Below are 55737 nucleotides of genomic sequence, written 5' to 3'. Positions count from 1 at the left end.
TTCTGGGTCGCGAAGCGCGAGTGCACCGAGGCGCAGAAGATGCAGCCGTTGACGCGCGAAGCCGTCGTCGCCGACAGCTCGCGCAGCGCACGCGGCAGCCCGCCCTTCTCGTTGTAGAAGATGTCGTTGTCGGTGCGGGTGCGGGCGCCGAGGATGTCGGGGTCGCGCACCAGCAGCCGGAAGTAGTCGCTGTTCGCGCGGCCCTTGTCGGTGAGCCCGGTCCAGTGGCGCTCGGTCAGCTCGTCGATCGGGAAGGGCTCGAGCCACGGCACCCAGCCGAGGTTCTCCTGCGTGAACTCGACCGGCTCGGTGTTCTCGGGGCGCAGCACGCTCTCGCTCATCACAGGGCTCCCTTCAGCACCGTGAGACCCGCGACGACGCGGGACTGGAAGGCCAGGAACGACACGAGCTGCGACAGCGTCACGATGCCCGTCGTCGACCAGCCGGCGTCGAGCAGCGCCTGCAGGGCATCCTGCGAGGCATCGCGCGGACGGTAGGTCAGCAGGTGGGTGTGCGCGAGCGCCGCGGCGAGACGCCCTCCGGCGACGGAGGCGAGCGCGTCGCTCGGCGTCCAGTGCAGACCGTCGACGTTCTCGACCGACAGCGGACCGGCCGGGAAGTCGCCGTAGGGGCCGACCGTGACGGCATCCTCGAGCGCGACATCGAGCGCGGTCGCGAGGGCGGCGCCGTCGACGGCGCTCGCACCGGCGGGCTCCGCCGCGAGCAGCTCGCGGTAGTAGCCGGCGGTGGGGCTCTGCGTCAGCGCGACGGCCCAGTAGGCGACGGCGCGGCGCTCGAGCTGCGACACCTGGGTGAGGTCGTCGGAGTCGAACAGCGCGTCGAAGCTGGCCTGGGCGTTGGCCTTCGCGTCGGGACGCTGTCGGCGCACGGCGTCGAGGCTGTCGCCCTCGCTCACGCCGACCAGGTGGTCGATGACATCGGCGGTCATGGGGTCCTCTCGAGGGGTTCGGTCGGATGGAAGGGGAAGCGGATGCGGCCGCGGGCGACGCCTCAGGCGCCCGGCGCCCAGCCCAGCGCCGGCGCCACGCGCTCGGCGATGAGCTCGAGCGAGCGCAGCACGACCGCGTGCGGCGGGTCGACGGGATGCGGCTGGAACACGACGTCGCTCGCGAGCGGCACGATCGGGTCGGCGCCGAGCGAGTCGATCACCTGCTCGGCCGTGCCGATGTGCAGGTCGAGGTAGGCGGCCGCCTCCTCGTCCGAGACGTCGGACGGCAGCGCGACGCCGAGCTTCTCGATCTGCGGGAGGGAGGCGGCGATGCCGGCGGAGCGCAGGCGGCGACCCTCGGCCTCGTCGTCGACCACGAGCACCGAACGCGACGCCATGACCCGCTGCGGCACCCCGGTCGGCAGCGCCGCGGCGTGCGCCTCGACGATCTCGACCTGCTCGGCGGCCGAGCCGGTGCCGGTGTACTCGCGCCGGGGCTGCGTGCGCGAGAGCAGCAGCCCGTGTCCCTCGCCGCCGATGCGCGCGGCGCCCGAGGCCGAGAAGGTCGCCTCCCACAGCGCGGAGACGAGCGAGCTCGGGGCCGGCGGATACAGCGCCCCGCCGTCGTCGGTCAGCACATCACCGCGCAGCGCGCGCAGCAGCGTCTCCTTGTGCGCGGCGTAGATCGCGGGACGGTCAGCCGGGTCGTGGCCGAAGGGCGGGAACGACGAGGAGGTTCCGCCGGAGCCGATGCCCAGCTCGAAGCGTCCGCCCGAGAGCAGCGACAGCACCGCCGCATCCTCGGCCACCCGGATCGGCGCCTCCAGGGGCAGCGTCACGATGCCCGTCGCGAGGCGGATGCGCGAGGTCTTCGCGGCGGCCTGCGCCAGCACGACGAAGGGCGAGGGGAGTCCGCCCTCGTCGCCGTGGAAGTGGTGCTGCGCCACCCAGGCGGTGTCGAAGCCGAGCTCTTCCGCGCGCACGAACTGGGCGATCGCGTTGCGGTAGCGGTCGACCGGCGCGACGTCGTCGAGCAGGCGGGTGAAGAATCCGAGTCGGAATGTCATGCGGTGGTGTCGCTTTCTGCGGCGGTGTCCGTCGCCTTGCCCAGGTACGCGACCTGGATCTCGGGATCGTCGAGCAGCTCGCGCGATCCGCCCTGCAGCACGATCTCGCCGGAGGCGAGCACGTAGCCGCGCGACGCGATCGAGAGCGCCAGCTCGGCCTGCTGCTCGACGAGCAGCACGGCGACGCCGAGCTCGCGGTTGATGCGCGCGATCTCGTCGAGCACCTGGTCGACGAGCTTGGGGGAGAGGCCCATGGTCGGCTCGTCCATGCAGATCAGGCGCGGGCGGCTCATGAGCGCGCGGCCGAAGGCGAGCATCTGCTGCTCGCCGCCGGAGAGCGTGCCGGCCTCCTGGCGTCGGCGCTCGGCGAGGCGCGGGAAGTGCTCGCGGATGCGTTCGAGGTCCTCCTGGATGCCGGCGCGGTCCTTGCGGGTGAACGCCCCGGCGAGCAGGTTCTCGTCGACCGTCATCTGCGGGAACACGCGCCGCGCCTCGGGCACGGAGGCGATGCCGGCGACGACGCGCTGGCGGGTCGAGGCGTGCGTCACATCCCGTCCGTCGAAGCGCACGGTTCCGCCCTTCGGCTTCACGAGCCCGAGGATCGTCTTCATCGTGGTCGACTTGCCGCTCGCGTTGCCGCCGAGCAGCGAGACGATCTCGCCCTCGCCGACCGTGAGGGTGTTGCCGCGCAGCGCGTGGAAGGGCCCGTAGTAGACGTGCACGTCGTCGAGCTCGAGCAGGGCGCTCATGCCTCGTCCTCTCCGGTCGCGGCGTCGCCGGTGGTCGCGGCGGGCGTCTCGTCGGCCGGCGCCGCGCTCGCCACGACGTCGTCGGTCGCGCCGCCGAGCCCGCGCCGGCGCCCGAGGTACGCCTCGATCACGGCCGGATCGTGGCGCACGGTCTGCGGCGCACCCTCGGCGATGATGCGGCCGCCATCCATCACGATCACCCGATCGCTGACCGTCATGACCAGGTCGAGCTTGTGCTCGACGAGCAGGATCGCCTGGCCGTCGGCCTTGAGCTGCAGCAGCTGCTCGAGCACCTCGGCGGTCTCCGACTGGTTCATGCCCGCGGTCGGCTCGTCGAGCAGCAGCAGCTTCGGCTGCAGGGCGAGCGCGCGGGCGATCTCGGTGCGACGGCGGTTGGCGTAGCTGAGCGAGTAGGCGGGGTCGTCGCGGCGCGGACCGAGGCGGGCCTCGAAGCGCTGCACCTCGCTCTCGACGCGGGCGTCGATCTGCTTCTGCTCGCGGCGGGATGCGGGCGTGCCGATGATCGCGATGAACAGCTCGCCGAGCAACGGGATCCACCGCAGCAGGAAGAGCCGCGACAGCCGGCGGAAGGGCCGGCTCGCGGTGAGCGTGGAGTGCAGCCCGACCTCGACGTTGTCGCGCACCGAGAGGGTCGCGAAGACGCGGCCGTTCTGGAAGGTGCGGGCGACGCCCTCCTCCGCGATACGCGCCGGATCGGCGTGGTCGATGCGGCGGCCCTCGAGCGAGATCGTGCCGGCACCCGCGCGCAGGGCGCCGCTGACCAGGTTGAGCGTCGTCGTCTTGCCCGAGCCGTTCGGCCCGATGATCGAGACCACCTCGTGCGGCGCGACCGTGAAGCTCACGCCGTCGACCGCGCGCACGCCGTCGAAGTGGCGCTCGAGGCCCTCGACGCTGAGCAGGGCATCCGACGTCGCGGCGGTCGCCGCATCCACCTCGACCGAGGTCTCGCCCGAGGCCGGAGCGCCCGCAGCAGTGTTCTCGCTCATGAGTTCCTCACCAGCAGTCCGCCCGGCCGGAACCTCACCACGAGGATCAGCACGAGGCCGTAGACGATGATGCGCAGCTCGGGCGTGAAGCGCAGCAGCTCCATCGCGCCGATCAGCACGATCGACCCGAGCACGGCGCCGTAGGGCAGGTTGACGCCGCCCATGATGACGATCGTGACGACGAGCAGCGACATGAGCGTCGTGAAGATCGTCGGGTCGATGTAGGTGTACTGGTGCGCGAGCAGCGAGCCGCCGACGCCGGCGAAGAACGCCGACACCGCGAAGGCGAGCGCCTTGTAGTCGCGGGCGCGCACGCCCGAGGCGACCGCGGCCGTCTCGTCGCTGCCGACCGAGGCGATGACCTTGCCGAGGTGCGAGCGGCGGATGCGCCACATCACCACGAGCGTGATCACGAGCACGCCGAGGTCGATCAGGTAGTAGGCGAGCGGCGAGGTCAGCGGGGTGCCGAACCAGTCGGGAAAGGGGATGCCGTAGATGCCCTGCGGGAACACGAGCTGGATGACGGCCACGATCACGGTGCCGACGCCGAGCGTCGCGATCGAGATGTAGTGCCCCTTCACGCCCCAGATCGGCGACGACAGGATCGAGGCGATGATCGCGGCGATGAGCCCCGACACCGGCAGCGCGACCCAGAACGGCAGGTGCACGACGGTCGTCAGCAGCGCCGAGCTGTAGGCGCCGATCGCGATCGGGCCGGCCTGGCCGAGCGCGAGCACGCCCGCCTGCCCCGCGGTGAGGGTGAAGCCGGCGCCGATGGTCGCGTAGATCAGCACCTGGGTTCCGGTGGTGAGCACGTAGTCGCCGCCGACGAGCGGCACCACGACGGCCGCGATCACGAGGGCGATCGGCCACACCCACTTCGGGATGCGGAACGGCCGACCGCGGCCGAGGAAGGTGCCCGTGAGCGGCTCGCTCGAGATGAGCGGCACCCGCCCGAGCAGCCCGCCGGGCCGCACGATCAGCACGATGATGAGCACCGCGAAGACGATGATCTCGCGGGCGGTGTCGCCGAAGAAGTGGATGCCGAAGGCCTCGAGCACGCCGAGCACGAAGCCGCCGATGACGGCGCCGACGAGCGAGCCGAGCCCGCCGAGCGTCGCCGCGACGAAGGCGACGAGCCCGGTCTCGAGACCGGACGAGGGATTCGCGACGCCGACGTAGAGGGCGATGAACACGCCCGCGAGGCCGCCGAGCGCCGAGGCGATCACGAAGGAGACGTGCTGCACCCCGGCGACGGGGATGCCGACCTGCAGCGCCGCCTCCTGATCCTGCGAGGTCGCGCGGATCGCCCGGCCGATCCGGCCGTACTTGAGGAACAGCGACATCGTCACCATCACGACGATCGTGATGCCGAGCATCACGAGGTCGGAGGTGCCGAAGGCGAGGTTGCCGACGCGGAAGTTCGAGGTCGGCAGCACCTTGGGGAAGGCGCGGAAGTTCGCGCCGAAGGCGACCTGCGAGGCGTTGTCGAGGATCTGCGACACCGCGAAGGTCGACAGCATCGCCGCGAGCGGCAGGTACTTCGCGAGCGGCCGCACGACGGCGACGTTGGTCAGCAGGCCGAACCCCGCGCACATGACGAGCACGAGCGGCAGCGCCAGCCAGAACGGCAGGCCGAGCTTGACGATGCCGAACCAGGCGAGCATCGCGCCGAGCCCGAAGAACGAGAACTGCGCGAAGTTGACGACGTTCATGACGCCGAAGACGAGCGAGATGCCGACCGCTCCGAGGGCGTAGATGTTCCCTCGGAGCAGGCCGGCGATCAGGGTGTCGAGCATGGAGTGCGGTGACCCTCAGATCACTTCTCGATGGCCGACCAGCTGCCGTCCTTCAGCACGACCGGGGTCAGCTTCGGGTCGGCGACGCGGCGGGTCTTCTGGTCGAAGGAGATCTCGCCGTAGACGACGCTCGGCACGTTCTTCAGCTCCTGGAAGCCCTTGAGGATGCCCTCGCGCGTCGTGCCGCCAGCCTTCGCCGCCGCGACGGCGACGTGCAGTGCGTCGTAGGCGCCGGCCTCGAACAGCGTGACGTGCTCCTCGCTCGGGTAGGCCTTCTTGAAGGCCTTCACGAACTTCTGCACGCCGGCGTCGGGGTTGGTCTCGACGAACTCGGTGCCGATGACCGATCCCTCGGCCTCGGGCGTCGCGTCGAACGACTCCTCGTCCTGGCCGCCGTAGAAGGTGCCGTCGTAGCCGGTGGAGCGCAGCTGGTTGACGATCTTCGCCGCATCCGGGCCGTAGCCGATGTGGGCGATCGCGTCGGGCTTGGTCGCGACGATCTTCGAGAGCGAGGGGCGGTAGTCGTCGGAGCTGTCGAGCACGCCCTCGGCGTCGGTGATCTTGAGGCCGATCTTCTTCGCCTCGGCCTCGAAGGCCTGGTAGGCCGGGATGCCCCAGTCGGCGGTGTTGAGGTAGGTCACGCCGACCGACTTCACGCCCTGCTTCTTGATGTAGTCGGCCGTCCAGGTGTAGCTGGCGGTCGTCGTGATCGCGGTCGACCACTGGTACTGCGAGCCCTTGGCGGTGAAGTCGGGGTTCGAGTTGTTGTAGCCGTACTGCACGAGCTTGCCGGCGGTGTAGATCGGCGAGGCCGGGATCGAGGCCGAGGAAGCGTAGTCGCCGAAGGCGAGGATGACGTCCTGGTCGGCGACGAACTTCTGCGCGACCGTGACCGACTGCTTCGGGTCGGACTGCGAGTCCTCGTACTTCAGCGCGACCTTCTTGCCGTCGATGCCGCCGTCGGCGTTGACCTCCTTCACCGCGAGGTCGAAGGCCTTCTTGAACTGGTCGCCGTACTGCGCGTACTGGCCGGTGGTCGCCGACGAGACGCCGAAGTAGACGGTGTCGCCCGCGTCACCGGAACCGCCGGAGCCGGTGGCGCATCCCGCCAGCCCGACGGCGACGAGAGCGACGAGCGAGACCGCGGAGGCGCGGGCGAGGTGCTTCTTCATGGTGTTCCGGTTTCTGTGGGGAGGTGAGTTGGTGACGACTCGTCGGCTGCGGATGCCGTGCGCTGTGGACGTGCGGCGGTGCGGGTGCAGAGGCGCCCCGTCGCGGCGGATGCGGCGCGCGAGCGAGCCGGTGTCCGTCGGGACTCTCCGGCGCTGGAGAAGGGCGTGTCGGCACGCTAGCAACGAGGGTGAGCCCGCCGTCGGCCGCCGAGTAATAATGCGTCGTTCAGCGTAATAGAACGCCGGGTGATGAAAGGCATCGGGCGGGCGAGGGCTCTGTCGCGCGACGCGGTTAAACGACGAAGCGGAGGGAATCCCTCCGCCTGTTAAAGAGTATCCGCGGGCAGGGGGCTTGCCGCAAGACCCCGGTGCGGGTGCAGGATCGTGCACCGTGCCTGCCGAACACACCCCCTCCGCCACTCCCTCCGCCGCCGGAACCGCCGCCACGTCGTCCGTCTTCGACCTGCCCGACCGCCTCGCCGCGAAGCGCGCGCCGGAGCTCATCGCCGCCGACCAGGCGCACTTCGCCCGCATCGAGACCGAGCTCGCCCGCCAGCGCGCCGACCTCGCCACGCGTCTCGCGACGACCCTGCGGATGCCGGGCGGCTCGGGCCAGGAGGCGCTCGATCGCGACCAGGAGGTGCACCGGCTCACCGCACGGCTGCGTTCCCTGAGCCGCTTCGGACTCGACCTGTGCCTCGGGCGGATCGTGCCGGCCGGCGATCCGACCGGCGACCCCGCATCCGCCATCGTCTACATCGGCCGCCTCGGCCTCACCGATCGCGAGGGGAACCGCCTGCTCGTCGACTGGCGCTCGCCCGCCGCCGAGCCGTTCTTCGGCGCGACCCACGCCGATCCCCTCGGGCTCGCCAGCAAGCGCCGCTACCGCTGGGCGCGCGGCCGCATCACCGACTACTGGGACGAGCTCTACGTCGCCGACGAGCTCACCGAGCGCACCGAGCGGGCGGCCCTCGACGACCAGTCGGCGTTCATCGCGAGCCTCGGCGGCGTGCGGTCGAGCCGGATGCGCGATGTGCTCGGCACGATCCAGGCCGACCAGGATGCGATCATCCGCGCCTCCTCCCGCGGCGCCCTCGTCGTCGACGGCGGCCCCGGAACCGGCAAGACCGTCGTCGCCCTGCATCGCACCGCGTACCTGCTCTACGCCGACCCGCGCCTCTCCCGCAGCCACGGCGGCGTGCTCTTCGTCGGCCCGAGCGCGCGCTACCTCGACTACGTCGGCGACGTGCTGCCGAGCCTCGGCGAAGACGGCGTGCACATCGCGACGCTGCGCGACCTCGTGCCGCAGGGGCGGGAGCTCGGGGGAGTGGCTCCCGCCGACGATCCTGCCGCCGGGCGCGAAGCCGACCCGGCCGTCGCGGCGCTCAAGGCATCCCTGACCCTCGTCGAGGCGATCGAGCGCGCCGTGCGCCACTACGAGCGCCCGCCCGCCGACGGCATGGTCGTGCGCACCGACTGGGTGGATGTCGAACTCGAGCCCGAGGACTGGGCGGACGCCTTCGCGGCCGCCGACCCCTCCTCCCCGCACAACGAGCAGCGCGATCAGGTCTGGGAGGAGCTGCTGACGATCCTCATCGACAAGGTCGGCGAGGAAGTGCCGCCGCACATCGCCCAGCGCGCGATCACGACGGACGAGGAGCTGCGCGGCGCCTTCGCGAAGGCCTGGCCTCTGCTCGACCCGGCCGGCGTCGTCGTCGACCTGTGGAGCGTGCCCGCGTACCTGCGGGCCTCCGCCCCGTCGCTCACGGCCGAGGAGGTCGCGCTGCTGCAGCGCCCCGATCCGCGCGCCTGGACCCTCAGCGACCTGCCGCTGCTCGACGCCGCCCGGCTGCGCATCGGCGAACCCGAGGCCGCGAAGCTGCGCCGCCAGCGCGAAACGCTGCTCGCCCGCGAGACCGAGCAGCGCGAGACCGTGCTCGACGACCTGCTCAGCTCGGGGATGCTCGACTCCGATACCGACAGCGAGGGCCTGCTGACGATGCTGACCGGCGAGTACGGCGCCGACCTGCGCGAGAAGCTGATCGACACCGGATCGCTGCCCGCGCCTGACCCGGACGCGCTCGCCGGGCCCTTCGCGCACATCCTCGTCGACGAGGCGCAGGAGCTGACCGACGCCGAATGGGCGATGCTGCTGCGGCGAGATCCGGCGCGCAGCTTCACGATCGTCGGCGACCGCGCGCAGGCCCGGCACGGCTTCACCGAGTCGTGGGAGTCGCGGCTCGCGCGGGTCGGCATCGGCGGCGGAGCTGGTTCCGGTGCGGTCTCGCTCGCCTCGCTCACGATCAACTACCGCACGCCCGAGGAGGTCATGGCGGCGGCCGAGCCGGTCATCCACGCCGTGTTCCCCGAGGCGAACGTGCCGTCGTCGGTGCGGGCGAGCGGCATCCCCGTCGAGACGCGGCCGATCGCCGAGCGAGATGCGCTGCTCGACGCCTGGCTCGCCGCGCACGCCGAGGGGGTCGCGGTCGTGATCGGGGATGCGTCGTTCGCGCCGCGTCCGCGGGTCGCGTCGCTCACGCCCGAGCTCGCGAAGGGGCTCGAGTTCGACCTGGTGGTGCTGGTGAACGCGCCGTCGGAGCCGGCGGGTGCGGATGTCGCATCCTTCGATCCCGCCGTGTCCGCGCCCGCCTCGATCGAGGCCGCCGTCGACCGCTACGTGGCGATGACCCGCGCGACGCAGCAGCTCGTCCTGCTCGAGCCCTGAAGAGCGTGGCGCTGAGGAACCGTCGTTGACAGCGCTGTCATTGCCTGGCAGGCTGGCCGGACGCTCCGCACCGCCCCCGCGTCGGATGCGCATCGGGAAGAGGACAACGTCGTCGTGAAGCTCAGCAGAACCCTGCCCGCGCGCCCCGCGCGCCCCCTCGCCTTCGTGCTGGCGTTGGCCACCGCGGCCGCCATCGGCGTCGCGGCGGCGCCCGATCAGAGCGCCGCCGCAGCCCCCGCGCCGCTCGACGACGCGGCGCTGCTCGCCCAGGTGAATCCCTTCATCGGCACCGAGAACCTCGGCAACACCTATCCCGGCGCGGCCCGTCCCTTCGGCATGGTGCAGTTCTCGCCCGATACCGGTCACAACACGGGCTACGCCTGGGATGACAGCGTCGTGCGCGGCTTCTCGCTCACCCACCTCTCGGGCGTCGGCTGCGGCATCGCCGGCTACCTGCCGGTGCTGCCCGTGCTCGGATCGCCCGTCGACACCGGCGTCACGAACTACGCCGACTACGCGATGGCGTTCTCGCACAACACGGCCGACGACACGACGCGCGAGAACGCCTCGCCCGGCTACTTCCAGGTGAAGCTCACGAGCCGCGGCGGCCCGGAGAAGGGCGCCGTCGTCAACGCCGAACTCAGTGCGACCGAGCGCACGGCCGTGCAGCGCTACACCTTCCCGTCGAGCACCCGGTCGACCGTCATGGTCAACGCCGGCCAGACGCTCACCGGCGACGTGCCGGCGTCGGTGCAGTTCGTCGACGACCACACGATCCGCGCGGCGATCCGCATCTCCGGCTTCTGCCAGGGGACGCAGCCCTTCACGGTCTTCACCGAGACGACCTTCGACCGGCCCTTCGCCTCGCACGGCACCTGGACCGGCGGCGCCGTCGCGAACGGATCGGACGCCGCCGCCGAGGCCGCGCGCACCGGCGCCTGGGCCACCTTCGACACCACCGACGACCGCACGGTCGAGGCCGTCACCTCGATGAGCTACGTGGATGCCGACGGCGCCCACGCGAACCTGCTCGCCGAGACGGCCGGATTCGATCAGACGCGCGCGGATGCCGAGGCGGCCTGGGTGCAGCGGCTGTCGCAGGTGCGCATCCCGGCCGGCGCGGCGAGCTCGCGGGAGTTCTACTCCTCGCTCTACCGCTCCTTCCTCTCGCCGAACATCGGCAACGACGTCGACGGCAGCTACCGCGGCTGGGACGGCGCGATCCACCGCGGCTCGGCCGGCGACCGCCCGTACTACCAGAACTTCTCGCTCTGGGACACGTACCGCACGCAGCAGCAGCTGCTCGCGATGCTCGCCCCGAAGGAGTCCGCCGACATGGCCGTGTCGCTCATCCGCATGGGGGAGCAGGGCGGGTGGCTTCCCCGCTGGGCCTACGGTCCCGTCGAGACGAACATCATGACCGGCGACCCGGTCACGCCGTTCCTCGTCAGCGCGTGGCACCAGGGACTGCTGACCCGCGCCGAGGCCGACCGCGCCTACGCGCTGCTGCTGAAGAACGCCGACGGCACCCCGCCCGCCGACCTGCCGCTGCAGGCCAACGGCCGCGCCGGCAACCCGATCTACGTCGCCGACGGCTTCGCGCCCTACGCCCCCGCCGAGAGCGGATTCCCCGGCGACTACGACCTGCAGCACGGCGCCTCGGCGACCCTCGAGTACGCGCTCGCCGACGCGACGCTCGCCACGATGGCCCGCGACCTCGGCCACGACGCCGACGCCGCGCGTCTGGCCGCCCGCGGCCAGAACTACCGGGCGATCTGGGATGCCGACGCCGGCACCTTCCGTCCGCGCGACCGCAGCGGCGCCTTCGTCGGTGACGCCGAGGCCTCGCAGGCGCCCGGATTCCACGAGGGCACCGCATCCCAGTACCGCTGGCTCGTGCAGCAGGATGTGCCGGGCCTGATGCGGCTGCTGAGCAAGGACGCGGCCGACCCGCGCCCCGCGGTCGAGGCGCGGCTCGACGAGTTCTTCGCCTACGACAAGCTCAAGGCCGACCCGGTCACGACGGTCAACACCGACTGGGTCACGAGCACCGCCAACGAGGGCGGCTACGGGCGCAGCACCTACAACCCGAACAACGAGCCCGACCTGCACGCGCCGTACATGTACCTCTGGACGGGCCGCCCCGACAAGACGGTGGATGTCGTGCGCGCCGCCATGGGCCTCTTCACCGATTCGCCGCGTGGCGTGACCGGCAACGACGACATGGGCACGATGTCGGCCTGGTACGTGCTGTCGGCGATGGGCGTCTACCCGATCATCCCCGGCAGCGACGTCTGGGGTCTCACGACGCCCGCCTACGACCGCATCGAGGTGCGGCGCGGCGACGAGACCGCGGCGGGCCTGACGATCACGGCCGACGGGGTCAGCGACCAGGCGCGCTACACGACCGGCGTCACCGCCGGCGGGCACGCGGTCGACAGGGGATACCTCAGCGGAGCCGATCTGAAAGACGCCGGCACGCTCGACTTCGCCGTCGCGACCACGCCGGGCACCTGGGCGACCGGCCGCGACGCGGCACCGGGGGCGATCAACCCCGAGACGCCGGTGCCGTCGCGGGTCACCGGATCGCTCGCGGATTCCGTGCTCACGGTCGCGCCCGGCGCATCCGCCCGCACTTCGCTCGAGCTGCTCGTGCAGTCGGAGGGCGACTTCTCCGGCCGCGTCGAGGTCGTGTCGGCGACGCCGGGACTCACGGTCGACGTGGGCGACGGCACGGTCCGCGCGAGCGGCGCCCGCACCCCGGTCGCCGTCTCGAAGGCGGTCGGCGTCAGCGCCTCGAACGTCGTCGACAGCGACGGCTCGATCGTGCTGCGGGTCGTCGCCGACGGCGGAGCCTCGCGGGAGTTCACGCTCACGATCGTCAGCCGTTCCCCGTGGCTGCAGGGCTCCTATTCGGCGACCGGCATCGGCACGCCCGGTCAGCCGGATGCGAGCTTCGACGAGGGCGGCGCCTACTACCTGCGCGCGGCGCTCGAGAAGGGCGGCTTCACGCCGTCGTCGACTCACGATCTTGAAGGGCGCAGTCTCGGTGACACGGGCCTCGTCTTCACGATGCCGGCCTACGGCCCGGGCGCGAAGGACAACGTGCCGATGAACGGCCAGACGATCGCCGTTCCGGCCTCGATCGGCTCCACCTCGCGCCTCGCCCTCATCGGCTCGGCGAACAACGCGAGCCCCTCGGCCACCGGCACCGTGACGCTGACCTTCGCCGACGCGAGCGGCGCGACCCGCACCACCACCGCATCCGTGCGGCTCACCGACTGGTGCAAGGGCAGCCCCGACGGCGACAACAGCAGCGTCATCCAGATGGGGCAGCGGGTGGAGTCGGACGATCGGGTCGGCAACGTCGGCTGCGGCCTGTTCGCGACGGCGCCGATCACGACCGGCGTGACCGCGGGATCGCGCCTGGTCTCGATCACGCTGCCGACGAATACGCGGATGCATCTGTTCGCGATCGCGGCCGAGCCCTCGGCGAGCGGGGTGACCCTCACGGCCGACCCGGCCGCGGCGAAGCCCGGTCAGACGGTGACCCTGACGGCGTCCGTCTCGGGCGTGCAGCGCGACGGCGTCGTGGTGCTGACGGATGCGGCGGCGGGCGCCGACGCGGGCGCGGGCGCGGATGCGGGCACCGGCGAGGTCGGACGGGCGCGCGTCGTCGACGGCGTCGCCACGTTCGCGCTCGCGCCGACCACGGGTGCGCACGCGTATCGCGCCGCCTTCGTGCCGGCCGACCCGGCGCTGCAGACCGCGGCGACGTCGGAGGCCACGGAGGTCGTCGTGACCGACCCCTCTGGCCCGCAGCCCGCGACGGTGCACCTGAGCTTCTCGGCGGCGCAGGTCGTCGAGGGCGGCAGCGTCGAGCTGTCGATCCGCGTCGACCCCGCCGCCGCCGGCACCGTGTTCGTCGACGACGGCGTCGTCGCGCCGACCGCCCGGCTGACCCGCGCCGCCGTCGCCGCGGCCGCGGGCGGCGTGCCGCTGGTGAACGGCGCCGCGACGGTCACGATCACCCCGGCCGGCGTCGGCGTGCACGTCTACTCGGTGCGCTTCGTGCCGGATGACGCCGCAGCGCCGTCATCATCCGCCTCGGCGTCGATCACGGTGCTGCCGCGCGACGCGACGGATCCCGGCGACCCGTCGGCGCCCGGCTTGGGCTCGGGCTCCGGCTCTGCCGGGGCGTCGGGCGGGGCGGGCCGCGACCTCGCTTCGACCGGCGACGACCCCGCGGGCCTGGTCACCGCCGCGACGCTGCTGCTCCTCGCCGGCCTCGCGCTGCTGGTGCTGCGCCGCCGCCGGGAGGTCTGACCCGGTCGGCTCGGGTCACCGCGTCGTCAGCGTGACCCGGGCCGGGCGCTCAGCCGAGCGCGGCGTCGATGAGCGTCGCGGCGGCACGGCGCGCCTGCCCGGCCGCCTCGCCGGTTCCGGCGATCGCCGCGGTCGTCTGCGCGCCCTCGGCGAGGATAGCGAGCTGCGCGGCGAGGTCGGCGCTGCCGCCGGCCGCATCCACCAGCGAAGCCATGTACGCCTGGAATGAGGCCTTGTGCTCGCGCGCCGCCGCGGCGACGGCGGGGGAGGCGGCGCCGAGCTCGCCGAAGGTGTTGATGAAGCCGCAGCCGCGGAAGTCGTCGTCGTCGAACCACACCGCGAGGTAGTCGTAGGTCGCGAGCAGCTGCGCGCGCGGACCCTCGGCCGCGACGGCGCTCACGGCGGCGGCGAGCGTCGAGGTCCACAGCTCGTGGCGGCGACGCAGCACTTCGAGCACGATCGACTCCTTCGACGGGAAGAGACCGTAGAGCCGGCGCAGCGAGACGCCGGAGGCGCTGCGCAGGTCGTCCATGCCGACGGCCTGCACGCCGCGGGCGTAGTAGAGCGCGTCGGCGACCTGCACGACATGCTCACGGGCCGCGTCCTCGCCGCGCGGAGCGGATGCGGCGGTCGCCTCGACGTCACCGTCGCGGGTGTCCGCACCTGCCGATCCGCTGCTCATGCGGCCAGTGTACTTGCGCGAGAACGCTCGTTCCGGCTAGCGTGGCCAGCACGTGAGAACGCTCGTTCTCAACCCCCGATCGTCAGGAGCACCACATGCCCACGCGCACCGCACGCACCGCCTGGAACGGCTCGCTCGAGGCCGGCGGCGGCCAGGTCGAGCTGACCAGCTCGAAGGTCGGCACCTACGATGTCTCGTTCCCGAAGCGCGCCGCCGACGACGCCGACGGCACCACGAGCCCCGAAGAGCTCATCGCCGCCGCCCACTCCGCCTGCTACGCCATGCAGTTCTCGGCCCTGCTCGGCGGCGCCGGCGGCACGGTCGAGCAGCTCGACGTGAAGGCCGACGTGTCGCTCGGGCCCGACTCGTCCGACGGCGGCTTCAAGCTCACCGGCATCGTGCTCACCGTCGAGGGCGAGGTCTCGGGCATCGACGAGGCCACCTTCCTCAAGGCCGCCGACGACGCCAAGGCCGGCTGCCCGGTCAGCAAGGCGCTCTCCGGCGTCGAGATCACGCTCAACGCGACCTTCGTGAGCTGACCCCGACAGCTCGCGCCCCCGCCGGCGACCCGCGCCGGCGAGACACCGAGGGGGTGGATGCGCCGCGCATCCACCCCCTCGTCGTCGTCGCGAAGCCCTGCGCCTCAGCCCTGCTTCGTCGTCTTCTCGACGCTCATCACCAGCACGACGCGATCGGCCGAATCGGCCGGCGCGGGGCTCTCCATGCCGTACCGCTTCGAGAGTTCGACGTAGAACGCGCCGGTCGGGTCGGGTTCGACCGCGACGAGGCGCCCGCGCACCTCGAGGTAGCGGATCGGGTTCTCGGGGTCGACGACCGAGATCGCCATCGACGGGTTCTGCTGCAGGTTGCGGAACTTGCCGCGCTTCGTCGTGTGCGTGAAGCGCAGGTGCTCGCCGTCGAAGAGGAACCACATCGGGTTGACCTGCACGCTGCCGTCGGGGCGCACGGTTCCGAGGTGCGCATAGAGCGGCTGCTCGAGCAGGGAGCGGAAGTCGGCCGGGATCACGCTGTTCGCATCGGTCACGCGTCCATGCTGGCACGGCCTCCGCGCGCGCCGCCGGGCTCGCCGCCGCGCGGATCGGGCACGATGGAGCTGAGGAATCTCCGACGAGAGGATGCCATGTCCACGCCCGAGCCGGCCAGCAGCCCCAGCACCCCGCCGACGTCCCCGACTCCGCGGGCGGCCCCGCCCGCTCGACCGCCGCCAACCCCTACGCCGTCGCGCCTGACTCCGCGCCCCAGTACGACGCCCCGCCGTCGGGCTGGGCCTCGGGCACCTCGACGTCGACCACGATCGGCTTCGGCGGCGGCGCCCCCGGCGTGCGTGTCACGACCCGCGCCTACGGCGCGACCGAGTCGTGGAAGATCATCGCGATCGTCGGCTTCGTCTTCGCGTTCATCTTCTCGATCGTCGGACTCATCGTCAGCATCGTCGCCCGCCGTCAGGCGAAGCAGGCGGGGGCCGTCAGCAGACTCGCGACCGCGGGCATCATCGTGTCGATCGTGCGCCTCGTGCTCGACATCGTCGCGATCGTCCTGTTCGTCACGCTCTTCGCCGGTATCTTCCAGGCCTGCGCCGACCTCGGCCCGGGCACCCACGTGCGCGACGGGGTCACCTACACCTGCAGCTGACCCGGACGCGGCGGAGGTCGCGCCGAGCCGCTCAGCCGGCCATCAGCTCGCGCAGGCTCAGCGGCGCGCGTCCGGTCACCCGCTCGACCGCATCCGTGACGCCGTCGAGCTCGCCCGCGGCGATCGCCGTGTAGGTCGACACCCAGGCCTCCACCTGCCAGTCGGGTGCGCCGTAGCTCGCACGGGAGGCGTAGGCCTCGTCGAGCGTCTCGTCGTGGAAGGCGATCGCCCGCCCGGTCGACGCCGACAGGATGCCCGCCACCTCGTCGAGCGTCAGCGCCTCAGGCCCGGTGAGGTCGTAGGTCGCCCCCGCGTGGGCCGCGGGATCGCGCAGGATCGCGGCCGCGGTGCGGGCGACGTCCGCCTGCGCGACCGCGGCGACGCGCCCCGACCCGGCCGGCCCGCGGATCACGCCGTCGTCGCCGGGCAGGTGCGCGAAGAAGTCGAGGTAGAAGTCGTCGCGCAGGAAGGTGTGCGCCATCCCGCTGGCCTGCAGGTGACGCTCGGTCGCGGCGTGGTCGCGGGCGAGCGTGAAGGTGGCGTCATCGGCCGCGCCGAAGAACGACGTGTAGACGACGTGCTCGACGCCGGCGGCCGCCGCCGCGTCGATCACGGCGAAGTGCTGCGCCAGCCGGTCGGCGCTCTCGGCGCCCGACACGAGGAAGAGCGTGCGGACCCCGGCGAGAGCCGTGCGGGCGCGGTCGTCGTCCGCGTACTCGGCCGCGACCACCGTGGCGTCGTCGAGCTGCGGCGCCGCCTCCGGTCGGCGTGCGAGCAGCCGCAGGGGGATGCCGTCGGCCGCGAGCTCGCGGGCGACCATGCCGCCGACGCGACCGGTCACGCCGGTCACGGCCAGCTCGGGGAGGGACGAGGTGGATGCGCTGCGGTCGCTCGGGCTCACCCGTCCACTCTGCCGGATGCCGACGTCGCGCAGCCGATCCGCCGCATCTTGGCGAGTCCTTTCGTGCCGCACCGGTCGATGGGGCCGTTACGAGGCGGATCGGACCTGTCCGTGCGCGGCGTGCGCCGCGATCGCTCGCGCGACCGCGGCGGGCTGGTCGACGGGCGTGATGTGTCCGCTGTCGTCGAGCTGCACCACGCTGACGGCCTCGGCCCGCCCGGCGACTCCGTACAGCTGCACCGCGGTGAGCCCGCCGACCGTGCCGCCGCCGAGCGCGAGCGCGGGCACGGCGAGGCGGTGCTCGCGCATCCACGTGGCGTTCGCCGCCGCATCTGCGGGCATCGCGCGGTAGTAGTCGAAAGCCGTCGACAGCCGGGCCGGGTCGCGATACGCGGCGACGATGCGCGTTGCGAGGTCGGGCGAGAGCCGTCGCGCGCCGATGCCGAGGAAGAACCGCACGTACTCCTCCTGCGAGCCGACCACGATCCGCTCCGCGAGCCGCCCCGGTGCCTGGTGGAAGCCGAACCACCAGGGCCCGCCGGGCCGCTCCGCCGTGCCGAGCAGCGGCTCGGCGCCCGGAACGCCGCCGATCGCTCCCTCCGTCAGCGTCACGGTGTGCACGCGACCCGGATGCCGAGCAGCGAGCGCGAAAGCCGCTGCGACGCCGAGGTCGAGCCCGACGACGTGGACTCGCTCGAGCCCGAGCCGATCGAGGAGGGCGATCAGCTCGACCGCCACCGCGTCCGCGGTCGGCGGATCCGGCAGCGGATCACTGTCGCCGAGCCCCGGCAGGTCGACCGCGATCGAGCTCTGTCCGAGCTCGGCGAGCTGGTGCGACACGTCGTGCCACACGGCGCGCGTGTGCGGGAAGCCGTGCAGCAGCAGAACCGGGCCGCCCTCCGGCTCGTCGACGTGGATGCGGTCGAACGCCAGCGTCGTCGCCCCCGCCCTCGTACGCTCGGTGACGACGGGATGACGGGTGGCGGCGGGTCGATCAGATGCGGACATCTCCAGCTCCTCGAGTACTGCGAGTATCGTTCGGTGACATGGTCACCGTAGGAGAGCGCACAGCACGCCGACAAGACGGCACCTTCCCGTCACCTGGTCACGCCGAGGTGACCGTCCGGCCGGCGCGGGGCGACCGTGGTGACCTCTTCGACGCCACCTGCCCGACCCGTCATCTGCTTGATCGCGTCGGGTCGAAATGGTCGGTCATGCTCGTGCTGACGCTGCATGCGGCCGCGCCGATCGGCGACGCCGAGCCCGGCTTCGCCGAGCTGCGCTTCGCCGAGCTGCGCCGTCGCGCCCCCGGCATCTCGCAGAAGATGCTGACCGCGTCACTCCGATCGCTCGAACGCGACGGCCTCGTCGCGCGTCGGGTCGAGCCGACCACCCCACCGCGCGTGCACTATCGGCTCACCCGGCTGGGGGCATCCCTCGTGCCGGCGCTGCTCGCGCTGCGTGACTGGGCCGAGACCAACATGCCGCGTGTCGACGACAACGGCGCGGCCTACGACGGGCGGCTCGCGAGTCGGGGCTGAGCCGAGAGGTCGCGCGATCCGGCCGGGCCGGATGTCGCGCTCAGCTCGCGGCGTCGGCGCCCTTCGCCGCGCCGCCGGCGGTCGCGTCGAAGAAGGGCATCGCCACGAGCCCCTCGAAGCGCCGGCGCAGCGGAGTCGGCAGCGCGCGCTCGACCTTCGCCGTCGCGGAGTCGAGGCCGCGATCCCGCTCGGGCAGGATGCCGGCCCGCCGGCCCAGCGCGAGCGCGAGCATGACGGCGAGCGCCTCCTCGTCGGTCAGCATGAGCGGCGGCATCGCGAAGCCCTCGCCGATGCGGTACCCGCCGTAGCGTCCGCGCACCGTCTCGACGGGAACGCCGAGCTCGCGCAGGTGCTCGGCGTAGCGGCGGACGGTGCGCTCATCCACCTCGAGCACGGCGGCGAGCTCGCCGACGGAGCGCTTCGGGGCCGACTGCAGCAGCTCGAGCATGGTCAGGACGCGGGCGGTAGGGCGGGGCATCCCCTCAAGCCTGGCACAGCTACCGGACGCGCTGTGTCCGCTTGGTCCGGCATCCACCCGAAGCGGGGCGTCAGGCGGCGTGCACCCAGCCCGTCTTGCGCACGATCATCGCCCGGCCGTACTGCGCCGCCGCGAGGTAGTGGCCCACGACGCCGCAGAGGAACAGCACGAAGCCGCTGCCGATGATCGCGGCGCCGATCGCGGCGACGCCCGAGGAGACGAGCGCGGTGCCGAGCAGGACGGCGAGCAACCCGACGAAGAGCAGGGCGGTGCGGATCTTGCCCGTCCAGGTGACCGGCAGGTTCGGGTCGCCGTCGAACACGGTGACGCTGAGGATGCCGAGGGTCAGGTCGGGCACGACGAGCAGCACGACCGCGGACCAGGGGATGAGACCGCCGGCCGCGAGCGACATCACGACGGCGAAGGTGGTGAAGCGGTCGGCGAGCGGATCGAGCCACTTGCCGAGCTCCGAGACGGTGCCGGTGCGGCGGGCGAGCCAGCCGTCGACCCAGTCGGTGCTGAAGACGATCGCGATCAGCACGATCGCCGCCCAGTACTGCTCGACGATGATCAGCACGAGGAACACGGGCAGCAGCAGCAGGCGCACGAGCGAGATCAGGTTCGGCCAGGTGCGCCACTCGTCCTGCCGGAACAGGCGCGTGAACAGCGGCACCCGTGGCACATCGGCCTCGACCGGCGCGCTCGCCCGGGCGGTCGCGCTGGCGACCGCGTCGATCACGGTCGCGGCGGTCGCGTGCGTGCGGCGCACCGCGCGCACGAGCAGTGCGATCACCGCGGCGGCCGCGATGCCGGCCAGCACCAGGTAGCCGCCGTCGCCGAGCGCGTCGCGCACCGCATCCAGCGAGGCCCGCAGCAGGAAGCCGGCGCCGACGTAGACGAGCGCCCAGGTCGCGGCGCCGAGCAGCGAGGCGACGAGGAAGGTGGAGTAGCGCACCCGCGCCACACCGGCGGCGAGCGGCGTCAGCGTGCGCACGATCGGCACGAGTCGGGTCAGGTAGATCGCGAGACCGCCGCGACGCTCGAGGGTGGCGAGCGCGCGGTCCCAGTTGCGCAGCCCGAGTCGACGCACGAGCGGGCGATCGCGCAGGCCCGCGCCGTGACGACGCCCGAGCAGGTAGCCGAGGTGGTCGCCGGCGCAGGCGCCGATCGTGACCGCGACGAACATGATGATCGCCGGCACGACGTCGGTGATCGCGGCGGAGAGCAGCAGGATGACGCCCTCGCCCGGCAGATGGAAGCCGAGGCCGACGCCGTTGTCGAGGAAGGCGAAGAGCGCGCCGAGGCCCCAGGTGAGCGGGTCGGGCAGCGCCGGCGTCGCGACGGCTGCGGGAAGGCTCACGTCTCAAGAGTAGGGCGCGCCGCCGACGGCGCCACCGCATCCGGTCCGCGCCGGCGGAGGCGCGCGTGCGCGAACCTGCGCAACCCCGGTGCACTCTGTCGTCGACGCCCGGCGGCGGGTACGCTCGCCAGCAGAGGCCGTCACCCGGCCTGCGGACGAGGGAGCAGTACCCGCACCACGACAAGACTGACTCGGAAGGTCTGTCGTGTTCTGGCTCCTCCTCATCGCCTCGGGCGTGCTCGAAACCGTCTGGGCTTCGGCGCTCGCCGCCTCGAAGGGATTCCGTCGTCCGCTGCCGACGGTCGTGTTCGCCGTCGCGCTCGTGGCGTCGATGGCCGGTCTCGCGGTCGCGATGACCGCGCTGCCGGTCGGCACCGCCTACGCCGTGTGGGTCGGCATCGGTGCGACGCTCACCGTCGTGTGGGCGCTGATCCGCCGCACCGAGCGCGCCTCGGTCGCCCGCATCCTGCTGCTCCTGCTGCTCGTGGCCTCGGTCGCGGGGCTCAAGACGGTGAGCTGAGATGGCGCGCACGGCTCCCACCCGCACCGCTTCGGCCTGGATCGCCCTGCTCGCCTCGGGCGTGCTCGAGGCCGTCTGGGCCACCGCGCTCGGCCGATCGCACGGCTTCACCGAGCCGCTGCCCTCGCTCGTCTTCCTGGTGTCTCTCGCGCTGAGCATGGCCGGGCTGGGATGGGCGGCGAAGCGCATCCCGATCGGCACCGCCTACGCGGTCTGGGTCGGCATCGGCGCGGCGCTCACGGTCGGCTTCGCGCTCGCGACCGGCGCCGAGGCGTTCTCGCCGCTGAAGGCGCTGTTCCTGGCGGGGATCGTGCTCGCGGTGGTCGGGCTCAAGCTGCTGCCGTCGCCCCCGTCGGCGCCGATCGGGCCCGCTCAGGACGCGGCGCCCGATCCGTCGGCATCAGATCAGCGGCTCAGCGACGCGGGCGCAGCACCCCGTCGACCTCGGGGCCGCGCGAGCGGGCGGGCAGGCGCACGGTGATCTCGTCGCGGAGCGACCCGTCGGCGACGCCGTAGCGCAGCACGACCCGGTCGCGGTGCTCGCGGCCGCCGTCGGGGGTGAGCACCATCGTCGTCGCGCGCAGATCCGCCAGGAACTCGTCCGCACCGCGGCCGGCCCCCTGCCGCTGCTCCCAGTCGCTCCTGAGCATGGCCGGGGCCGAGCCTTCGCGCGGCAGCAGCGCGGCGATGGCGTCGCGCGCGAGGCGGTCGGGGATCTCGGTGTCGTCGAGCACGACGTCCAGATCGTCGATCAGCTGCTGGTCGAGTCGGTCGGGATGATCGATCTCGAGACGCACGGCGATCTCGGCGCCGGCGAAGGGGATGGTCGCCTCCATCGCGCCGCCGCCGACGCCGCCGTCGAGCACGATCGGGCCGAGGATGCGGCTCTGCAGTTCGGTCATGGTCACAGCTCCACGGTGAGGGCTTCGTTGCTGATCAGACCGCGCAGGGTCTGACGGGCGTGCGCGTTGGTGTGGAAGTAGTCCGCGACGGTGGCGTCGAAGAGCCCGTGCCCGCGCTGGTACTCCGCGTGGGTCAGCTCGAGGCAGCGCCGAGTCAGCTCGTGCAGGGCGGAGGCCGCGGGATGCGTGCCCTGCGACGAGATGCCGACGCCGTACTCGCGCGGCGTCGGCGCGCTGCTCGGCCCCGTCTTGATCGCCGAGAGCGCCTGGCTGAGGCCGTCTTCGACGAGCTGCATGTTGTTCGTCACGATCGTGGAGTCGGTCTCGTCCATCTTGATCGAGCCGTCGCCGACGTGGAAGTCGCCGAGCGCGACCCGGTCGAGGTTGTAGCTGGCGAGGTCGCCGTTCATCGTGGTCACCGCCTCGGTCAGGGCCTTGTTCAGCGCGGTCTCCTGGGCGGTGATCGACTCGTTGAGCTTCTTGAGCGCGTTCTCGAACGAGGTCATGATGCTCTCGTACGAGTTGCCGCTGACGTGCACGGCGGCGTCTTCGGAGACCTTCGCGACGGCCGTGCTGATGCCGGCGCTGGTCACGGCGAGGGCGATCGCGGCGCCTCCGACTCCGCCCGCGGGAGCGGTGACGATCGCGGCGACGGCAGTGACCACGGCCCCGGCGACCGCGAGCTGGAACTTCGCGTTCTCGCTCGCGGCGAGGCCGACCTGGGTGTTCCACGCGCTGAGGGCCTGGTCGCAGATCTTGGCGACGTCCTCCTTCACCGCCGGCCACATCGCGCGCTCGGCGGCGTAGTTCGCCTGCAGGATCACGCCGGCCTGACCGAGGCCGTCCTGGACGGTGCAGAACTTCGTGTAGTACTTCCAGAGGAACGGAGCGCGGAACGCGCCCTTCATGTTCCCGAGCACCACGTCGTTCACGGTCGAGCTCGACCGGGCGATCGATCCACTGCCCTGGATGGAGGTGCCGGTGGCGCTGCTGCCGAGCACCGCCGCCGCCGTGTGGACGTCGGCCTGAGGCGTCTCGCAGAGCTCGCCGCTGGGCAGCCCGAGCCACTTCTCGATGATCCCGTCGATGCGCGCCCGGATGTTGTTGAAGCTCGCCTCGCAGTTCACCCCGTCGCCGTAGCCGACGCTCGTGCCGCCGCCTTCGCCGTTCGCATCCGGGCGGTGGTACTGATACGGCGCCCAGCCCCACTTGTTGTAGCTGCTGTCGTTGCCCCAGGTGATGTCGAAGTCCTGGTCTGACATCCAGCAGTCGATCGCGGCGCGCTTCATCTTGCCGATGGTCGTCGCGAGGCTGTCGTATTCGGCCACGTTGACACTCCCGATCCGTCGTCTTCGTAGGCTTGGTGTCGGCGCGATGCGCCAGAATCGGAATCAGGCTAGTTGAATCCTCGTCGGATCTCGATGGCCGACGAGGGCGATCCACGCCGCCGCACCCGCGGGCGGCCTGCCGCCGGATGGAGTCAGCGTGACCGTCGACCAGCCCGTCCCTGTCCCCGCAGCCGACGGCCTCCCTCCGGCGCGGCGCACCCCGGCGGCGGCGATCGTCGGACGGGTGCTCGCGATCGTCGCGCTCGTCGCGACCGCGGCGCTGGCGGTGCCGTACTACGCGACGCAGTCGCTCGCGATCGTCCCGGTCTTCCTGCTCGCGCTCGCGGGGGCGATCGTCGGCCTCGTCCTGTCGGTGCGCGCGTCCGGCGGCACCGGACGTCGCCTCGCCGCGTGGTCGCTCGTCGCGGCTCTCGTGGCGCTCGTGATCGACATCGCGCTGCTCGTGGTCTTCCTGGTCGGCATCGCGGTGCCGGATCTCGCCCGCGTCGAGATGAAGGCACAGGGCCCGCTGAACATGTCGGTCACGTACACGACGTCCGAGAGCAGCGACACCGTCACCTCGCCGGCGGACGGCGAGGCGAGCGCCCGGACCGCGGGGTCCTCGGCGGAAGTGGAGATCGCGGCGCCCGCGGGCAGCGAGACCGAGAAGGTGAGCTGTCAGATCTTCTGGAACGGCGAGAAGGTCGTCGACGAGACGGGCACCGGCTCGGTGACCTGCCGCTACGACCGGCGCTGATCAGCTCGCGGCGCCGGTCTCCTCGATCTCCGACGCGAGGCCGAGCAGATGCCCGGCGCGGGCCAGCCGCTGCAGACGGTCGGCGAGGTGGCTGATGTTCTCGGCGGTCATCGAGATGCGCGAGCCGTCGCGTGACTGCACGGTGAGCGCCTCGCCGGCGAAGCTGGCATCCACGGCGGCCTCGACGACCCGGTCGGCGTCGGCCTGACCCTGCAGGGCGCTGATGCGCCACTTCTCGGCCGCGTCGGGGGCGACGTCGTCGGCGAAGCGGCCGCGCAGCACGCGGCGCACGGCGGCGGCGGCGATCGTCAGCTCGCCGATCGAGCGCAGGATCACGACGGGCGGACCGTCGTCGTGCAGAACGGACATGCTCTCCCCGGGTGGTCGGCGGGTGGTGCAGTGGCGCCACTCTAGCGATCCTCGGATGCGCGGGGCCATGCCCTTGACGCGGCGGGTCGGCGGCGGATATCGCGGCCGACCCGCCGCCGCGGAGCAGCGCTGACCGGGTCAGCCGTCGCTGGGCGCTCCGCTCGGTGCGCGGTAGAGATCGCCGGTGCCGGCGTCCAGCTTGACCTCGTGCGTGGTCGATCCTTCGACGAGCTCGACCTGCCAGATCACCGTGCCGTCCTCGTCGTCGAGCTTCACCTCGGTGATGACGCCCTTCGACTGCACGGAGGCCGCCTTGGCGGCGTCGGAGAAGTCGATCTTCGCCCACTGCAGGTAGTGCACGTTCTCGGCCGCGTCGTCGGCGTCGGTGGTCTGCGGGCTCGGGCTGCCGATGATCGACGCGTCCTTCGCACTGACCTTCACGTCGGTCTCGCTGCCGTCGTCGGCCGCGATCACGACCTCCCAGGCGGTGCCGTCGTCATCCTTCTCGACCGAGATCACGATTCCTGATCCGACCTGCTCCAGCGCGGTCTCGGCCGCCGAGCCGAGGTCGCCGCCGGGGTCGCCGACCGCCGCCGAGGGCGCGGGGCTCGGCGTCACGGCGCCGGCCGTGCAGCCCGACAGCAGCGCGGCGGCGAACGGCAGCGCCAGAGCGGCGGGAAGGAGCCGGGCGAGGGATGCGGGGGATTCCGCGCGGGAGGCGACGGTGGTGCGGGGCATGGAACTCCTCGGGGGTTCCGCCCACTCTGCACCCTGCGCATGGGAGTCGCCCGCGCCGCATCGGATGCGCGAGCGAGAAGGAGCCCGAACACGACGAAGGGGCTGCCCGCGCGATGCGGGCAGCCCCTTCTCGATCTCTCCGTCCGGGCGGCTCAGGCCGACCGGTGCTGAGTGCTCAGTCGAGCGGGATCAGCGGCCGAGCACGCCCTCGAGCGCGGCGTCGACGGTGTCGCCGACCTCGGCGCCGATGCCCGAGGTCGCGTCGGTGACGACGTCGCCGACCGAGGTGCTCGGGTTGCCCGCGTTGGTCTCATTGCCCGAGACGTTGCCGGCGGTGTTGCCGTTCGCGGCGCTGTTGCCGTTGCCCGCGCTCACGTCGTTGCCCGACGCGATCGGGGCGGTGGTGTTCGTCTCGTTGCCCGAGGCGATCGGCGCGGTGGTGGTGTTGCCCGAGGCGATCGGGTTGCCCGAGGCGACGTCGCCGACGTTGATCGACGGCGCGAGCGTGACCGGCACCGAGGTGTCGGGCTGCACGGGGGTGCTGTTGCCGCTGATGATCTCGCGCAGGCGGGTGCCGTCGAGCAGCGACGAGGTGCTGTCGGTGTCGGTCGTGCGGGTCGAGTCGCTCGTCACCGACGAGGAGTCGTGCGAGTCGGTCGAGTGGGAGTCGGCGGCCATGGCAGGAGCCGAGAACCCGATGGCGAGGGCGCCGGCGGCGGCGGTTCCGAGGATTCCGAAAGCGGTCTTCTTGACGGTGGTGTTCACGATGAGTGGTTCCTTTTCCGTTCGGGTCGCGGTGCAACTCCCAGGGAGCACCGGCGCCGATCGAGTCGTTCCCGATCGACGTGGAGTGGTTCCCCGCCCTGCGAGATCCGGTTTGGTCGGATTCCCCTCGAACGGGGGTCAATCGACCGATCGGGTGGATGCGTGCCCCGTGATTCCGGGCCGGGGAGCGGAGTCTGGCAGTCCCCTGGCAGTGCCCGAACTCGACCGATCCGCCCGGCCGATCCGCGACGACACGCCGGGCCCGCGACCCGCTTTCGGGAGCGTTGATGTCGGTGGTCGCCCGTAATCTCGGTGTACGGCCTGCGACACGCCGAACCACAACATGTAGGGGAATGACACTCCTGTCATTAGCGCTATATAGTGGTGATCCCGCGGCGCCGACAGGTTCCGCCGGCTCAGATCTCACCAACGCGAAGGGGGTCCCGATATGGACAACGACAGCATCGACGGCTACGACATCCCGGTCGACCCGATGGACCTGCTGCAGTGCGACAGCTGCCAGTGATCTAATCCTCGGCGCGGGCTCGTGAGCCCAAACCAGTACGGAAGCCCCCGGCGATCTTCGGATCCCGGGGGCTTCTGTGTGCCAGGGCATAGGTAGTCTCGGACGGTGGCAGTGAACCCCGAGATCCAGGGTCGGCGGCTCCCGCCGGTCGGCCCCTACCTGGTGGGCCGCGAGAAGGTGCGCGAGTTCTCGCGCGCCGTGCTCGCGCAGAGTCCCCTCAACACCGACCCCGAGGCGGCCCGCGCCGCCGGCTACGCCGACGTCGTCGCCCCGCCGACCTTTCCGGTCGTGGTGCAGGAGGCGACGCTCGCGCAGCTGCTCGCCGAGCCCGACACCGGCATCGACTTCACCCGCGTCGTGCACGGCGACCAGCGCTTCACCTTCGTGCGTCCGGTCGTCGCCGGCGACGAGCTCATGGCCGAGCTGACCGTCACGAGCGTGAAGAGCCTCGGCGGCCACAGCATGGTGACGGCATCCACCGAGGTCGTCGACCTCGACGGCGAGCTCGTGCTCACCGCGATCTCGACGCTCGTGGTGCGCGGCGACGAGGAGGCCTCCGCATGACCCGCCCCCGCATCTCCGACCTGACCGTCGGCGAGGTCGTCGCCGAGCGCACCGTGACGCTGCACCGCGACGAACTGGTGCGCTACGCCGGCGCCTCGGGCGACTTCAACCCCATCCACTACCGCGACGACGTCGCCGCCGACGCCGGGCTGCCGGGCGTGCTCGCCCACGGCATGCTCACGATGGGCCTGGCCGTGCAGCCGGTGGTCGACTGGCTGGATGGCGACAGCGGTCGCGTCGTCGACTATCAGACGCGCTTCACCCGCCCGGTCGTCGTCGACCCGGTCGAGGGCGCCGAACTGACGATCGTCGCGAAGGTCGGCGTTCTCGAGGAGCGCTTCGCGCGCATCGACCTGACCGTCAGCTATGGCGGACAGACCGTGCTCGGCAAGGCGCAGGTGCGGGTCGACCTCGAGTGACCGACGCCACGACGCCCGCCGGCGGGGCCTCGGCTGACCCCGCCGTCCCCGTCTCGACAGCCTCGGCCCTCGCGCCGCCGCTGAGCGAGCTGACGACCCTGCGGGTCGGCGGCCCGGCGCGCGAGCTCGTGCAGCCCGACAGCGAGCTCGAGATCGTGCGCACGGCGCTCGACGTGTGGTCGACGGGTGACGACTGGTGGGTGCTCGGCGGCGGCTCGAACGTGGTCGCGCCCGATGACGGACTCGACGGCACGGTCATCCGCCTCGCCACCCACGGCGTGAAGCGCATCGAGGGCGACGACCCCGCGCGCGTGCACCTGCGCGTGCAGGCGGGCGACCCGTGGGATGCGCTGGTCGGCCTGACCGTCTACAACGGCTGGTCGGGCATCGAGGCGCTGAGCGGCATCCCGGGTTCGGTCGGCGCCGCGCCGATCCAGAACATCGGCGCCTACGGGCAGGACCTGTCGCAGGTTCTCGTCGCCGTCGACTTCCTCGATTGGGAGACCGGGCACCGCCTGCGCCTCACCGCCGACGAACTGGGCCTGGGATACCGCACGAGCGCGATCAAGCGCGGCCGCCTCGGCATCGTGATCGCGGTCGAGCTCGAGCTCACCGCCACGACCGACCGCGTGCCGCTGAGCCGCCCGGTCGCCTACGCGCAGCTCGCCGACGCCCTCGGAGTGCAGGTCGGCGAAGCCGCGCCGATCCGCGAGGTGCGCGAGGCCGTGCTGCGGCTGCGCGCCGGCAAGGGCATGGTGCTGGATGCCGCGGACCCCGACTCGGTCAGCGCCGGCTCTTTCTTCACCAACCCGATCGTCGAGGAGAGCGTCGCGCGCGCGCTTCCCGCCGACCTGCCGCGCTGGCCGATCGAGCCCGACGACGACACCCCGCTCGTGCTGCCGCTCGGCTACGAGCCGGCGCCGCGCCCGCGCGACACCCGACCGCGCCACGTCAAGCTCAGCGCCGCCTGGCTGATCGAGCGCGCCGGCATCCACCGCGGCTTCGCCCTTCCGGGCTCGCACGCGGCGATCTCGTCGAAGCACACGCTCGCGCTCACCAACCGCGGCGGGGCGACGGCGCTCGAGATCGAGCAGCTGGCCGAGTTCGTGCGCACCCGCGTCGCGTCGGAGTTCGGCGTGGTGCTGGCGCCCGAGCCGGTGTTCCTCGGCCCCAGCGACGACCTGTACTGATCCGGTCGACAGCGGCGAGCTGCGGATTGCGCCGGGTGACGGCGCGATTCGCCGGATGCGGACGAGCGGGAATAGCGTCGGACGGTCGATGCGTTCACATGGACGCGAGGATGCGGGAGCGTCGTCGCGCGCCCGGAACCGCATCCCGACCGACCGCCTCCCTCCGGCGGCCCGGCAACCAGAATCCTGATCGGGAAAGCGAAGTATGAGCACGACCGAGATCCACCCCTCCACTGTCCGCAACGCCGAGACCGATGCCGAGCTGCACCCGCTGCTCGACGAGCGGTGGAGCCCGCGCTCCTACGACGAGAGCGCCGAGATCGACGACGCCGAGCTGCACGCCCTGCTCGAGGCCGCCCGCTGGGCCCCCTCGGCCGCGAACTCGCAGCCGCGCCGCTTCATCGCCGGACGCCGCGGAACCCCGACCTTCGATGCGATCCACGCCGGCCTCGCCAGCGGCAACCAGCCCTGGACCTCGAAGGCCGCGCTGCTCGTCGTCGGCCTCACCGCCGTCGACCCCGAGCAGGGCCCGCACCGCTGGGCCGAGTACGACCTCGGCCAGTCGATCGCGCACCTCACCGTGCAGGCGCACGCGCTCGGCCTGCACGCGCACCAGATGGGCGGCATCCTGCCCGACGAGCTGAAGAAGTCGTTCGACCTGCCCGAGAACGTCGTGCCGGTCACGGTCACCGCGATCGGCCGCGTGGATGTCGCCGAGGAGCTCGACGAGCGCTTCCGCGAGCGCGAGACCGCGCCCCGCAGCCGCAAGCCGCTCGATGAGCTGGTGATCGTCGCGGAGTAGGCCCCGCATCCCCTTCCGCCGCCGCGTCGGGCCCCGCGCCCGCGCTGGTCATCGCGGGCTGCACGACGCCCGGTGCGACCTCGGTCGCCCGGGCGTCGTCGTGTCTGCGGCGCGCTGACGACGAGAGGGCCGGCCGCGGCGTCTCCCTGCACGGGACGCCGCGGCCGGAGTCGAGGGGGATGCCGGCTCCGCTTCGCGCTGCTCCGCTTCGAGTGCGGGCGGCATCCCGACCGGGTCAGTGCACGATGAGCATCACGGCCATGACCGCCATGATCGCGGCCACGAGGATGTCGAGCACCCGCCAGGCGGCCGGCTTCGCGAACAGCGGGGCGAGCAGCCGCGCCCCGAAGCCGACGACCGTGAACCAGAGGAGGCTCGCCGCCCAGGCGCCGATGCCGAAGGCGAGGCGGTCGTCGCCGTAGCGCGAGCCGATCGAGCCGAGCAGCACGAGCGTGTCGAGGTACACGTGCGGGTTGAGCCAGGTGAGTGCGAGAGCGGTCAGCGCGACGGCGGCGAGCGAGCCGGCGGCGGGGGAGCGGCGGATGCGGCGCGGGCTCGGCGCGCTCGGCGCCGCGAGCGCGGTCGTGGTGCCGGCCGCCCCGGATGCCGCCGCCGTGACGCGCGTCTCGACGGCGCCCGCCGTGGTCCCGCCCTCGACGATCGCGCTGGCGTCGGCGCCCTCGCGGGAGCGCCGCTCGCCGTCGCGGCTCGCGGAGCCGCTCTCGCCCGCGTCCACCTCCAGCGCCTCGGGCTCGAGCGCGCGGCGCACGGCGAACACGGCGTAGAGCAGCAGGAACGCGGCGCCCGCCCAGCGCGCGACCTCGGCCAGCACGGGCGCGCTCGCGAACACCGCGCCGCCGCCCGCGATGCCGACGGTCATGAGCACCGCGTCCGACAGCGTGCAGATCACGATGACGACCAGCACGTGCTCACGCCGGATGCCCTGGCGCAGCAGGAAGGCGTTCTGCGCGCCGATGGCCGCGATGAGCGACAGGCTGAGGCCGAATCCGGCGAGCACGGTGGTGAGCACGGCCCCAAGCTAGGGGCGGATACGCGCGCAGACCAGTTCAGGATTCTCATGCATCATCAGCGCAGCTAATGTGGCCGCATGATCCCCGCCGAGTCGCTCGCGACGCTGCAGGCGGTCGTCGACGAGGGCAGCCTGGATGCGGCGGCGCGCGCTCTGCACGTGACGCCGAGCGCCGTCAGTCAGCGGCTCAAGGCGCTCGAACAGCGCCTCGGACGTGTGCTGCTCATCCGCTCCAAGCCCGCCCGGGCGACGCCCGCGGGCGAGGTGCTGCTCCGGCTGGCGCGCCAGCAGCAGCTGCTCGAGCGGGAGGCGCTCGCCGAGCTCGGACTCGACGAGGCGCGCGGGGTCGAGCTCGCGGTCGCGATCAACAGCGACTCGCTCGCGACGTGGATCATGCCGGCGCTGCACCGGGTCGCCGAGCGCACCGGCGTGCTGCTCGATGTGGTGCGCGACGACCAGAGCGACACCGCCGCGCGGCTCGCCGCCGGCACGGTCATGGCCGCCGTGACGTCCGAGGCGGCGCCCGTGCCGGGATGCCGCAGCGTGCTGCTCGGCAGGATGGTCTACCGCGCCTCCGCGACGCGGGAGTTCGCCGCACGCTGGTTCCCCGACGGCGTCACGGCGACCGCGCTCGCCGTCGCCCCGGTCATCGACTTCGACCGCCGCGACGACCTGCAGACCCGGTTCCTGCGCTCGATCACCCGGCAGCGCATCGACCCGCCGCGCCACCGCATCCCCGGCGCCGCCGACTTCGCCGACGCGGTGCGGCTCGGACTCGGCTGGGCGATGCTGCTCGACCACCAGCTCGCGGCGCACCCCGACGAGCTCGTCGAGCTCGCGCCGCACAAGCCGCTCGAGGTGCCGCTGTACTGGCAGCAGTGGGATCTGCGCTCGGCGTCGCTCGACGCGCTCGCCGACGAGGTGCGCACGGCGGCCGCCGCGGCGCTCGTCTGACCGCGCCGGTCGCCGCCGGAGACGCCGAAGCGGGTCGGACCCTGAGATCCGACCCGCTTCGTGCGAGCGTCAGCCGAGCAGCCTCAGCTGAACAGCTTCGCCAGGCGCTCCACGCCCTCGCTGATCGCGTCGTCGCCCATGGCGTAGCTGAAGCGCAGGTAGCCGGACGGGCCGAAGGCCTCGCCGGGAACCGGGGCGACCTCGGCCTTCTCGAGGATGAGGTCGGCCAACTCGAGCGTCGTCGTCGGGGTCGTGCCCGCCCACTCGCGGCCGAGCAGCCCGCGCACGTCGGGGTAGACGTAGAAGGCGCCGGTCGGCGTCGGCGTCTCGAAGCCGGGGATCGCGTTGAGCCCGGCGACGATCAGCTTGCGGCGGCGGTCGAAGGCCTCGCGCATCTCGAGCACCGAGTCCTGCGGGCCGGTGAGCGCGGCGATCGCGGCGCGCTGCGACACGTTCGACACGTTCGACGACAGGTGCGACTGCAGATTGGATGCGGCCTTGATCGCGTCGGACGGGCCCACCATCCAGCCCACGCGCCATCCGGTCATCGCGTAGGTCTTGGCGACGCCGTTGACGAGGATCGTACGGTCGGCGAGCGCCGGGGTGGCCTCGACGATGGAGGCGGCGCGCACGCCGTCGTAAGTCAGGTTCTGGTAGATCTCGTCGCTGATCACCCAGAGGCCGTGCTCCTCGGCCCAGGCGCCGATCGCGGCGGTCTGCTCGGGGCTGTAGACCGAGCCGGTCGGGTTCGAGGGCGAGACGAAGAGCAGCACCTTGGTGCGCTCGGTGCGGGCGGCCTCGAGCTGCTCGACCGTGACCAGGTAGTCCTGCTCGGCGGGGGCGAAGACCTCGACGGGAACGCCGCCGGCGAGGCGGATCGCCTCGGGGTAGGTGGTCCAGTACGGCGCCGGCACGAGCACCTCGTCGCCCGGGTCGACGATCGTGGCGAAGGCCTGGTAGACGGCCTGCTTGCCGCCGTTGGTGACGATCACCTGCGAGGGCTCGACCTGCAGCGACGAGTCGCGCAGCGTCTTGGCGGCGATCGCCTCGCGCAGCTCGGGCAGGCCTGCCGCGGGCGTGTAGCGGTGGTTCTTCGGATCCTGCGCGGCGGCGACCGCGGCCTCGACGATGTGCGCCGGGGTCGGGAAGTCGGGCTCGCCGGCGGCGAAGGAGATGACAGGGCGTCCGGCGGCCTTGAGGGCCTTCGCCTTCGCGTCGACCTTGAGGGTCGCGGACTCGGAGATCGCGCCGATGCGCTGGGAGATGCGTGCCACGGCACGAGCCTACCGAGGGGTGCGGTGTGTGACAGCGGCCGATCCGGGTCGAGTGGATGGGCGCCCCCCGCGACGCGCCCGGGCGGCATCCGCATCCCACGCCGCCGGGCGGACGCGCTCGCCGCATGCCGTATGCTTGCCTTCGGCTGGCGAAGATCGCCAAGCTTCGCTGTGCCCCGGATGGTTCGTCCAAAGGGGTCGAGGGATGTTGGATCCCGACGGCGGAGTGATCGGATCCCGGCCCTAGGGCGGTGGCTCAATTGGTAGAGCAGCGGTCTCCAAAACCGCAGGTTGCAGGTTCGAGTCCTGTCCGCCCTGCGATTCCCCTGGCGTCAGCCAGGGGAATGTCCGGTGGAAGGTGAGAACTGATGGCACGCAGGATCGTCGACGAGCCCAGCGAGGACATCGTCGCGAACGCCAAGCGTGAGCGCGCCGAGCGGCGCAACCCGTTCGGTCGGCTCGTGCTCTTCCTCCGTCAGGTGATCAACGAACTGAGGAAGGTCGTCACCCCGACCCGCCGTGAGCTGTTCAGCTACACCGGCGTCGTGCTCGGCTTCGTCGTCGTCATGATGCTGCTGGTGAGCGGCCTCGACTACGGAATCGGCCTGCTCGTCAACCTCGTGTTCGGCAACGGCACGGTCGCAGGCTGAGCCGGCTCCGCCGCCTCCCGCGACCCGCCCACAACACATCAGGAGTCAGAACGTGACCGCATCCGAGCGCCCCGACATCGACCTCGCCACGGCTGCCGAGCAGTCGTCCGAGGAGGACGAGGCCCAGGAGGGCTCGACCCTGGAGTGGACCGAGAAGGCCGCCGGCAACGCCGAGAGCCGCGCCATCCACGTGGTCGACGACGAGAACGAGGGCGCCGAGACCCGCGACCTCGACAACCTGCTCGACGACCTCGAGGCCGCGGACGACCCGGAGGCCGACGCCGTCGTCGACGACGCGCTCGACATCGACTCCGCCGACGAGGCGGATGCCGCCGCCGAGGCCACCGAGGACGAGACCGAGTCGGAGCTGGCCGAGGAGGCCGCCGAGGGCGTCGACCCCGTCGAGGCTCTGCTCGACACCGAGGACGAAGCCGAGGCCGAGGTCGACCCCTACGAGGAGTTCCGTCTCGACCTGCGCATCCGCCCGGGCAAGTGGTACGTCATCCACTCCTACGCCGGCTTCGAGAAGCGCGTGAAGCAGAACATCGAGTCGCGTCGCCAGTCGCTCGGCATGGAGGACTTCATCTACGAGGTCCAGGTGCCGATGGAGGACGTGGTCGAGATCAAGAACGGCCAGCGCAAGCTGGTCAACCGCGTCCGCATCCCCGGCTACGTGCTGGTGCGCATGGAGCTCAACGAGGACAGCTGGTCGGGCGTGCGTCACACCCCCGGCGTCACCGGCTTCGTGGGCAACGCCCACAACCCGACGCCGCTGCGTTTCGAAGAGGCGTTCAACATGCTGAAGAGCCTGGTGCAGGTCGTCGAGACCCCCGCCAAGCCCGGCACGACGAAGTCCGCCGGCAGCACCGCCGGCGCCGCCCGCGTCATCCCCGCTGAGGTCGACTTCGAGATCGGCGAGACCATCACGATCAAGGAGGGCTCGTTCGCGGGTCTTCCCGGCACGATCAACGAGATCAAGCCCGAGAGCGGCAAGCTCACCGTGCTCGTCTCGCTGTTCGAGCGCGAGACCCCGGTCGAGCTGTCGTTCGACCAGGTCACCAAGCTCTGACGCGCTGACGTTCCTCGAAGGCCCCGCCGGTCCGCCGGCGGGGCCTTCGTCGTCCCCTCTGCCGTCTCGGCGCGATCACGCCGCGATCGCGCCGAGGCGCGGCTGGCGGATGCGGCGGGCGTCGCGTAAGCTCTAGTGGTTTGCGTCCGCTTCCGAGCGTGACGCGAGCATCCCCACCGCGTCCGGAACTTCGTCCGGTTCGTGGGAGCGTGCCCGCGGGCACACGAGAGAAAGGGAGCCTTCATGGCACCGAAGAAGAAGGTGACCGGCCTGATCAAGCTCCAGATCAACGCCGGCGCCGCGAACCCCGCCCCGCCGATCGGCCCGGCCCTGGGTCAGCACGGCGTGAACATCATGGAGTTCTGCAAGGCGTACAACGCGGCGACCGAGTCGCAGCGCGGCAACGTCATCCCGGTGGAGATCACCGTCTACGAGGACCGTTCGTTCACGTTCATCCTCAAGACCCCGCCGGCCGCCGAGCTCATCAAGAAGGCCGCCGGCGTGGCCAAGGGCTCGTCCACCCCGCACACCGTCAAGGTCGCCAAGCTCACTCAGGAGCAGGTGCGTCAGATCGCCGAGCAGAAGCAGGCCGACCTGAACGCGAACGACATCGACGCCGCGGCGAAGATCATCGCGGGCACCGCCCGCTCCATGGGAATCACGGTGGAGGCGTAATCATGGCGAAGAGCAAGGCATACCGCGCCGCCGCGGACAAGATCGAGGCCGGCAAGTACTACGGACCGACCGAGGCCGTCGCCATCGCGCGCGAGACCGGTTCGGCCAAGTTCAACTCGACCGTCGAGGTCGCCCTCAAGCTGGGCGTCGACTCGCGCAAGGCCGACCAGATGGTGCGCGGCACCGTCATCCTCCCGCACGGCACCGGCAAGACCGCCCGCGTCATCGTGTTCGCGACGGGTCCGGCCGCTGAGGCCGCGATCGCCGCGGGCGCCGACGAGGTCGGCGGCGCCGAGCTGATCGAGAAGGTGGCCGGCGGCTACACCTCGTTCGACTCGGCCGTCTCCACCCCGGAGCTCATGGGCCAGGTCGGTCGCCTCGGAAAGGTCCTCGGACCCCGCGGCCTCATGCCGAACCCGAAGACCGGCACCGTGACCCCCAACCCGGCCAAGGCCGTCGAGGAGATCAAGGGCGGAAAGATCGAGTTCCGCGTCGACAAGCACAACAACCTCCACTTCGTGATCGGCAAGGCCGGCTTCACGCAGGAGCAGCTCGACGAGAACTTCCGCGCCGCTCTCGACGAGATCCAGCGCCTCAAGCCGAGCTCGTCGAAGGGCCGCTACATCCAGAAGGGCGCCCTGTCGACGACGTTCGGCCCGGGCGTTCCGCTGGACGTCGCCGCGCTCTGATCGAGCCGACGCAGCTGAGCTGACAGAAGGGGCTCGCACCGAGAGGTGCGGGCCCCTTCTGCGTACCCGGCGACCGCATCCGCTGCTCGCAGGGCGGCTCGATCCGCTGCTCGGCGTGCTGTCCGCTCCGCGGTTCCGCCGGACGGGGACCTGCGCCAGAATGCGGGCATGACGGATGCGCTGCCGGGCCTCGCGCCCTTCACCGACGTGAACGTGAAGCTCGCCGTGATCGAGGTGCTGATGTACGAGAAGGGGCTGCTCGGGCCGACCTTCGACGTGTATCGGTTCTGCGCCGAGCAGGTGCCGCCGATCGATCCCGAGGGGTCCGGCTGGGGTGCGGTCCCCGAGGTGCTCGCTCACGTCGCCGCGCTGCCGATCCCGAGCGAGCTGCTCGCCGACATCGACGAGATCTACATGGACGGCGGCAACCGCGTCTACCTGCAGATCGCGCCCGGGTGGGATGGCGAGGACGACCTGTTCGACATCCGCTCGGTGGAGGACTTCGCGCTGCTGCCGAATCTGCGGAAGGTCACGCTGATGGGCGGCACCAGCGCCGACCTCGAGGCGCTGCGGGCCCGGGGGATCGACGCCGATTTCCTCTGAGGCGCGCTTCCAGCGACGTCGCGTGGACGCCGTCGCTCGACGACGAAGGCCCTCCCGGATCGACTCCGGGAGGGCCTTCTCGCGAGCGGGATGCGGTGATCAGGCGGCCGCCGCGGTGTCGGCGGAGGCGCCCGCGGACGGTCGCGGGGCGCGGCCGGAGCGAGCGCGCAGCAGCGCGGCGATTCCGGCGGCCAGCGTGACGACGACCGCGTAGGCGAGCACCGTCGTGTGCAGGCCGAGCGCGCCGCTGAGCAGACCGGCGACGACCGCGGGGATGCCGAACGACAGGTACGCGACGATGAACAGCGACGCGAACAGCTCGGCGCGCTCGTGCAGGGCGGCGAGCGGCACGAGCGAGCCGATCGTGCCCATGAAGGCGGTGCCGAACCCGGATCCGGCGATCGCGACCGCGACGAGGTAGATCGGCAACGACGTCAGCGAGAGGGCGACGATCATCAGCGCGGTGCCGACGGCGAGAGCGGCGGCGCCGTAGACCGCGGGCACCTTCGGGCGGCGGTTGCGCAGGATGAACCCCGCCACCGCGCCCGACGCGGGCAGCAGCGCGACGACGAGCGCGTCGCCGATCTGGCTCTCGACGCCGAGCTCGGCGCGCACGATCGTCGGCCCGAGCGAGAAGAACAGTCCACCGGTCGCCCAGCCGGCCAGCACGACGGGCACGCTGATCACGAAGAGGCGGCGGGCAGATGCGGGCACCGCCGCGCGCGGAGCGAGCGAGCGCTGCCAGCCGGGCTCGCGGCGCGAGCTCTCGGGCGCGACCCAGATGAGGCCGGCGAGCGCGACGTAGACGAGCGTGATCGGCAGGAAGGTCCAGGTGGCAGCCGTGGCGACATCCCCGATGCCCTGCAGCAGCAGCCCGGCGACGACGGTGCCCGAGGCGAGTCCGATTCCGGGGGCGAGCGCGTTCACGAGGGTCGCGCGCTGCGGGTGCTTGCTCGGGGCGAAGTCCTGGATCGTCGCCGACAGCGTGGAGACGAGCACGCCGCTCGCGGCGCCCTGGATCGCGCGGGCCAGGTAGAGCATCCCGCCCGAGCTCGCGTGCCAGAGCACGACGACGCTGATCGCCAGCACGAGGAAGCCGACGGCGATGACCGGGCGGCGGCCGAGGTGGTCGGAGATGGATCCGGCCGTGAGCAGCGTCGCCAGCAGCACGACGGCGTAGACGGCGAAGGCGATCGTGACGCCGAGGGCGCCGATGCCGAGCGACTGCTCGAGGTGCGGGTAGAACGGCGACGGCGCGCTCGCGCCGGCCAGCATGAGCGTGGTCGCGAGGCCGGCGAGCACGAAGCCGAAGGTGCGGCGCGGGCGCTGCGCGGCCGGGGCGGATGCGGCGGGAGCGGACGCAGCGGCGAGCGACCCGGATGCTCCGTTCGGGCGGCCGGCGCGTTCGAGCGACGACTGGGCGCGCGGGATGCCGGCCTCGCGGGCGGCATCGTCGCGCGCGGCGCGCTCGGCGGCGATGCGCCGACCGGCTTCGCGCTCGGCGCGGTCGAGCTCGGACCGCTCGGCCGAGGTGAGGGAGAGCGATCCGGTGTCGGGGGTGGCGTTCAGAGTGGTGGTCACGGGGCGACCCTTCGGTTCCAAGAAAGTCGAACTATCGCACCGTACTCGCATTCGCCGATTGGTTCAACTATTCTCGAACCATGCCGTCGACGACCGAGCTCCCGCATCCGGATCGCGCGGCGCTGGAGATCGGCGCCGTGCTCTTCGCCCTCAGTGATCCCGAGCGCCGCGAGCTCGTGCGCGAGCTGCGCGAAGGCCCGCAGGACGCGGCCAACTGCATCGCGATCGACCCCTCGCTGCCGAAGTCGACCAAGTCGCACCTGATGAAGGTGCTGCGCGAATCGGGCGTCATCCGCAACGAGCCCAACGGCCGCAACCGCCGCCTCACCCTGCGCGACGCCGATCTCGAGGCCCGCTTCCCCGGGCTGCTCGACGCGGTGCTCGGCCCGCGCTGACGCCGCCGGCCCAGACGTCGGCCCGGGGAGCGGATCGGGCGGTGCCTACGGCGCGAGGCCGACGGCGCGCAGCGCGCGCAGCAGCGGACCGTGCGCGCCACCGCGGTGATCGGCGCGGTTCAGAGCCCGCTGTGCCGTCGTCATCGCGGCGAACACGGCCGGCTCCGGCGGGAACGGCGCCGGCTTCTCGCGCACGACGCCGAGGGCGGTGCGCTCGGTGCGCTGACCCGACATGAGGTCGAGCATGACCTCGCCCGCGAAGCGCGCCGTGCCGAGCCCGGTGCCGCTGAAGCCGCCGGCGTAGGCGATGCGCCCCTCGCGGGCCGTTCCGTAGTGGCCGGATCCGCGGGTGTCGCGATCGACGGCGCCGGCCCAGCGGTGGCTGAAGCGCACGCCCTCGAGTTGCGGGAACGTCGTGAGCAGGTGCGCGGCGAGCTCGCGGTGCAGGTCGGGGCGGTCCTCGTGGGCCGCGCGCAGTCGCCCGCCGTAGTGGTACTGCGAGAAGTAGCCGCCGAAGACGACGCGGTCGTCGCCCGAGCGGCGCATCCAGTGCGCGCGTCGGCCGAGACCGCGCAGGGCCTGGCGCTGCTGCCAGCCGAGGGTCTTCATCCGGCGCGGCGACAGCGGCTCGGTCGCGAGCGCGTACTCGTAGACCGGCAGGGTCAGCAGGCGGGTGCGGCGCAGCAGCGAGGGGAACGCGCTCGTCGCCAGCGCGACGGAGTCGGCGCGCACGCGGCCGCCGGCGGTCACGACATCGACGCCGTCGGGGCGGTCGATCAGGGCGCGCACGGGCGAGTTCTCGACGATCTCGACGCCGAGATCCTGGGCCACCCGCGCCAGCTCGACGACGAGCCGGGCCGGATCGAGCGTCGCCGCATCCCGCCGCCGCCAGGTGCCGCCGAGCGCGCCGGGGGAGTCGATCTCGGCCCGCACCTCCTCGGTGTCGAGCAGCACGGTGTCGGGCAGCGAGCCATCCGGACTGCGGTGCCCGCCGCGCAGCTGCGCCAGCTGGTGCGGCTCGGCGGCGACGAGCAGCTCGCCGCTGCGGTGCCAGTCGACGTCGAGGCGGAGCGCTCCCACGTCGAGCTCCATCGCGTCGAGGTTCGCCCGGCCGAGACGCTGCAGCTCGGCCGCATCGTCGGGCCAGCGCTGCGCCGCGTGCGCGCCGGCGATCCGCGAGTCGACGATGCCGCCGCTGCGACCCGAGGCCGCCCATCCCAGCCGCTTGCCCTCGACGAGCAGGATGCGGCGCCCGGGTTCGCGCTGCGCCGCGAGCACGGCGGTCCACAGGCCGGTCAGGCCGCCGCCGACGACGCAGAGGTCGGCGGTGGCGTCGCCGACCAGCTCGGGGCGCGGACGTCGCGCGGGCATCACGTCGAGCCAGAGCGGCGCGAGCCGGGTGTCGGCGAGGGCGGCGTCGAGCACGGCGTCGCTGGGCGGGTAGCGTTCGAAGACCGTCGTGCCGGGCACCGTCCCATCCTGCCGTGGATGTGCTGGGCGCGGGCAGGATGCGCGCGGAGCGTCATCAGCGCGACGTCGCTAGTCTGACCGCGTGCCGCTCGTGATCCGCCGTGCCTCTCCCGCCGACCTCGACGAGGTGCACCGCGTCGCCGTGCTCACCTTCCCGCTGGCCTGCCCGGAGGACGCGCCCGCCGAGGAGATCCAGCGGCACCTCGACACGGTGCTGACGCGCGAGGCCTTCGCCGGCTGGCTCGCGGATGCCGACCACGTCATCCTGCTCGCCGAGTCCGACGGTCGCGCGGTCGGCTACACGATGCTCGTCGCGGGCGATCCGGCGGATGCGGATGTCGCGGCCGCCGTGACGGTGCGCCCCACGATCGAGCTGAGCAAGTGCTACGTGGATCCCGGTCATCACGGCGCCGGCGTCGCGGGCGAGCTCATGACGGCGACGATCGCGGCGGCGCGCGAGCGCGGGGTGTCGAGCGTCTGGCTCGGCGTCAACGACGAGAACGCCCGGGCGAACCGCTTCTACGGCAAGCACGGCTTCGAGATCGCCGGCCGCAAGACCTTCCGTCTCGGCGGCCGCGTCGAGAACGACTTCGTGCGGGCGCTGACCCTCTGACCTGATCCGAGGATGGCCGCGAGCGCGGTGTCCCGTTCTGACGGCGGGGTGTCGACGCCCCGCGCTCGGAACGGCACCCCGCGCTCGCGGGGCGTCGCGCTCAGGCGCGGACGAGCGACTCGACCGCGTCGGGCGAGAGCGCCGCGTCGATCGCGAGCATGCTGGCGCCGTAGACGGCGGCGTGCTCGCGGGTCTGCGAGAGCGTGATCTGCAGCGCGGCGGTGGCCGCGGGGGTGGATCGGCTGTAGACGACCTCGCGCACGCCGGCGAGCAGCTGCTCGCCGATCTGGGCGAGCGATCCGCCGATCACGATCACGGAGGGGTTGATCAGGTTGACGCAGGTCGCGAGCACCTCGCCGAGGTCGCGTCCGGCCTGACGCACGGCGGCGACCGCGCGCACGTCGCCGCTTTCGACGAGCGCGAGCAGATCGCCCGCGCTGCCGACCTCGACGCCCTCCGCGGCGAGCGCGGCGGCGATCGCCGGCCACGCGGCGAGCGCCTCGAGGCAGCCCTCATTGCCGCAGGTGCAGCGCACCCCGGCGCCGCGGGCGACGCGCACGTGGCCGAGATCGCCGGCGGTGCCCTGGGCGCCGCGGCGCAGCTGGCCGTCGGCGACGAGGCCGAGTCCGATGCCGGTCGCGACCTTGACGAAGAGCAGATCGTCGACGTCGGGATGCGCGTGCGTGCGCTCGCCGAGCGCGGCGAGGTTCACGTCGTTGTCGACGAAGACGGGCACGTCGAGGCGCTCGCGCAGCAGGCGCGGCACATCCACGTCGTTCCAGCCGGGCATGATCGGCGGGCTGACCGGGCGGCCGCTGGCGTGGTCGACGGGTCCGGGCACGCCGATGCCGGCGGCGAGCAGGTCGTCGCGGGTGCGGCCGAGCTCGGCGAGCAGCTCTTCGGCGCGATCGGCGACCCAGGCGATCACCGCATCCGGGCCGTCGGCGATGCGGATGTCGGCGCTGTGCTCGGCGAGCGTCACGCCGAGCAGGTCGGTGAGGGCGATGCGGGCGTGGCCGGCGCCGAGGTCGGCCGCGAGCACGACGCGGGCGTCGGGTCGCAGCGCGATGCGGCTGGGCGGGCGCCCGCCGGTGGAGACGCCGTCGTCGCCGGGGCCGACGAGTCCGGTGTCGAGCAGCGCGTCGATGCGCAGGCCGAGAGTCGAGCGGGCGACGCCGAGCTGCTCGGCGAGTTCGGCGCGCGTGCGCGGGGTGCCGTCGCGCAGCACCCGCAGCAGTTCGCCCGCGCCGGAGGCGGGCGTACCCGAGCCCGCAGCGCCCGCCGTCCCGGCGCTGCCGGATGCGGCGCCCGGCCCCGATGCCGGTCGCGTGCTGATGCTCATGCGGCACAGTCAAGCAGATCTGCGAATCGTCGAACAGATGTCTGCCAGCATCCGACGCACTTCTGCTTGACCGTCGACAGAAGTCCGGCTAGCGTCGGGATCAGGTCGACGACGACGTCGAGCACGAGACCCGGAATCCGGGAGCGCCTCAGCCGCGCGTCGACCTCCCCCGCTCGATCGACGATCTGGAGAACCGCCCCGTGGCTCAGCCCCTCTCCGTCCAGCTCTACACGGTGCGCGACGCGCTCGCCGCCGACACCCCCGGCACCCTGCAGCGCCTCGCCGACATCGGCTTCACGCAGGTGGAGCCCTTCGCGATCGTCGACTTCGCGGATGCGCTGGCCGACGCCCTGCCCGCCTCCGGCCTCGGCATCTCGAGCGCCCACAACGGGCTCGTCGGCGACGACGTGGATGCGCACCAGGTGCTCGCCGTCGCGCAGCGCCTCGGGGTGCCCACGGTGATCGACCCTTACGTCGGCCCCGAGAAGTGGCAGACCCGCGAGGACGTGCTCGCGACCGCCGCCAAGCTCAACGCGCTCGTCGGCCCCGCCCACGATCTCGGCCTGCGCATCGGCTACCACAACCACGCGCACGAGCTGCAGAGCCGCATCGACGGCACCACCGCGCTCGAGGTCTTCGCGGATGCGCTGCACGAGGCCGTCGTGCTCGAGGTCGACACCTACTGGGCCGAGATCGGCGGTGTGAACGCGGCCGAGCTGCTCGGCCGCCTCGGCGATCGCGTGCAGTTCCTGCACATCAAGGACGGCCCGCGCGTCGACGACGTGACGACCCAGACCGCCGCCGGACGCGGCGAGATCCCCATCGCCGACATCCTCGCCGCGGCCCCGCACGCGACCCCGGTCGTCGAGCTCGACGACCACGCCGGCGGCGACATGTTCGACGAGGTCATCGAGAGCTTCCGCTACCTCACCGAAGAGCTCGGCCAGACGGCCGGCACGCGCGGCACGGACGGAGCCGCCCAGTGAGCGGCAGCGGCAAGGTCGGCGTCGGCGTCATCGGCGCGGGTGTCATCAGCAAGGAGTACCTGGGCAACCTGACGCGGTTCCCCGACGTGCAGGTGCACGCGGTCGGCGACCTCTTCCCCGAGGCGGCGAAGGCGCGCGCCGAGGAGTTCGGCATCGCCGAGCACGGCTCGCCCGACGTGGTGCTGAACCACCCCGACATCGAGATCGTCGTCAACCTCACGATCCCGGCCGCGCACGTCGAGGTCGCGACGCAGGCCGTGAACAACGGCAAGCACGTCTGGAGCGAGAAGCCGTTCTCGACCGACCGCGCGAGCGGCCAGGAGCTGCTCGCCCTCGCGGCGGCGAAGGGCATCCGACTGGGATGCGCGCCCGACACCTTCCTCGGCGCCGGACTGCAGACCGCCCGGCGCATGCTCGAGCGCGGCGACATCGGCGAGCCCCAGTCGGCGCTCACCCTCATGCAGAGCCCCGGACCGGAGGCCTGGCACCCGAACCCCGCCTTCCTGTTCCAGGAAGGCGCCGGGCCGCTGTTCGACATCGGCCCGTACTACCTGACGGCGCTCGTGCAGTTCTTCGGCTCGATCTCGCGCGTCGGCGCCTTCGGCAGCCGCTCGCGGCTGACCCGCACGATCGGCTCGGGCCCCAAGGCGGGCGAGGAGTTCGACGTGACCGTGCCGACGCACGTGAGCGCGATCGCCGAGTTCGCGAGCGGCCAGACGTCGCAGTCGATCCTGAGCTTCGACTCCTTCTCGGGCCGCCCGCCGCTCGTCGAGATCACGGGCACCGAGGGCGTGCTGAGCGTGCCCGACCCGAACACCTTCGACGGCGAGATCGGCATCCGCGGCCGGAATGACGACGAGTGGCGCACCCTGCCCTCGGTCGGCTCGACCGACAGCCGCGGCACCGGCGTGCTCGAGCTGGCCCGCGCCATCCGCGCCGACCGTCCGCATCGCGCCCCTGGCGAGCAGGCCTTCCACGTCGTCGACGCCATGACGGCGATCACCGAGTCGATCGACCAGAAGCGGTTCGTCGACCTCGAGAGCAGCGTCGCGGCCATCCCGCCGCTGCCCGAGGACTGGGACCCGACCGCCGAGACGCTCTGAGTCGAGGAGCACACGCATGTCGCTGATCCCCCGCAGCTCCGGCCGCCCGCTGCGCGTCGCCCTCATCGGCTACGCCTTCATGGGCCGCGCGCACTCGAACGCCTGGCGGCAGGTGGGCGCCTACTTCGACGTGCCCGCCTTCGAGCGCGCCGTGCTCGTGGGCCGGGATGCCGCGGGGGTCCAGGCGGCGGCCGCCGAGCTCGGCTGGGCCGAGACGGCGACCGACTGGCGCGAGGTCATCGCGCGCCCCGACATCGACGTGGTCGACATCTGCACTCCGGGTCACCTGCACGCCGAGGTCGCGATCGCCGCGCTCGCCGCGGGCAAGCACGTGCTGGTCGAGAAGCCGCTCGCGAACACCCTCGACGAGGCAGAGCGGATGGCCGCGGCCGCCGTCGAGGCGCGCGAGACGAGCGGCGCGATCGCGATGGTCGGCTTCAACTACCGGCGCGTTCCGGCCCTCGCGCTGGCCCGTCAGCTCGTCGCCGCGGGCCGCGTCGGACAGATCCGGCAGATGCGCGCCAGCTACCTGCAGGACTGGCTGGTGGATGCCGACGCCCCGATGACCTGGCGCCTGCGCAAGGAGACCGCCGGCTCGGGCGCGCTCGGCGACCTCGCCTCGCACGCGGTCGACCAGCTGCTCGCGCTCAGCGGCGCCTCCGTCGTCGGCGTCTCGGCGCAGACCGCGACTTTCACGCCCGAGCGGCGCGGCGAGAACGGCCTCGAGCGCGTCACCGTCGATGACGCCGCCTGGGCCACCCTGACCTTCGACACCGGCGCCCGCGCCAGCCTCGAGGTCTCGCGCACCGCCACCGGACGCAAGAACGCGCTGCAGATCGAGATCTACGGCGACCGCGGCGCGATCCGCTTCGACCTCGAGCGCCTCGACGAGCTGCAGTTCCTCGACCTCTCCGACGAGATCACCACCCAGGGCTTCCGCACGATCCTCGTGACCGAGCCCGAGCATCCCTACCTCGACGCCTGGTGGCCGCAGGGCCACATCCTCGGCTGGGAGCACAGCTTCGTGCACGAGGTGCGCGACCTGCTCACCGCGATCGAGAACGCGGATGCGATCACCCCCGACTTCGGCGACGGCCTGGCCGTGCAGCGCGTGCTCGATGCGATCGAGCGCAGCGCCGCACAGGGCGGGGCGATCGTCGTCAGCAACGTCCCCGACGAGGTCGTCGGGGCGGCCGGACGGCAGGGCGCGAACGCCCCCGCCTAGCGGCGCCGACCGCGCACCGGCGACGTCGCCGGCGACGCGGACACCACCACCACCCGCACGACCCCGCACGACCAGATCCACCCCCGCAACATCAGCGACATCGGCTCCACCCGCGCACCTGCACCTCGCGCGGCACCACCACACCGTGCAAGGAGGCACACAGTGAAACGATCGATGCTGGCGAAGCTCGCCGCCGCCGTCACGGCGGCGGCCACCCTCGCCGTCCTGTCCGGATGCTCGGGAGGTGGCGCGTCGAGTGGCGACGTGCTCACCATCGGCATGCCGAACGGCCCGCAGAGCAACAACTCGAACCCCTTCGCGCCGACCTCGTCGGCCGTCGTGCTCGGCTACCGCGGCATGATGTACGAGCCCCTCGCCCAGATCAACCCGACGCTGCCCGACCGCGACCCGGTGCCGTGGCTCGCCAAGTCGTGGAAGTGGTCGGAGGACTACAAGTCGGTCGAGATCACCGCCCGCGACGGCGTCAAGTGGTCCGACGGCGAGAAGTTCAGCGCCGACGACATCGCCTACACCTTCAAGATGCTCGAGAAGTACGACGCCTTCAACGCGAACGCGCTGCCCTTCGACGACATCAGCGTCTCGGGCGACACCGTCAAGCTCAGCTTCGACGTGCCCGAGTTCGTCAACCAGACCAAGGTCATCAACCAGTTCATCGTGCCCGAGCACATCTGGTCGAAGATCAAGGACCCCGAGAAGGACGCCAACCAGAAGCCCGTCGGCACCGGCCCGTACACGCTGAAGGCCTGGACGCAGCAGGCCATCTCCTTCGTGCCGAACAACGACTACTGGGGCGGCAAGCCGAAGGTGCCCGAGGTGCGCTGGACCTCCTACACCGACAACAACGCCATGCTGACGGCGCTGCTCAACGGTCAGGCGCAGTGGAGCTACGTCTTCATCCCCGACATCGAGAAGACCTACGTGTCGAAGTCGGAGACGAACAAGAACTGGCAGCCCACCGGCCTCGGCATCGACGCGCTGTTCTTCAACACCACGAAGGCGCCCTTCGACAACGTGGCCGTGCGCAAGGCGGTCAACATGGTCGTCGATCGCCAGTCGATCAACACCCAGGGCTACTCGGGCTTCAAGGGCCTCGTCGACAACGTGAACGGTCTGCCCTCGCCGGCCGGCGACAGCTTCGCCGCCCCGGAGTACAAGGACAAGAAGGCGACCATCGACGTCGACGGCGCCAAGAAGGTGCTGACCGACGCCGGCTACACCTACTCGGGCGACAAGCTCATGGACCCGAGCGGCAACCCGGTGACCTTCACCCTGGTCGACCCGGCCGGCTGGTCGGACTACCTCGCCTCGCTGCAGATCATCTCCGACAACGTCAAGAAGATCGGCATCGACGCCAAGGTCGAGACCGCGACGGTCGACAACTGGACCGCCGCCGTGCAGAACGGCGACTTCCAGGCGACCCTGCACTGGACGAACACGGGTGCGACCCCGTGGGACATCTACTCGAACATCATGGACGGCACGCAGCTGAAGCCGATCGGTACCACCGCGAACTGGAATTTCGGGCGTTTCGACAGCCCCGAGGCGACGAAGGCGCTCGCGGACTACGCCAACACGACGGATGACGCGGCCCGCACCACGGCCATGAACACGCTGCAGAAGATCTTCGTCGAGCAGGTGCCGGCCATCCCGGTCGCCGCCGGCCCGATGGGTGCGGAGTACTCCACGAAGCACTTCACCGGATGGCCCGACGAGAAGGACCCGTACGCGGTGTCGCAGCCGACCCAGCCCTCGATCTCGCAGGTGCTGATGAAGCTGGAGCCGGTCAAGAAGTAGGTCTGAACCGCCTTCCCTGACCACATGCGGGGCCCGGTTCGAACCACCGGGCCGGGCCCCGCATCCGACTTCCCTGCTCCTTCTCCGGGAGCACTGCCGTCAGCTCCGAATCGCTCAGAGGATGCCATGACAACCCCCACGTCGGGCGACCCGTCTTCCGCCGCACCCGCCGCCGCCGACTCCCCGTCGGCCGCCGCGCGCGTGCCGGTCATCGAGACCGTCGCCCTCACCAAGCACTTCCCCGTCCGCGGCCGCGGCTCGCGCGGCAAGGTCGTCCACGCCGTCGAAGGCGTCGACCTGAGACTGGATGCAGGCAGCGTCGTCGCGCTCGTCGGCGAGTCCGGCTCGGGCAAGTCGACCGTCGCCCGGCTCATCGCCCAGCTGCTGCCGCGCACCTCCGGCGACGTGCTGCTGCAGGGCAGCTCGGTGCGGGTGCGTCTCGGGCGCAGCTTCCGGCGCTACGTGCGCAACGTGCAGATGATCCTGCAGGACCCCTTCGCCTCGCTGAACCCGGTGCACACCGTGGGCTACGTGCTCACCCGCTCGGTCAGCATCCACAACCCCGGCCTGTCGCGCGCCGAGCGCGACCAGAAGGTGCGCGGACTGCTCGAGCAGGTCGAGCTGCGCCCCGCCGAGCGCTACCTCGCCAAGTTCCCGCACGAGCTCTCCGGCGGTCAGCGGCAGCGCGTCGCGATCGCCCGCGCGCTCGGCGCCACCCCGAAGGCGCTGCTCGCCGACGAGCCCGTGTCGATGCTCGACGTGTCGATCCGCATCGGCGTGCTCAACCTGCTGCAGCGGCTGAAGAGCGATCTCGACCTCGCGATCCTCTACATCACCCACGACATCGCCTCGGCCCGCTACTTCGCCGACGAGACCGTCGTCATGTACGCCGGCCAGGTCATCGAGCGCGGCCCCAGCGAAGAGGTCACCCAGCGCCCGCGCCACCCCTACACGCAGCTGCTCATCGCCTCCGCCCCCGACGCCGACCAGCTGGCCGGTCGTGAGGAGCGCCCCGCGAAAGGCGAGCCGCCGAGCCTGATCGACCCGCCGACGGGATGCCGGTTCAACCCGCGCTGCCCCTTCGCGATGGACGTCTGTCGCCAGGAGCGCCCGCCGATGTTCGAGCTCGAGGACGGCCAGAAGGCCGCGTGCTGGCTCTACGACGAGGGCCGCGCCGAGGAGCGCGCCGCCGCGTTCGGCGCCGGCGTCGCCGCCGGCATCACGAATGGGGTAGCGGTCGCATGAAGTTCCTCATCCGCCGCGTGATCTTCTACGTGATCACCGCCTGGGCGGCCGTCACACTGAACTTCTTCATCCCGCGCCTGCTGCCCGGCGACCCGGTGCAGTCGCTCATCAACAAGTACCAGGGCCGACTCTCGACCGACGCGATCCAGTCGCTCTACGTGCTCTTCGGCCTCGACGAGAAGTCGAGCCTCTGGGACGACTACGTGAAGTACTGGACCGGCCTCTTCAAGGGCGACTTCGGCATCTCCTTCACCTACTTCCCCACCCCGGTGAGCGAGGTCATCAGCCAGTCGCTGCCGTGGACGCTGCTGCTCGTCGGCATCTCGACCGTGCTCGGCTTCATCCTCGGCACGCTCGCCGGCGTCGGGCTCGGCTGGCGGCGCGGCACCTGGGCCGACGGCCTGCTGCCGGTCGCGAACTTCTTCTCGGCCATCCCCTACTTCTGGCTCGGCCTCATCGCGATCAGCCTCTTCGCCGTGATCATCCCGATCTTCCCGGCCTCCGGCGGCTACGAGGGCGGGCTCATCCCCGACTTCAGCGCCGACTTCATCGGCTCGGCGATCTATCACGGCATCCTGCCCGCGCTGACGATCGTCATCTCGTCGATCGCCGGCTGGATCCTCAGCATGCGCAACATGATGGTGACCGTCTCGAGCGAGGACTACGTGACCGTCGCGCAGGCGAAGGGCCTCAGCGAGCGCAAGGTCATGTTCGGCTACGCGGCCCGCAATGCGGTGCTGCCGAGCATCTCGGGCTTCGCGCTCAGCCTCGGCTTCATCGTCGGCGGCACGCTCGTGACCGAGATGGTCTTCAGCTACCCGGGCATCGGCTTCACGCTGTTCCAGGCGATCAGCTCGAAGGACTACCCGCTCATGCAGGGCATCTTCCTGATCATCACCCTCAGCGTGCTCGTGGCCAACATGGTCGCCGACTTCGCCTACGCCGTGCTCGACCCGCGCACCCGACAGGAGGGCTGAGGGATGTCCGTTCAGTTGGACCCGGTCGCCGCCGATCCCACCTCGACCGCCACGCTCACCGCCGTCGCCGTGCGGTCGAAGCGCGGGCGCCGCGTGCAGTTCGGCATCCTGCGCAACCGCAAGGCGATGGTCGGCATCGTCGTGCTCGCGATCTTCATCCTGCTCGCGATCATCGGGCCATGGATCGCGCCCTATAACCCCGACACCGTCACGCCCGAGGGACTCCAGCCGCCGTCGCCCGCCCACTGGCTCGGCACGACCGCGACGGGGCAGGACATCCTGTCGCAGCTGCTCGTCGGCACCCGCGGCGTCATGCTCGTCGGCCTGACCGCCGGCATCGTCGCGACGCTGATCTCGGTCATCGTCGGCGTCGTGTCGGGCTTCATCGGCGGCATCGGCGACGAGATCCTCTCGCTCGTCTCGAACGTGTTCCTGGTGATCCCGGCCCTGCCGCTGATCATCATCATCACGGGGCTGCTGCCGGGCGCCGGCGGGCTCACGGTCGCCTTCGTCATCGCGATCACGGGATGGGCGTGGGGCGCGCGCGTCATGCGCGCCCAGACGCTGTCGCTGCGCAAGCGCGACTTCGTCGAGGCGGCGCGCGCGAACGGCGAGCCGCTGTGGCGGATCGTGTTCTTCGAGATCATGCCGAACCTCACCGCGATCATCGCCTCGGGCTTCATCGGCACCGTGATCTTCGCGATCCTCTCCGAGGTCACGCTCGCCTTCATCGGCGTCACGAGCATCAGCGACTGGAACTGGGGCACCGTGCTGTTCTGGGCGCAGAGCTCGCAGGCGCTCGTGCAGGGCGCGTGGTGGTGGTTCGTGCCCGCGGGCCTCTGCATCGCGGCCGTCGGCACCTCGCTCACGCTCATCAACTTCGGCATCGACGAGTTCGTCAACCCGCGACTGCGCTCGACCGCCGCCAATGCCGGGGTGCTGCGCCGCAAGAAGATCCGTGCGCGCATCGGCTTCACGCCGGTCTACCGCGGGAAGGACATCCGATGACCCTGCTGGATGCGGCCGCCGCCGCCACCCCGCCGCGCGAGCGCAAGCCCGTGCTCGAGATCCGCGACCTCAGCGTCGACTACGGCTACGACCAGAACGCGGTGCACGCGCTGCAGGGCGTCGACCTGACGCTGCACGCGGGAGAGGTGCTCGGCCTCGCCGGCGAGAGCGGATGCGGCAAGTCGACGCTCGCCTACGCCGCGACCCGTCTGCTGCCGCCTCCCGGCGTCATCACCGGCGGCTCGGTCACCTTCACCTCGGCCCGCGATGGCCACGGCGGCGACCTGCTGCGCATGAACGACGCCGAACTGCGGGCGCAGCGCTGGCGCGACACGGCGATCGTGTTCCAGGGCGCGATGAACTCGCTCAACCCCGTCTACACGGTCGGCCGTCAGCTGGTCGACGGCATCCTCGCGCACAAGCCCCGCACCCGGGATGCGCGCGAGCAGGCCCGCGCGCGCGCCCTCGAGCTGCTCGAGATGGTCGGCATCCCGAAAGACCGTCTCGGCTCGTACCCGCACCAGCTCTCGGGCGGCATGCGCCAGCGCGTCATGATCGCCATGGCGCTCGCGCTCGAGCCCGAGATCGTCATCATGGACGAGCCGACGACCGCTCTCGACGTCGTCATGCAGCGCCAGATCGTCGAGCAGATCATGCAGCTCAAAGACGAGCTCGGCTTCAGCGTGATCTTCATCACGCACGACGTCTCGCTGCTGCTCGAGCTCGCCGACCGCATCGCGATCATGTACGCCGGCCGCATCGTCGAAGACGCCTCGAGCGAGGAGGTGTACAAGATGCCGCGGCACCCCTACACCGCCGGACTGCTGCACTCCTTCCCGCCGCTGCGCGGACCCAAGCGCGACCTCGCCGGCATCCCCGGCTCGCCGCCGGATCTGGTGAACCTGCCCACAGGATGCAAGTTCCACCCGCGCTGTCCCTACGCTTTCGACGAGTGCAAGCTCACCGACCCGGCCCTCGGCCCGACGCGCTTCGGCGCCGCGGAGCCCGAGCGCCAGGTCGCCTGTCTGCTCAATGACGAGCGGGTGGCCCCCGGCCCCATCCCCCTCGAGCTGGGCGTGCGCCCGGAAGGAGACCGCATCGCATGACGACGCATCCCGTGACCCTGTTCACCGGCCAGTGGGCCGACCTGACCCTCGACGAGGTCGCGGGTCACGCCGCCTCGTGGGGCTATGACGGGCTCGAGATCGCCTGCTCGGCCGAGCACCTGGACGTGTGGCGGGCCGACGAGGATCCGAGCTACCTGGATGGGCGTCGCGCGGTGCTCGAGAAGCACGGCCTGAAGACGTGGGCGCTGTCGAACCACCTCACCGGGCAGGCCGTGTGCGATGACCCGATCGACTTCCGTCACAAGGCGCTGCTGCGCTCGAAGGTGTGGGGCGACGGCGAGGCCGAGGGCGTGCGTCAGCGCGCCGCCGAGGAGCTGAAGCTGACCGCGAAGGCGGCGCGCAAGCTCGGCGTGGATGTCATCACCGGCTTCACCGGCTCGTCGATCTGGCAGTACGTGGCGATGTTCCCGCCGGTCGGGCAGGACGTCATCGACGCCGGCTACGAGGACTTCGCCGACCGCTGGAACCCGATCCTCGACGTCTTCGACGGCGAGGGCGTGCGCTACGCCCACGAGGTGCACCCGTCGGAGATCGCCTACGACCACTGGACCTGCCAGCGGGCCCTCGAGGCGGTCGACCACCGGTCGGCGTTCGGCTTCAACTGGGACCCCTCGCACATGATGTGGCAGGGCATCGACACGGTCGACTTCATCGTCGACTTCGCCGACCGCATCTACCACGTCGACTGCAAGGACACGCGGATGCGCGACGGCTCCGGCCGCGCCGGCATCCTCGGCTCGCACCTCGCCTGGGGCGACCCGCGCCGCGGCTGGGACTTCGTCTCGACCGGGCACGGCGACGTGCCGTGGGAGGACGCCTTTCGCACCCTGCGCCGCGTCGGCTACGCGGGACCGATCTCGGTCGAGTGGGAGGACGCCGGGATGGACCGCCTCGTCGGCGCCGAGGAGGCGCAGCGCTTCGTGCGCGGGCTGCTGTGGGACCTGCCCACGGCATCCTTCGACGCCGCGTTCTCGCACAACGCCGACTGACGATCGGGTCGAAGAAGGGGCGCCGCGCGATCCCGGCATCACGGCACGAGATCGGGCGGCGAGACCAGGATCGCGCGGCGATCCTGCGTGGGCAGGGGAGGTCAGGCCGCGGCCATGCGCCCCAGCTCGGCCTCGAGCGTGTCGAAGAAGTGGCCGTAGCCCTGCAGCAGCGCCTCCTCGGCGCCCTCGGGGATCGGCGACTGCGTCATCGTCACCTCGGTCGCGCCGTCGACCTCGGCGAAGTCGACGATGAGGTGCGAGCGCTCGGGGCTGTCGGGCTGGTCGGTGATCGTCAGACGCAGGTGCTTCGGCGCGTCCACCTCGATGAACTCGCCGACCCAGTGGATGCGGGTGCCGTCGGGCAGCACCATGTCGGCCTTCCAGCTGCGACCGAGCTCGGCGACGTAGTCGAGCGTCTCGGCCGGCACGTCGACCTGGTCGCCGCCGAACCAGGCGGCGAAGTGCTCCGGCTGGGTCCAGGCGTCCCAGACGAGCTGCGGGGCGAAGGGGAAGGTGCGGGTGATGGTGAGGTCGGCCATGGGTCCTATCCGTTCGTGTCGGTGTTCTGGGTGTTCTGGGTGGTCTGCGTTTTCCGGGTGGTCGGGATGCTCGGGGCGGCCTCGCCGGCGCCCGCGGTCGCGCTCGCGGCGAGCCCGGCGAGGTAGTCGCCGAGCGCGTCGAAGCTGTCGGCCCAGAAGCGCTCGTAGTCGCCGACCCAGCGGGCGGCGTCGCGCAGCGGGCGGGCATCCAGCGCGGCGGGGCGGTACTGCGCCTCCCGGCCGCGGGTCACGAGACCGGCCTGCTCGAGCACACGGAGGTGCTTCGAGACGGCCGCGAAGCTCATCTCGTAGGGCTCGGCGAGCTCGCCGACCGTGGCCGGTCCGCGCGAGAGGCGGGCGAGGATGTCGCGGCGGGTCGGATCGGCGAGGGCCGCGAAGGTGCGGCTGAGCTGGTCATCGGCCATCCGATCCTCGCCCCTCTGTCGATCAACCAATCGGTTCAGAACCGATGAGTTGAATATAGGTCCGTACGGTGACGCGCGTCAAGGCCTCCCGCGGAATGCGGGCGCTCAGCCGTCGCAGACGCGCAGCACGAGCTTGCCGCGCGTGTGCCCGCGCTCGATCACGCGGTGGGCCTCGGCGGCGTCGGGCAGGTCGTAGACCGCATCCACGAACACCTTCAGATCGCGCGACTCGATCAGCCGCGTCACGATCGCGAGCGTCGCGCCGTCGGGGGCGACGCGGTATCCCGTCGCGCGCACGCCGGCCGCCTGGGCCTCCTCGCGCATCGTCGGCCACGATCCCGTCGGGCCGTTCACGATGATCCCGCCCGGCCGCAGCACCCGCAACGACCGCGACGCCGTGTCGTCGTGCACGTTGCCGACCAGATCGATGACCGCATCCACCTCGCCCACGACATCCTCGAAGCGCTGCGTGCTGTGGTCGACGACCTCCGCCGCGCCCAGGTCGCTCAGCCAGCGGAGGTTGCGGGTCGAGCCGGTCGCGATCACGTGCGCGCCGAAATACGAGGCCAGCTGCACCGCGAGGTGGCCCACTCCTCCGGCGGCGCCGTGGATGAGCATCCGCTGGCCCTCGTGCGCCCGCGCCGTGTCGACGACCATGCCCCACGCGGTCAGCGCGGCGAGCGGCACTGCGGCCGCCTCCACGTGCGAGAGCGTCGGCGGCTTGCGCACGACGCTCAGCTCGGTGACCGTGAGGTAGTCGGCGTAGGCGCCGCTGAGCCGCGGCACCATCCCCATGCCGTAGACCTCGGTGCCCGGCTGCAGCGCGTGGGCCTCGTAGGGCGACTCGACGACGATGCCGCTGAAGTCGTTGCCGAGCACGGCGGGGAAGCTCGAGATCGCGCCGAACGCCCCGCGCCCGGCGCGCGTCTTCGCGTCGATCGGGTTCACCCCGGCGGCGACGACCTTGATCAGCAGCTCGGCGTTCGTGCGCACCGGCATCGGGATCTTCTCGAGCCGCAGCACGTCCGGATCTCCCGCGGTGGCGAACGTCATGGCGCGCATCCTGCTCACTCGGCCTCCCTGCCTCGCGCGGTCGCGACGGGAGCGCCGCCGACCGTGACCTCAGTGAACCGGACCGATGTTCCGCCGGTGTTTCGGCGATGTACCGGGGTGGAAAACCCTGTCCGCCCCGCCGCGGCATGCCCTAACCTCCTGAACAGGCCCGTCACGCTCGGGCCGCACTCGACCCTGAGGAGCCGGCATGCGGGCGCTGTTCATCGTGGTGCGGATCGCGGGAGCCGCGGCGATCATCGCCGCCATCGTCGCGCAGCTGATGCTGAGCCTGCAGGTCTGGGCCGAGGTGCCGGTGAAGGATGTGCCGAATCAGACGGCGCACTTCTTCAGCTTCTTCACGATCGACTCGAACCTGCTCAGCGTCGTGTCGTTCCTGGTCGGCGCGGTCTTCCTCGTCCTGAAGCGCGACGACGCGGCCGCGTGGGGCGTCTTCCGGGGCAGCGTCACCGCCTACATGGCGACGACGGGCATCGTCTACAACCTGCTGCTGCGCGGCATCGAGCTGCCGCAGGGCAGCACCGTGCCGTGGTCGAACGAGGTGCTGCACGTCGTCGCGCCGGTGCTCGTCATCCTCGACTGGTTCTTCGCGCCCGGCCGGCGTCCGCTCAAGTGGACCACCATCTGGGTCGTGATCGCCTTCCCGCTGGTCTGGACGGTGTACACGATGATCCGCGGACCCCTCGTCGTCGACGGGGTGACGGGCCGCGACTACTGGTACCCGTACCCGTTCCTCAACCCGAACACGGCGCCGGAGGGGTACTTCACGGTGTTCCTCTACATGGTGCTGATCGCCGCGATCATCGGCCTCGTCGGCGCCGGCGCGATCTGGGTGTCGCGCAAGGGCGGTCGCTGGCCGCTGCCCGCGGCGGCACCGACTGTGCCGTCACCGGCGGCCGAGGGGGATGCGCGGACGACGCCGTGACCGACGGCTCCGCGGCCCGCGGAGTCGCTCGCCGCGGCATCACGCGCCGGATCATCGCGGCGGCCGGCGCGCTGCTCGCTCTCGCCGCTCTCGCCGTCATATGGACCGCGCGGCTGAGCCTGCCGCACGACCTCTACGTCAGCGAGCTCGGCGCCGACGGGATGCCGACCGCGGCCGCGTTCCGCGTCGCACTGCTGCTGCTGGTCGCCGGGGGAGCGCTCGTGGCGATCGCCTGCCGCGGCATCCGCAGTCGGGCGCGCCTGCTGCGGCGCTGGACGCCGACCGTCTCGCTGCTCGTGTCGTGCGCCTTCTTCCTGCTGGCATCCCAGGTGCCGTGCACGGCCGGCTGCCCGGTGCCGGCACCCGGCTCGCCGCTGTTCACCTGGCAGGACTTCACGCACACCTCCGCCGCGGTGATCGCCTTCGGCGCCGCGGCGGTCGCGATGCTGCAGTGCGGATTCGCGCTCGGGCATCCCGTTCTGGCGGTGCTGTCGCGGGTGTCGGCGATCGCCGTCGCGGGAATCGCCGCGGTCGGCGGGCTCATGTCGGTGCTGAGCTTCTACTCGTGGATGGGCAGCCGCTTCGAGTTCACGGCGACGACGATCGGACTGGGCTGGGTCGCCGTGCTCGGGCTGTCGGTCGCGCTGGAGCGACGGAGGTCCCAGGAA

The 55737-nt window shown here is 71.8% G+C and carries 57 protein-coding genes, 1 tRNA gene and 1 riboswitch (1 of these 59 cut by a window edge); of the genes, 32 read left to right on the top strand and 26 right to left on the bottom strand.

From position 1 onward, the window contains the following. The 7 genes from FJ657_RS01590 to FJ657_RS01560 form a co-directional block, all read right to left on the bottom strand. Positions 1-341 carry the 5' portion of an alkylhydroperoxidase domain protein gene (locus FJ657_RS01590; RefSeq protein ID WP_141161934.1) on the bottom strand. It extends 265 nt beyond the left edge of the window, so the window shows 341 of its 606 coding nt (coding positions 1-341); the start codon lies at positions 339-341; its stop codon lies off the left edge, out of view. After that, positions 341-949 carry a CMD domain protein gene (locus FJ657_RS01585; protein ID WP_141161933.1) on the bottom strand — a complete coding sequence of 203 codons (609 nt, stop codon included), beginning with the start codon at positions 947-949 and terminating at the stop codon, positions 341-343. Before FJ657_RS01585 ends, FJ657_RS01590 begins: the two co-directional genes overlap by 1 nt. A gap of 62 nt (positions 950-1011) precedes the next feature. Beyond that, a complete protein-coding gene (locus tag FJ657_RS01580; RefSeq protein ID WP_141161932.1) occupies positions 1012-2016 on the bottom strand; it encodes a putative FMN-dependent luciferase-like monooxygenase in 1005 nt (334 codons plus the stop codon). Then, positions 2013-2765 (bottom strand): ABC transporter ATP-binding protein, encoded by a 753-nt coding sequence (locus FJ657_RS01575; protein ID WP_141161931.1) that lies wholly within the window; start codon positions 2763-2765, stop codon positions 2013-2015. Before FJ657_RS01575 ends, FJ657_RS01580 begins: the two co-directional genes overlap by 4 nt. Beyond that, positions 2762-3772: an ABC transporter ATP-binding protein gene (locus tag FJ657_RS01570; RefSeq protein ID WP_141161930.1), complete on the bottom strand. Its 1011-nt coding sequence runs from the start codon at positions 3770-3772 to the stop codon at positions 2762-2764. Before FJ657_RS01570 ends, FJ657_RS01575 begins: the two co-directional genes overlap by 4 nt. Further along, positions 3769-5571 carry an ABC transporter permease gene (locus tag FJ657_RS01565; protein ID WP_141161929.1) on the bottom strand — a complete coding sequence of 601 codons (1803 nt, stop codon included), beginning with the start codon at positions 5569-5571 and terminating at the stop codon, positions 3769-3771. Before FJ657_RS01565 ends, FJ657_RS01570 begins: the two co-directional genes overlap by 4 nt. Positions 5572-5591: 20 nt before the next feature. Next, entirely contained in the window at positions 5592-6743 is a 1152-nt protein-coding gene (locus FJ657_RS01560; RefSeq protein WP_181408826.1) for an ABC transporter substrate-binding protein, read from the bottom strand. A gap of 391 nt (positions 6744-7134) precedes the next feature. Between FJ657_RS01560 and helR the strand changes: the two genes are divergently transcribed. Then, positions 7135-9468 carry an RNA polymerase recycling motor ATPase HelR gene (gene helR / locus FJ657_RS01555; protein WP_141161927.1) on the top strand — a complete coding sequence of 778 codons (2334 nt, stop codon included), beginning with the start codon at positions 7135-7137 and terminating at the stop codon, positions 9466-9468. 114 nt (positions 9469-9582) lie between these two features. Beyond that, positions 9583-13794 carry a GH92 family glycosyl hydrolase gene (locus FJ657_RS01550; RefSeq protein WP_141161926.1) on the top strand — a complete coding sequence of 1404 codons (4212 nt, stop codon included), beginning with the start codon at positions 9583-9585 and terminating at the stop codon, positions 13792-13794. Between the two features lie 49 nt (positions 13795-13843). On the opposite strand, the gene FJ657_RS01545 is transcribed toward FJ657_RS01550, so the two are convergent. Further along, complete coding sequence (locus tag FJ657_RS01545; protein ID WP_141161925.1) at positions 13844-14476, bottom strand: TetR/AcrR family transcriptional regulator; 633 nt, start codon at positions 14474-14476, stop codon at positions 13844-13846. Between the two features lie 95 nt (positions 14477-14571). Between FJ657_RS01545 and FJ657_RS01540 the strand changes: the two genes are divergently transcribed. Next, positions 14572-15015: an OsmC family peroxiredoxin gene (locus FJ657_RS01540; protein ID WP_141161924.1), complete on the top strand. Its 444-nt coding sequence runs from the start codon at positions 14572-14574 to the stop codon at positions 15013-15015. Between the two features lie 104 nt (positions 15016-15119). On the opposite strand, the gene FJ657_RS01535 is transcribed toward FJ657_RS01540, so the two are convergent. Continuing rightward, the gene (locus tag FJ657_RS01535) at positions 15120-15521 is read right to left on the bottom strand and encodes a PPOX class F420-dependent oxidoreductase (RefSeq protein WP_255447074.1); all 402 of its coding nucleotides are present in this window, start codon (positions 15519-15521) and stop codon (positions 15120-15122) included. A 296-nt stretch (positions 15522-15817) separates the two neighbouring features. Between FJ657_RS01535 and FJ657_RS01530 the strand changes: the two genes are divergently transcribed. Beyond that, the gene (locus tag FJ657_RS01530) at positions 15818-16129 is read left to right on the top strand and encodes a DUF4190 domain-containing protein (RefSeq protein WP_141161923.1); all 312 of its coding nucleotides are present in this window, start codon (positions 15818-15820) and stop codon (positions 16127-16129) included. 31 nt (positions 16130-16160) lie between these two features. Here the strand turns inward: FJ657_RS01530 and FJ657_RS01525 are convergent, their stop codons facing one another. Both FJ657_RS01525 and FJ657_RS01520 read right to left on the bottom strand, forming a co-directional pair. Further along, entirely contained in the window at positions 16161-17030 is an 870-nt protein-coding gene (locus FJ657_RS01525; RefSeq protein WP_255447073.1) for an SDR family oxidoreductase, read from the bottom strand. Between the two features lie 87 nt (positions 17031-17117). Beyond that, the gene (locus FJ657_RS01520; RefSeq protein ID WP_141161922.1) at positions 17118-18038 is read right to left on the bottom strand and encodes an alpha/beta fold hydrolase; all 921 of its coding nucleotides are present in this window, start codon (positions 18036-18038) and stop codon (positions 17118-17120) included. A gap of 107 nt (positions 18039-18145) precedes the next feature. Here FJ657_RS01520 and FJ657_RS01515 point away from each other — a divergent pair, with 107 nt between their 5' ends. Next, positions 18146-18571 (top strand): winged helix-turn-helix transcriptional regulator, encoded by a 426-nt coding sequence (locus FJ657_RS01515; protein WP_255447163.1) that lies wholly within the window; start codon positions 18146-18148, stop codon positions 18569-18571. 40 nt (positions 18572-18611) lie between these two features. Here FJ657_RS01515 and FJ657_RS01510 read toward each other — a convergent pair whose 3' ends face one another. Then, positions 18612-19049, bottom strand: coding sequence for a helix-turn-helix transcriptional regulator (locus tag FJ657_RS01510; protein ID WP_141161920.1), 438 nt, complete (start codon positions 19047-19049; stop codon positions 18612-18614). A 70-nt stretch (positions 19050-19119) separates the two neighbouring features. Beyond that, complete coding sequence (locus FJ657_RS01505) at positions 19120-20409, bottom strand: CDP-alcohol phosphatidyltransferase family protein (protein WP_141161919.1); 1290 nt, start codon at positions 20407-20409, stop codon at positions 19120-19122. Between the two features lie 130 nt (positions 20410-20539). Further along, positions 20540-20605: riboswitch (guanidine-III (ykkC-III) riboswitch) on the top strand. A 9-nt stretch (positions 20606-20614) separates the two neighbouring features. Between FJ657_RS01505 and FJ657_RS01500 the strand changes: the two genes are divergently transcribed. Beyond that, positions 20615-20929, top strand: a complete 315-nt coding sequence (locus FJ657_RS01500; RefSeq protein WP_141161918.1) for a DMT family transporter — start codon at positions 20615-20617, stop codon at positions 20927-20929. Between the two features lies 1 nt (position 20930). Next, positions 20931-21410 (top strand): DMT family transporter, encoded by a 480-nt coding sequence (locus FJ657_RS01495; RefSeq protein ID WP_141161917.1) that lies wholly within the window; start codon positions 20931-20933, stop codon positions 21408-21410. Here FJ657_RS01495 and FJ657_RS01490 read toward each other — a convergent pair. Both FJ657_RS01490 and FJ657_RS01485 read right to left on the bottom strand, forming a co-directional pair. Continuing rightward, the gene (locus FJ657_RS01490) at positions 21343-21831 is read right to left on the bottom strand and encodes a hypothetical protein (protein WP_181408825.1); all 489 of its coding nucleotides are present in this window, start codon (positions 21829-21831) and stop codon (positions 21343-21345) included. The two genes, FJ657_RS01495 and FJ657_RS01490, sit on opposite strands and share 68 nt — an antisense overlap. A gap of 2 nt (positions 21832-21833) precedes the next feature. Continuing rightward, on the bottom strand, positions 21834-23159 hold the full coding sequence (locus tag FJ657_RS01485) for a hypothetical protein (protein WP_141161915.1): 1326 nt from the start codon (positions 23157-23159) through the stop codon (positions 21834-21836). A 157-nt stretch (positions 23160-23316) separates the two neighbouring features. Here FJ657_RS01485 and FJ657_RS01480 point away from each other — a divergent pair, with 157 nt between their 5' ends. Then, complete coding sequence (locus FJ657_RS01480; protein WP_141161914.1) at positions 23317-23916, top strand: hypothetical protein; 600 nt, start codon at positions 23317-23319, stop codon at positions 23914-23916. Here the strand turns inward: FJ657_RS01480 and FJ657_RS01475 are convergent, their stop codons facing one another. From FJ657_RS01475 to FJ657_RS01465, 3 genes are all read right to left on the bottom strand, one after another. Continuing rightward, on the bottom strand, positions 23917-24285 hold the full coding sequence (locus FJ657_RS01475; RefSeq protein ID WP_141161913.1) for a hypothetical protein: 369 nt from the start codon (positions 24283-24285) through the stop codon (positions 23917-23919). Between the two features lie 138 nt (positions 24286-24423). Then, positions 24424-25023: a PepSY domain-containing protein gene (locus FJ657_RS01470; RefSeq protein WP_141161912.1), complete on the bottom strand. Its 600-nt coding sequence runs from the start codon at positions 25021-25023 to the stop codon at positions 24424-24426. 189 nt (positions 25024-25212) lie between these two features. Further along, on the bottom strand, positions 25213-25788 hold the full coding sequence (locus FJ657_RS01465) for a hypothetical protein (protein ID WP_141161911.1): 576 nt from the start codon (positions 25786-25788) through the stop codon (positions 25213-25215). A gap of 631 nt (positions 25789-26419) precedes the next feature. Between FJ657_RS01465 and FJ657_RS01455 the strand changes: the two genes are divergently transcribed. The 4 genes from FJ657_RS01455 to FJ657_RS01440 all read left to right on the top strand — a co-directional run bounded on the left by FJ657_RS01455 (position 26420) and on the right by FJ657_RS01440 (position 29289). After that, on the top strand, positions 26420-26878 hold the full coding sequence (locus FJ657_RS01455) for an FAS1-like dehydratase domain-containing protein (RefSeq protein ID WP_141161910.1): 459 nt from the start codon (positions 26420-26422) through the stop codon (positions 26876-26878). Next, positions 26875-27297 carry a MaoC/PaaZ C-terminal domain-containing protein gene (locus FJ657_RS01450; RefSeq protein WP_141161909.1) on the top strand — a complete coding sequence of 141 codons (423 nt, stop codon included), beginning with the start codon at positions 26875-26877 and terminating at the stop codon, positions 27295-27297. The genes FJ657_RS01455 and FJ657_RS01450 overlap by 4 nt, the downstream gene beginning before the upstream one ends. Continuing rightward, positions 27294-28487 carry a UDP-N-acetylmuramate dehydrogenase gene (locus tag FJ657_RS01445; protein ID WP_141161908.1) on the top strand — a complete coding sequence of 398 codons (1194 nt, stop codon included), beginning with the start codon at positions 27294-27296 and terminating at the stop codon, positions 28485-28487. Before FJ657_RS01450 ends, FJ657_RS01445 begins: the two co-directional genes overlap by 4 nt. 205 nt (positions 28488-28692) lie before the next feature. Further along, positions 28693-29289, top strand: coding sequence for a nitroreductase family protein (locus tag FJ657_RS01440; RefSeq protein WP_141161907.1), 597 nt, complete (start codon positions 28693-28695; stop codon positions 29287-29289). 235 nt (positions 29290-29524) lie between these two features. On the opposite strand, the gene FJ657_RS01435 is transcribed toward FJ657_RS01440, so the two are convergent. Then, on the bottom strand, positions 29525-30319 hold the full coding sequence (locus tag FJ657_RS01435; protein WP_141161906.1) for a LysE/ArgO family amino acid transporter: 795 nt from the start codon (positions 30317-30319) through the stop codon (positions 29525-29527). A 78-nt stretch (positions 30320-30397) separates the two neighbouring features. On the opposite strand from FJ657_RS01435, the gene FJ657_RS01430 reads away from it, so the two are divergent. Further along, on the top strand, positions 30398-31273 hold the full coding sequence (locus FJ657_RS01430; protein WP_141161905.1) for a LysR family transcriptional regulator ArgP: 876 nt from the start codon (positions 30398-30400) through the stop codon (positions 31271-31273). Positions 31274-31356: 83 nt separating this feature from the next. Here the strand turns inward: FJ657_RS01430 and FJ657_RS01425 are convergent, their stop codons facing one another. Further along, positions 31357-32547, bottom strand: coding sequence for a pyridoxal phosphate-dependent aminotransferase (locus tag FJ657_RS01425; RefSeq protein ID WP_141161904.1), 1191 nt, complete (start codon positions 32545-32547; stop codon positions 31357-31359). Between the two features lie 245 nt (positions 32548-32792). On the opposite strand from FJ657_RS01425, the gene FJ657_RS01420 reads away from it, so the two are divergent. From FJ657_RS01420 to FJ657_RS01395, 6 genes are all read left to right on the top strand, one after another. Beyond that, positions 32793-32865, top strand: a tRNA-Trp gene (locus FJ657_RS01420). 50 nt (positions 32866-32915) lie between these two features. Continuing rightward, the gene (secE, locus tag FJ657_RS01415) at positions 32916-33197 is read left to right on the top strand and encodes a preprotein translocase subunit SecE (RefSeq protein ID WP_141161903.1); all 282 of its coding nucleotides are present in this window, start codon (positions 32916-32918) and stop codon (positions 33195-33197) included. A gap of 52 nt (positions 33198-33249) precedes the next feature. Further along, complete coding sequence (gene nusG, locus FJ657_RS01410) at positions 33250-34266, top strand: transcription termination/antitermination protein NusG (protein WP_141161902.1); 1017 nt, start codon at positions 33250-33252, stop codon at positions 34264-34266. 243 nt (positions 34267-34509) lie between these two features. Next, positions 34510-34941, top strand: coding sequence for a 50S ribosomal protein L11 (gene rplK / locus FJ657_RS01405; RefSeq protein ID WP_141161901.1), 432 nt, complete (start codon positions 34510-34512; stop codon positions 34939-34941). Further along, a complete protein-coding gene (gene rplA / locus FJ657_RS01400) occupies positions 34941-35630 on the top strand; it encodes a 50S ribosomal protein L1 (protein ID WP_181408885.1) in 690 nt (229 codons plus the stop codon). Before rplK ends, rplA begins: the two co-directional genes overlap by 1 nt. A gap of 168 nt (positions 35631-35798) precedes the next feature. After that, on the top strand, positions 35799-36233 hold the full coding sequence (locus tag FJ657_RS01395) for a DUF6892 domain-containing protein (protein WP_141161899.1): 435 nt from the start codon (positions 35799-35801) through the stop codon (positions 36231-36233). A 99-nt stretch (positions 36234-36332) separates the two neighbouring features. On the opposite strand, the gene FJ657_RS01390 is transcribed toward FJ657_RS01395, so the two are convergent. Continuing rightward, positions 36333-37814, bottom strand: coding sequence for an MFS transporter (locus tag FJ657_RS01390; protein WP_255447072.1), 1482 nt, complete (start codon positions 37812-37814; stop codon positions 36333-36335). Between the two features lie 80 nt (positions 37815-37894). Between FJ657_RS01390 and FJ657_RS01385 the strand changes: the two genes are divergently transcribed. Further along, positions 37895-38209, top strand: coding sequence for an ArsR/SmtB family transcription factor (locus tag FJ657_RS01385; protein WP_141161898.1), 315 nt, complete (start codon positions 37895-37897; stop codon positions 38207-38209). A gap of 45 nt (positions 38210-38254) precedes the next feature. Here the strand turns inward: FJ657_RS01385 and FJ657_RS01380 are convergent, their stop codons facing one another. Next, positions 38255-39679 (bottom strand): NAD(P)/FAD-dependent oxidoreductase, encoded by a 1425-nt coding sequence (locus FJ657_RS01380; protein ID WP_219995838.1) that lies wholly within the window; start codon positions 39677-39679, stop codon positions 38255-38257. An 82-nt stretch (positions 39680-39761) separates the two neighbouring features. Between FJ657_RS01380 and FJ657_RS01375 the strand changes: the two genes are divergently transcribed. Then, on the top strand, positions 39762-40292 hold the full coding sequence (locus tag FJ657_RS01375; protein WP_141161897.1) for a GNAT family N-acetyltransferase: 531 nt from the start codon (positions 39762-39764) through the stop codon (positions 40290-40292). 100 nt (positions 40293-40392) lie between these two features. Here FJ657_RS01375 and FJ657_RS01370 read toward each other — a convergent pair whose 3' ends face one another. Next, positions 40393-41634 carry an ROK family protein gene (locus FJ657_RS01370; protein WP_141161896.1) on the bottom strand — a complete coding sequence of 414 codons (1242 nt, stop codon included), beginning with the start codon at positions 41632-41634 and terminating at the stop codon, positions 40393-40395. A gap of 200 nt (positions 41635-41834) precedes the next feature. Here FJ657_RS01370 and FJ657_RS01365 point away from each other — a divergent pair, with 200 nt between their 5' ends. From FJ657_RS01365 to FJ657_RS01325, 9 genes are all read left to right on the top strand, one after another. Next, positions 41835-42620, top strand: a complete 786-nt coding sequence (locus tag FJ657_RS01365) for a sugar phosphate isomerase/epimerase family protein (RefSeq protein WP_141161895.1) — start codon at positions 41835-41837, stop codon at positions 42618-42620. Then, a complete protein-coding gene (locus FJ657_RS01360) occupies positions 42617-43723 on the top strand; it encodes a Gfo/Idh/MocA family protein (RefSeq protein WP_141161894.1) in 1107 nt (368 codons plus the stop codon). Before FJ657_RS01365 ends, FJ657_RS01360 begins: the two co-directional genes overlap by 4 nt. Positions 43724-43739: 16 nt before the next feature. Beyond that, complete coding sequence (locus FJ657_RS01355) at positions 43740-44948, top strand: Gfo/Idh/MocA family protein (protein ID WP_181408824.1); 1209 nt, start codon at positions 43740-43742, stop codon at positions 44946-44948. Between the two features lie 162 nt (positions 44949-45110). Next, a complete protein-coding gene (locus tag FJ657_RS01350) occupies positions 45111-46763 on the top strand; it encodes an ABC transporter substrate-binding protein (protein ID WP_255447071.1) in 1653 nt (550 codons plus the stop codon). A 126-nt stretch (positions 46764-46889) separates the two neighbouring features. Next, a complete protein-coding gene (locus tag FJ657_RS01345; RefSeq protein WP_141161893.1) occupies positions 46890-48008 on the top strand; it encodes an ABC transporter ATP-binding protein in 1119 nt (372 codons plus the stop codon). Beyond that, positions 48005-48985, top strand: coding sequence for an ABC transporter permease (locus tag FJ657_RS01340; protein WP_141161892.1), 981 nt, complete (start codon positions 48005-48007; stop codon positions 48983-48985). The genes FJ657_RS01345 and FJ657_RS01340 overlap by 4 nt, the downstream gene beginning before the upstream one ends. 3 nt (positions 48986-48988) lie before the next feature. After that, entirely contained in the window at positions 48989-49993 is a 1005-nt protein-coding gene (locus FJ657_RS17155) for an ABC transporter permease (RefSeq protein WP_141161891.1), read from the top strand. Continuing rightward, positions 49990-51099: an ABC transporter ATP-binding protein gene (locus FJ657_RS01330; RefSeq protein ID WP_219995837.1), complete on the top strand. Its 1110-nt coding sequence runs from the start codon at positions 49990-49992 to the stop codon at positions 51097-51099. The genes FJ657_RS17155 and FJ657_RS01330 overlap by 4 nt, the downstream gene beginning before the upstream one ends. Then, entirely contained in the window at positions 51096-52109 is a 1014-nt protein-coding gene (locus tag FJ657_RS01325) for a sugar phosphate isomerase/epimerase family protein (protein ID WP_141161890.1), read from the top strand. The genes FJ657_RS01330 and FJ657_RS01325 overlap by 4 nt, the downstream gene beginning before the upstream one ends. Positions 52110-52210: 101 nt before the next feature. On the opposite strand, the gene FJ657_RS01320 is transcribed toward FJ657_RS01325, so the two are convergent. The 3 genes from FJ657_RS01320 to FJ657_RS01310 all read right to left on the bottom strand — a co-directional run bounded on the left by FJ657_RS01320 (position 52211) and on the right by FJ657_RS01310 (position 54135). Further along, positions 52211-52648, bottom strand: coding sequence for an SRPBCC family protein (locus tag FJ657_RS01320; protein WP_141161889.1), 438 nt, complete (start codon positions 52646-52648; stop codon positions 52211-52213). Between the two features lie 5 nt (positions 52649-52653). After that, on the bottom strand, positions 52654-53073 hold the full coding sequence (locus FJ657_RS01315) for an ArsR/SmtB family transcription factor (RefSeq protein ID WP_141161888.1): 420 nt from the start codon (positions 53071-53073) through the stop codon (positions 52654-52656). 105 nt (positions 53074-53178) lie between these two features. Next, a complete protein-coding gene (locus FJ657_RS01310) occupies positions 53179-54135 on the bottom strand; it encodes an NADP-dependent oxidoreductase (protein WP_141161887.1) in 957 nt (318 codons plus the stop codon). Positions 54136-54334: 199 nt separating this feature from the next. Here FJ657_RS01310 and FJ657_RS01305 point away from each other — a divergent pair, with 199 nt between their 5' ends. Beyond that, positions 54335-55069, top strand: a complete 735-nt coding sequence (locus FJ657_RS01305; protein ID WP_181408823.1) for a Pr6Pr family membrane protein — start codon at positions 54335-54337, stop codon at positions 55067-55069. Next, positions 55066-55737: DUF998 domain-containing protein (locus FJ657_RS01300; protein ID WP_181408822.1), on the top strand; the 672-nt coding region annotated here is incomplete at its 3' end. The genes FJ657_RS01305 and FJ657_RS01300, both read left to right, overlap by 4 nt.

The organism is Schumannella soli, assembly GCF_006517435.1.
In the GTDB taxonomy this organism is placed as follows: Bacteria; Actinomycetota; Actinomycetes; order Actinomycetales; family Microbacteriaceae; genus Schumannella; species Schumannella soli.
This window is presented reverse-complemented; position numbering and strand designations above follow the sequence as displayed.

Bases quoted from the DNA above. Each gene is read 5' to 3' on its own strand.
- FJ657_RS01310 (WP_141161887.1), bottom strand. From the start codon at position 54,135: ATGCGCGCCATGACGTTCGCCACCGCGGGAGATCCGGACGTGCTGCGG.
- FJ657_RS01395 (WP_141161899.1), top strand. From the start codon at position 35,799: ATGACGGATGCGCTGCCGGGCCTCGCGCCCTTCACCGACGTGAACGTG.
- FJ657_RS01490 (WP_181408825.1), bottom strand. From the start codon at position 21,831: ATGACCGAACTGCAGAGCCGCATCCTCGGCCCGATCGTGCTCGACGGC.
- FJ657_RS01475 (WP_141161913.1), bottom strand. From the start codon at position 24,285: ATGTCCGTTCTGCACGACGACGGTCCGCCCGTCGTGATCCTGCGCTCG.
- secE (WP_141161903.1), top strand. From the start codon at position 32,916: ATGGCACGCAGGATCGTCGACGAGCCCAGCGAGGACATCGTCGCGAAC.
- FJ657_RS01345 (WP_141161893.1), top strand. From the start codon at position 46,890: ATGACAACCCCCACGTCGGGCGACCCGTCTTCCGCCGCACCCGCCGCC.
- FJ657_RS01355 (WP_181408824.1), top strand. From the start codon at position 43,740: ATGTCGCTGATCCCCCGCAGCTCCGGCCGCCCGCTGCGCGTCGCCCTC.
- FJ657_RS01575 (WP_141161931.1), bottom strand. From the start codon at position 2,765: ATGAGCGCCCTGCTCGAGCTCGACGACGTGCACGTCTACTACGGGCCC.
- FJ657_RS01430 (WP_141161905.1), top strand. From the start codon at position 30,398: ATGATCCCCGCCGAGTCGCTCGCGACGCTGCAGGCGGTCGTCGACGAG.
- FJ657_RS01315 (WP_141161888.1), bottom strand. From the start codon at position 53,073: ATGGCCGATGACCAGCTCAGCCGCACCTTCGCGGCCCTCGCCGATCCG.
- rplK (WP_141161901.1), top strand. From the start codon at position 34,510: ATGGCACCGAAGAAGAAGGTGACCGGCCTGATCAAGCTCCAGATCAAC.
- FJ657_RS01320 (WP_141161889.1), bottom strand. From the start codon at position 52,648: ATGGCCGACCTCACCATCACCCGCACCTTCCCCTTCGCCCCGCAGCTC.
- FJ657_RS01520 (WP_141161922.1), bottom strand. From the start codon at position 18,038: ATGTCCGCATCTGATCGACCCGCCGCCACCCGTCATCCCGTCGTCACC.
- FJ657_RS01495 (WP_141161917.1), top strand. From the start codon at position 20,931: ATGGCGCGCACGGCTCCCACCCGCACCGCTTCGGCCTGGATCGCCCTG.
- FJ657_RS01510 (WP_141161920.1), bottom strand. From the start codon at position 19,049: ATGCCCCGCCCTACCGCCCGCGTCCTGACCATGCTCGAGCTGCTGCAG.
- FJ657_RS01565 (WP_141161929.1), bottom strand. From the start codon at position 5,571: ATGCTCGACACCCTGATCGCCGGCCTGCTCCGAGGGAACATCTACGCC.
- FJ657_RS01325 (WP_141161890.1), top strand. From the start codon at position 51,096: ATGACGACGCATCCCGTGACCCTGTTCACCGGCCAGTGGGCCGACCTG.
- FJ657_RS01470 (WP_141161912.1), bottom strand. From the start codon at position 25,023: ATGCCCCGCACCACCGTCGCCTCCCGCGCGGAATCCCCCGCATCCCTC.
- FJ657_RS01305 (WP_181408823.1), top strand. From the start codon at position 54,335: ATGCGGGCGCTGTTCATCGTGGTGCGGATCGCGGGAGCCGCGGCGATC.
- FJ657_RS01450 (WP_141161909.1), top strand. From the start codon at position 26,875: ATGACCCGCCCCCGCATCTCCGACCTGACCGTCGGCGAGGTCGTCGCC.
- FJ657_RS01560 (WP_181408826.1), bottom strand. From the start codon at position 6,743: ATGAAGAAGCACCTCGCCCGCGCCTCCGCGGTCTCGCTCGTCGCTCTC.
- FJ657_RS01330 (WP_219995837.1), top strand. From the start codon at position 49,990: ATGACCCTGCTGGATGCGGCCGCCGCCGCCACCCCGCCGCGCGAGCGC.
- FJ657_RS01580 (WP_141161932.1), bottom strand. From the start codon at position 2,016: ATGACATTCCGACTCGGATTCTTCACCCGCCTGCTCGACGACGTCGCG.
- FJ657_RS01570 (WP_141161930.1), bottom strand. From the start codon at position 3,772: ATGAGCGAGAACACTGCTGCGGGCGCTCCGGCCTCGGGCGAGACCTCG.
- FJ657_RS17155 (WP_141161891.1), top strand. From the start codon at position 48,989: ATGTCCGTTCAGTTGGACCCGGTCGCCGCCGATCCCACCTCGACCGCC.
- FJ657_RS01370 (WP_141161896.1), bottom strand. From the start codon at position 41,634: ATGAGCATCAGCACGCGACCGGCATCGGGGCCGGGCGCCGCATCCGGC.
- FJ657_RS01540 (WP_141161924.1), top strand. From the start codon at position 14,572: ATGCCCACGCGCACCGCACGCACCGCCTGGAACGGCTCGCTCGAGGCC.
- FJ657_RS01385 (WP_141161898.1), top strand. From the start codon at position 37,895: ATGCCGTCGACGACCGAGCTCCCGCATCCGGATCGCGCGGCGCTGGAG.
- FJ657_RS01440 (WP_141161907.1), top strand. From the start codon at position 28,693: ATGAGCACGACCGAGATCCACCCCTCCACTGTCCGCAACGCCGAGACC.
- FJ657_RS01585 (WP_141161933.1), bottom strand. From the start codon at position 949: ATGACCGCCGATGTCATCGACCACCTGGTCGGCGTGAGCGAGGGCGAC.
- FJ657_RS01340 (WP_141161892.1), top strand. From the start codon at position 48,005: ATGAAGTTCCTCATCCGCCGCGTGATCTTCTACGTGATCACCGCCTGG.
- FJ657_RS01545 (WP_141161925.1), bottom strand. From the start codon at position 14,476: ATGAGCAGCGGATCGGCAGGTGCGGACACCCGCGACGGTGACGTCGAG.